This is a genomic window from Mesorhizobium sp. CC13 (genome assembly GCF_039907765.1).
GTDB lineage: Bacteria > Pseudomonadota > Alphaproteobacteria > Rhizobiales > Rhizobiaceae > Aminobacter.
Genome location: NZ_JARDJI010000001.1, coordinates 1 through 56955, shown reverse-complemented (window position 1 = coordinate 56955; position 56955 = coordinate 1). Strand labels below are relative to the sequence as shown.

Genomic DNA, 56955 nt, shown 5'->3' with positions numbered 1-56955 from the left:
CTGTCCTTACGGCAGCTTGGTCTCGTAGACGTAGAGCTTGGTCTCGTTGTCCTCGGGCGCCGCGGTCAGGCGAATGCCGGTTTCGGTCTTCTCGACCAGCACCGGATTGCCGGTGATCGACTTGCCCTTCTCCGTCCAGATCTGCACGGGCACCTGGAACAAGGGGCGGCCTTCCTTGAGGTCGATCACGTCGATGCCGCCAAGGCGGAACAGCTGTCCATCCGGGCCCGGACGGTATTCGGTCAGGCCGGTGCAGACCGCCTGGCCCGGCTTCGCCAGTCCGCAGTCCTGATAGTCGATGTAGTGCGAGGGATTGAGCGTGCGGGTCTTCTCGGGGTCGAGCGCCGCGTCCGGCACGGTGAGGTCCTCGGTCACCTTCCAGGTGTAGAACCGGCGCGAACCCCAGCTGACGGCATGCAGCGTGCCCTGCTCGGCATCGTAGACGACGCCGCCGATGTGGTCGGGAAAGCGGAAGACCTCGGTGGCTTCCAGCGTCTCCGGATCGACGCGGTACATGATCGACTTGCTGTTCGGGCGGTACTCGGCAACCGGCACCCACAGCCAGCGGCCGTCGTAGTCGATGCCGCCGGGATGGTAGATGGCCCCTTCGCCGAGCTTCACCTGGCCGATGAGCTTACCGTCGGCGTCGAGCTTGAACAGATGCCCGGCGCCTTTGCCCTCGTCGCGGTCCATGCCGTTCTGCGGCGTCTCGTATTTCTTGGTGCGCTCGATGATCTCGACAGACGACATGAACAGGGAGTCGCCGACACGCGCGAAGCCCTGCGGATGGAAGGTGTCGAAACCGAGCATCGATGACTTGACGAGCGTCCACTCCGCGCCACGGGTCAGCTTGCCGATGCTGTCCGCCAGGTCGTCGGCGCGGGCAGCCGTGCCGGCCAGGCAGACGGATGCGAGCAGGAGTGTGAAGAGACGTTTCATTGCAGTGATTCCTTGTCGTTGGACGACGCGGAAACTCACGCCCGCGCATGACGCGCGGGTGACACATGGGTGTCGGTTGTGCGAAATCCCCGCCATGTGCCGATCACATTCGGCGTGAACAAGGCGATCAGTTGTTGACCGCCCGCGGCAAGGGGCGGACCCTAGCGTGAAGGTCATGGAGCGCAGCATGTATCGCGCGGTCACCCGCAACATCGCCGTCGAGGTCGAGCCGTTCTACCTCGAGGAACGGTCCGAACCTTCCGAGAACCACTACGTCTGGGGCTATCGCGTCACCATCGAGAACAACTCGGACGAGTTCGTGCAGCTGTTGTCGCGCTACTGGCACATCACCGACGCGGCCGGCAAGATCGAGGAGGTGCGCGGCCCGGGCGTCGTCGGCGACCAGCCCGAGCTCAACCCCGGCGACAGCTATCAGTACACGTCCGGCTGCCCGCTCTCGACGCCGTCGGGCATCATGGTCGGGCGCTACACCATGCGCAACGAGGCGGGCGAGCTGTTCGACGTCGCGATACCGGCGTTCTCGCTCGACCTGCCCAATGCGCGGCACAGGCTGAACTGAGCTATTCGGCTGCGGCGAACTCGCCCGGATCGAACTCGTAGGCCTTCGAGCAGAACTCGCAGTTGACGCGAATGCGGCCGCCTTCGACGCTGTCCTTGATCTCCTCCGCCGAGAAACCCTGCAGGATGCCGCGGATCTTGTGGTCCGAGCACGAGCAGTCGTCGGCGACATGCACGCCTTCGTAGACGCGCACGCCGTGCTCATGGAACAGACGGTAGAGCAGCCGCTCGGCGCCCACGGTCGGATCGATCAGTTCGGTCGGCTCGATGGTCGCGACCAGCGCCAGGAGCTCCTGCCAGGCATTGTCCTCGGGCTCGGCCGCGACATCGCGCTGGTCGCCGTCGCCGCCATGAATGTCCTGCACCCTCCGGCGCTCGGGCGAGTCCGGCAGGAACTGGGCCAGCAGCCCGCCGGCGCGCCAGTGCTCGCCGCCGCCCTCGCCCGGAAGCACCAGCTTGGCGACAGACAGGCGCAGGTCGGTCGGGATCTGCTCCGACTGGCGGAAATAGGTGCGCGCCGCCTCTTCGAGCGAAATGCCGTTGAGCTCGACGATGCCCTGGTAGCGCTGGGTATGCGCACCCTGGTCGATGGTCAGCGCCAGGACGCCGGTGCCGAGCAGGTCCTCGGGCGCGGTCATGCCGGCCTTGATGGCCTCCTCGACGCGGTCGGCGTCGAAGCGGGCATAGGCACGCAGCGAATGCGGCGTGGTGAAGTCCGCCACCAGCATGTCCACCGGCCCGTCGGTGCGGGTCTGCAGGATGAACTTGCCCTCGAACTTGAGCGAGGTGCCGAGCAGCACCGTGACCACGCAGGCCTCGGCGAGCAGCCTCGCCACAGGCTCCGGATAGTCATGGCGGTCGAGGATCTGGTCGAGCAGGGGCCCGAGCTGCACGGTGCGGCCGCGCACGTCGAGCGGCTCGACCGCGAATGGAACGACGTGGTCGTCGCCGGCGAACCCGAACTCGCCGAGCTTGCGTTCGGTCTCAGTCACTGGATCTGTTTCCCATATAATGAATTCTGCGACCAGTCGGCCAGCCGGCGGTCGCAGAACAAGGCATCGATAGATTGTGTTGATCCCGCCCCAGATAGGGTCGCGGGATCAGTCATTCAAGCGCCGAGGCACCAGGCCAGCACGGCCTTCTGCGCATGCAGCCGGTTCTCGGCCTCGTCGAACACCACCGAGTTGGGCCCGTCGATCACCTCGTCGGTGACCTCCTCGCCGCGATGCGCCGGCAGGCAGTGCATGAACAGCGCGTCCGGCTTGGCGTGCTTCATCAGCTCGGCATTGACCTGGTAGGGCAGGAAGACGTTGTGGCCGCGGGCGCGGTGCTCCTGGCCCATCGACACCCAGCAGTCGGTCACCACGGCATCGACGCCGCTGACGGCTGCCTCCGCATCGCGGGTCAGCATCACCTTGCCGCCATTGGCGCGGGCCCAGTCGACGTACTTCTGCTCGGGCTCGCTGCCTTCCGGCACGGCCATGTTGACGTTGAAGCGGAAGCGCGCCGAGGCTTCGAGCAGCGAGTGCAGCACGTTGTTGCCGTCGCCGGTCCAGGCAAAGGTCTTGCCGGCAACCGGGCCGCGATGCTCCTCGAAGGTGAGGATGTCGGCCATCAGCTGGCACGGATGGGTGTCGTCGGTGAGGCCGTTGATGACCGGGATCGTGGCGTTCTCGGTCAGCTCGAGCAGGCGGTCATGCGCCGTCGTGCGGATCATGATCGCGTCGACATAACGCGACAGCACCTTGGCGGTGTCGGCGATCGACTCCGAGCGGCCGAGTTGCATCTCGGTGCCCGTCAGCATGATCGTCTCGCCGCCGAGCTGGCGCATGCCGACATCGAAGGAGATGCGCGTGCGCGTCGACGGCTTGTCGAAGATCATCGCCAGCACCTTGCCCTCGAGCGGCTTGGATCGCTCGCCAGCTTTCAGGCGCGCCTTGCGCGCCGCCGCATCGTCCAGAATCCCGCGAAGGTCGCTCCCGGACAGGCCCGAGAGGTCGGTGAAATGACGAATTGCGCTGGTCATAAGTCGTCCTTGGTTTATCCGCCGTTGGCGGCGGCCTTGGAGAGGCTGGCGGCGCCGGCGCGGATGCGCTTCAGCGCTTCCTGGATGTCCGCGTCTGTGGTGGTGAGCGGCGGCAGCAGGCGGATCACATTGTCGCCCGCAGGCACCGCGAGCAGCTTCTGGTCGCGCAGCGCCATGTTCACCTTGGTGTTGGGCATGGCGCATTTGACGCCCAGCATCAGGCCGGCGCCTCGGATGTCGGAAATCACTTCCGGGAACTCGTCGGCGATGGCCGCGAGCCCCTGCTTCAGGAGCAGCGCCTTGCGGCTGACCTCCTCGAGGAAGCCTTCGTCGAGCACGACGTCGAGCACGGCGTTGCCGACCGCCATGGCAAGCGGATTGCCGCCGAAGGTGGTGCCATGCACGCCGGGCGTCATGGCGCTCGCCGCCGCTTCGGTGGCAAGGCAGGCGCCCACGGGGAAACCGCCGCCGATGCCCTTGGCGATCGCCATCAGGTCCGGCGAAACGCCCGACCACTCATAGGCGTAGAGCTTGCCGGTCCGGCCGATGCCGCATTGCACTTCGTCGAAAATCAAAAGCAGGTCGTGCTTGTCGCACAGCTGGCGCAGGCGCTTGAGCGAGGCTGTCGGGAACGGGCGGATGCCGCCCTCGCCCTGCACCGGCTCGAGCAGGATCGCCGCCGTTTCGGGTCCGATCAGCTTCTCGGCCGCGTCGATGTCGTCGAAGGCCACCTGGTCGAAGCCGTCGACCTTCGGGCCGAAGCCTTCGAGATATTTCGCCTGGCCGCCGGCGGCGATGGTGGCCAGCGTGCGCCCGTGGAAGGCGCCCTCGAAGGTGATGACGCGGTAGCGCTCCGGATGGCCGTTCTTGTAGTGGTAGCGACGCGCCGTCTTGATCGCGCATTCCAGCGCTTCCGCACCCGAATTGGTGAAGAAGACGCGGTCGGCGAAGGAGTGCTCGGCCAGGCGTTCGCCCAGCCGGCTCTGGCCGGGGATCTCGTAGAGGTTCGAGACGTGCCACAGCTTGGCGGCCTGCTCGGTCAGCGCCTGGACGAGATGCGGATGGCCGTGGCCCAGCGAATTGACGGCGATGCCGCCGGCGAAATCGAGATATCGCTCGCCGTTCTCGGCCACCAGCCAAGACCCCTCGCCTCGCTCGAAAGCCAGGGGTGCACGAGCAAATGTCTCGTAAAGCGCCGATCCGCTCATTATATGCATCTCCGGAACCGGAAAATCAAAAAGCCGCCTCAAGCGGCGGCCCCGCGGGTATATCAGGTTTTTCGGTCATGAAGTCAACGAAAACGTCGTGCAGGACCAAGCGACGTGCCCTTGCTGGCCGCGCCCCGCGGCAAGGTTGAGGCAAGTTGGGGAAAACCGAAAAAACAGAATCACTGTTGCCGGTCGGACTCTTGTCACCGAGTCAGCGCATCGGTAATTGTAGTTGAGAAATAACTAGATTTCGTGCGGCGGACATAATCACCGAATAGATGTGGTGCCCACCCGGCCCCCGGGGTGGTGACGGATTCCGAATTCTGCGCGCTAAATCAGGAGCACGGTCTCATGAACTGGACTGACGAGCGGGTCGAACTTCTCAGGAAATTGTGGTCGGAGGGTCTGAGCGCAAGCCAGATCGCGGCGCAGCTCGGCGGTGTCAGCCGCAATGCCGTCATCGGCAAGGTCCATCGCCTGAAGCTGTCCAGCCGTGGCCGCGCCACGGCCGCGCCGACGCGCCAGAAGAAGGCGACCGCGACGGCCCCGAGCGCGACCAAGTCGGTCCAGCGCACGGTGACGACCACGCGCACCGTGACCGCCACCATCGGCGCCACCGCGCTGCAGGCCCAGTTCGACGTGGAGCCGGTCGCCCGCCACTACATCCGCCCGGTCGAGAACGTCGTCGTGCCGATCTCGCGGCGCCTGCAGTTGATCCAGCTCAGCGAGCGCACCTGCAAGTGGCCCAATGGCGACCCGCTGAGCGAAGACTTCAACTTCTGCGGCAACGACGTCGGCGACAGCGGCCCCTATTGCGGCTACCATTCGAAGGTCGCCTTCCAGCCGGCCTCCGAGCGCCGCAAGGCGCGCTGAGCGAATAGCGAATAGCGAATAGCGAATAGCGAATAGCGAATAGCGAATAGCGAATAGCGAATAGCGAATAGAAATCTAAGAAAAGGCCCCGGATCGTCAATCGAACGGGGCCTTTTTCTTTCTAGTCGCCACTCACTACTTATTTCTCAATATTCCCCAATTCCCTTCGCTACTCACTACTCACTACTCCCTACTCGCTCCCTTCACAGCCACCCGTTCTTCCTGAACCGCCAGTAGAGTACCGAGCACACTACCGTGATGATGGCGAGCACCGTCGGATAGCCGTAGGCAAACCTGAGTTCGGGCATGTCCTGGAAGTTCATGCCGTAGATGCCGGCGAGCGCGGTCGGCACGGCCAGGATCGCCGCCCATGAGGCCAGCTTCTTGGCGATCGCCGTCTCCTGGCTCTGGCCGACGAGCACGCTCGCCTCGAAGGCGAAGGCCAGCACCTCGCGCAGCGTGTCGACCTTTTCGAGTACCGTGCGGATATGGTCGCTCACGTCCCGGAACATCGGATGCATGGCGGGCCGAAGTTGCGGCAGGTCGGCCGTCGTCAGCCTCCGGCAGACCTCGACCAGCGGCCCGGCCGCGTTGCGCAGGCGTAGCAGGTCGCGCCGCAGCATGTAGAGCCGCTCGATGTCCTTCGAGGTCATCGGCCGCGCCAGCACGCCGTCCTCGATGGCGTCGACCTCCTCCTCGATCTGCTCGAGCACGGGCATGTAGTTGTCGACGATGAAGTCGAGGATGGCGTAGAGGATGAAGTCCTCGCCCTTGGCCAGCGCGCTCGGGCAGGATTCCCAATGCTGGCGGACCGCCGCGTAGGACGTCGAGACGCCGTGCCGGACGCTGACGATGTAGCCCTTGCCGACGAACATGTGGGTCTCGCCGAAGTCCACCCTGCCCTGCACCAGCTGCGCGGTGCGCGCGACGATGAAGAGCGCATCGCCATATTGCTCGATCTTGGGGCGCTGGTGCGGATGCTCGGCATCCTCGATCGCCAGGTCGTGGAGGTTGAACTGCTTCTGCACCCGCAGGAGCAGTTCGCGGCTCGGCTCCAGGAGCCCGATCCACACCACATGGCCGTCCTTGGCGGCCCAGTCTCCGGCTTCCTCGATGGCGATGTCGGCCAGCCTGCGCCCGCCGAGATAGACGCTCGACGCGACGACGCCCGCTTCCGGGTTCTGGTCGAACTTCCTGGCTAACTCGGTCATGGCTGCACCTGGACGATGATGTGCCTGCGCGGTCAGGCGTTCAGTCTAGTCCCTCGCCGCAATCCGTAGAAGTGCCTTGCGTCGGGGCTCAGGGCTTGGCCTCGGCGGCCAGCGTGACGCGATGGCTCGCGTCCTCCTTCGGCCGCTCGGGCGGCATCTGCTCGCCGGTGACGATGTAATAGATGGTCTCGGCGATGTTGGTGGCGTGGTCGCCGATGCGCTCGATGTTCTTGGCCACGAACAGGAGATGCGTGCAGGGCGTGATGTTGCGCGGGTCCTCCATCATGTAGGTCAGCAGCTCGCGGAACAGGGATGTGTACATGGCGTCGATCTGCTCGTCGCGGTCGCGCACGAAGCCGATCTTCTCGACCGAGCGCGAAGCATAGACGTCGAGCACTTCCTTGAGCTGTGTCAGCGCCAGTTCGGCCAGCGCCTCGAGGCCGCGGAAAAGGCTGGTGGGCTGCCGCCCCTCGGCCACCACCGAGACGCGCTTGGCGATGTTCTTGCCGAGGTCGCCGACACGCTCGAGGTCGGCCGAGATGCGGATCGCCCCGATGATCTCGCGCAGGTCGGTCGCCATCGGCTGGCGGCGGGCGATGATCAGGATCGCCTTGTCGTCGATCTCGCGCTCGGCCTCGTCCAGCAGCGCGTCGTCCTGGATCACCCGTTGCCCGAGCTCCGGATCGCCATTGACGAGCGCTGCGACCGCGCGGTCGACCATGCGCTCGGCCTGGCCGCCCATGGCCGCGATCTTGCGGGCGAGGAACTTCAGCTCCTCGTCATAGGCGCTGACGATGTGAACGGACTGCATTTGCGACACGGGCCTTCCTGCTTGGCGGATGATTCACGCTTCTAAATCCGCAAGCCTAAGCTAGCCTGATGACAGAAAAAAGAAATGCTTGGCGTCGGCAAACCTTTTGCCGGCTCAGCGCGCCGGCAACGACACGGTGAAGGCCGATCCCTTGCCGAGTTCCGACCTGATGGTCAGCCGGCCGTTGTGCCGGCTCAATATGTGCTTGACGATAGAAAGGCCCAGCCCGGTGCCCTTCTGGGCGCGGCTGGTCTCGACGTCCACCCGATAGAAGCGCTCGGTGACGCGCGGAATATGCTCGGCCGGTATGCCCGGGCCGAAGTCGCGCACCGTCACTTCCAGCTCCGGTTCGCCGGCCTCGCTGACGCGCCGCATCGACACCTCCACGCGTCCGCCCGACTGGCCGTATTTGCAGGCGTTCTCGAGCAGGTTCTGGAACACCTGGAACAGCTCGTCGCGGTCGCCGTGGACCTCCAGCGGGCCCTCGGCGAAATCGCGCTCCACCACCACGCCGGTCTCGGCGGCGAGCGGCGCCAGCGAGGCGATCACCGCCTCCACCGTCTGGCGCAGGTCAACCTTCACGCCGGGCTTGAGATAGGGCTTCATCTCCAGCCGCGACAGGGACAGCAGGTCGTCGATCAGCCGCGCCATGCGGCCGGTCTGGTTCTGCATGATCTGCAGGAACTGGTCGCGCGCATTGGCATCGTTGCGGGCCGGTCCGCGCAGCGTCTCGACGAAGCCGGCGATCGAGGCCAGCGGCGTGCGCAACTCGTGGCTGGCATTGGCGATGAAGTCGGCACGCATGCGGTCGATGCGGCGCGACTCGCTCTGGTCCTTGAAGGCAAGCACGAACAGGCCGGTGCCGCGCCCGACCGCCGATGCGGTGACGCGGAAGACCCGTTCGAAAGGCACCCTTTCGACATATTCAGCCGTCAGCGAGCCGTTGCGGCCGTCGAGCACGCCCTCGATCAGGGCCTGCATTTCCGGCGCGCGGAATTTCAGCAGCAGCGGCAGCTCGGGCTTGATGGCGCCGAAGGCCGTCTCGGCGGCCTCGTTGGCGTGCACCGCGGCGCCGCCGCGATCGAAGATGATCAGCGGGTCGGCAACGGCCGCGGCCAGCTTTTCGCCCGACAGCCGGTCGAGCGGCGAGCGCTCCGCACGCGCCGCCACCTCGGCCAGGCGCCGCCCGGCATTGGTGCGGGGCGCGACCATCGCAAACAGGAAGAGCAGGACGATGGCGAATACGGTCACCCAGGCGGAGTCGGCGCCGTAAAAATGCACTGCAAGCACGGCGACGGCGGCCGCGGCGAGCATCCACCGGTTCTGGTAGAGGCGCCCGGCTGTGAGGCGCACCGTCCGCTTCGCTCGTGTCTGGGTGCCGGTATCCGCCATCTCTGCCCATCGCGATGCACGGCCCGAGGCATCCAACATGCCTCTGGACCGCGATTGTGCCACCCAATAGCATGGTTCGCAGAGCTGGAAAGGTGCCGTGGCCATGAAAAAAGACAAGGAAAGCAAGAAGGATGCTCCCGCCGAGGCCGTCGGCGTGCCCCCTGCCGCCGAGGCCGGCCCGGTCAGGCTCAAGGTTGGCAAGGAGGAGCGCAGCTTCGACATCAACGACCCGAAACTGCCCGACTGGGTCGACAAGAAGGCGCTGAAGTCGGGCAACTATCCCTACGACGACAAGCTGCCCGAGAAGGAATACGAAGAGACGCTGGAACAGATCCAGATCGAGCTGGTCAAGTGCCAGGCCTGGATGCAGGCGACTGGCAGGCGGGTGCTGGCATTGTTCGAGGGCCGCGACGCCGCCGGCAAGGGCGGTACCATCTTTGCGATCAGGCAGTACATGAACCCGCGCACCGCGCGCAACGTGGCGCTCCCCAAGCCGACCGAAACCGAGCGCGGCCAGTGGTACTTCCAGCGCTACGTCGCCCAGTTCCCGACCGCCGGCGAGTTCGTCACCTTCGACCGCTCCTGGTACAACCGCGCCGGCGTCGAGCCGGTCATGGGCTTCTGCACGCCCGAGCAGCACCGGCAGTTCCTCGACGAGGCGCCGCATTTCGAGGAGATGATCGTCAACGAGGGCATCTACCTGTTCAAGTTCTGGCTCGACATCAGCCAGGAGATGCAGCTCAAGCGCTTCCACGACCGCCGCCACAGCCCGCTGAAGAACTGGAAGTTCTCGCCGATGGACGTTGCAGGCATGACCAAGTGGGACGACTACACCAAGGCCATCGAGCTGATGGTGGAGAAGACGCACACGGCGCGCGCGCCCTGGATCGTCGTGCAGGCCAACGACAAGCGGCGGGCGCGGATCGCCGTCATCCGCCACGTGCTGCGCGCCCTCAACTATCCGGGCCGCGACCTCGATGCCATCGGCCGTCCCGACGGCAAGGTCATCCACGAAGGCATGAAGTTCCTGAACGACTGATCCGCGCTCAGAATAAACGTGCCCTGCGGTGCGGCGTCTTGGCCCAATGGTGCGGACGCCGCCACAGTTCGAACAGCGCGCACCATGCGGCGAGCGACAGCATTGTCCAGTAGACCGGCGTGAACAGGCACAGCTTCCAGAAGTCGTGCCGGTCCTGCGGCTTCAGCACGATCCAGCCCAGGAACAGGAAGGAGCCGTAGCCCAGGAGCATGCTGAAGATGTCGAAGGCCACCAGGTAGGACTGCCAGAGCTCCGTCTGCAGGTCGAAGGCCAGCTGCACGCCGAGGCCGACCAGCAGCAGGATCAGCAACAGGTGCAGCAGCGACGACAGCACCATGCCGGCGAACAGGATCTGCGTCACCACGAACGACAGCACGGGCAATTGCCGCGCCAGCAGAGCCGGCTCGCGCATGTGCACCAGCCAGGTCATGATCCAGCCCTTGAGCCAGCGCACGCGCTGGCGATGCCAGGAGCGGAAGTCCTCGGGTCCGTCCTCCCGGGTCGGCCGCGACAGCGTCTCGCAGCGATAGCCGCGGCGCGCCAGCCTGAGGCCGAGATCGGCGTCCTCGGTCACATTGTAGGGGTCCCAGCCGCCGACCTCTTCGAGCACCTCGCGGCGAAAGTGGTTCGACGTCCCGCCCAGCGGCAGCATCAGCTCGTTGTGCGCGAGGAAGGGCAGGAGCCCGCGGAACAGCGCCGCGTATTCGAAACCGAACATGTTGGCGATCAGCCCGGCGCGGCGGTTGGCGATCTCGAGCGGCGCCTGCAGGCAGGCGAGATCGCGGCCCGAAGCGTGAAAGCGCTGCCAGGCCTCCACCAGTTGCATGGAATCGGGCCGGTCCTCGGCGTCGTAGAGGACCACCAGTTCGCCGCGCGTCAGCGGCAGCGCGTAGGCCAATGCCTTGGGCTTGGTGCGCGGCAGCGACGGCGGCACCAGCACAAGCTCCACATTTCGGCTGAGCGGATGCGTCTGGATGGCGGCGATGGTCTCGAGGTCATCCCCCTCGCACACCAGCTTGATCTCCAGCTTGGTTCGCGGCCAATGCAGCCGGCTCAGCCCGATGAGCAGGTCGGGCACCACCTCCGCCTCCTGGTAGAGCGCAACGATCACCGAATAGACGGGCAGGTCCGGCGACAGGAGCATCGAAATCCGCGGCTGTCTCGCCGGCGGCCGCGAGATCGCCGCCGCCGTGCGCAAGGCGGCGCAGGCGATGAAGAACGTCACCAGCAACAGGTGCAGGCCAAACAGCATCAATGTCGGCACGGTCGCCATGGCGACGGGCAGAAATCCCGTCAGCATGCCGAGCGCATAACCCTGCCACGGCCACATCACGTGCCGCGCCGAATGCTCCGGCTGCTGTTCGTACAGGGCGTCGCGTGCCCTCCGGGTCAGGCTGCGATGGAAGCGCGCCAGCAGCGCCTTGCGCAGCGCCGAGGGCGTGACGATGCTCACGCGATGCCTGATATCCTGCCCGCAGCGCCGGCGCAGGCTGTCCCAGCCGGCCTGGGAGGGGGCGATGAGCTTGCACAGCCGGCCTTCCCCGTCGAGATAGCCCGCGGCCATGATGCGGTCGCTGCGGCCGAGCATCTCCATGCATGCTCCCTCGTCGAGGAACAGCCGTTCGGGATCGATGGATCCGGCATATTGCAGGCCGATCGCACGCGCCATTGCGGCAAAATAGGCCGGCTCGGACACCTGGCCAGACGCCAGCACCTCTGCCTGGAACGTGGTGCCGTGAAAACGCGCCTGCGCCGCCAGCCGCGCGCACTCGCTTGGCGATACGCCGAGGCCGCCGAGCACCGCATGCATATCATCCATGCTGGCTGGAATGGGAAAGGACGGATCGACGGGGATTCGGGCGCTTTCGCCCGGCAGGATGCCATCAGCGGCAGGCTTGCGCGCAAAAAAAGAGGGGCGGATGGTTGCTCGACTTGCGTCCGCGGCAACCATCACGCACCCGCGGCCTGCGAGCCGCAAATTTGGATACTACAACGATAGTCGGACCAAACCGCACCGATCGCAGCACACGATCTGTACGCCCCCGCACATCCTCCCCACGGCGACTGGTCCAGTGCCACTGCAACATCCCCCAATGCTGCAAGCCCTGCCGCCATCTATGCATATCGCCGGGCGCTGTTCCATGCCCCGAACGGGTGAGTTAACAGGCGGAATATATATCATGCTATATGTTCAGCGGCATCGCTGCATCAACTCACATAAAGTTGCATCGTGGCGTCGCAGGGGGCTTTGCCTGGCCACGGCAGCGGCGCTAATGCTTGCTCACAGGATGGGGAATTGGCCGGAGCATTCATGAAATTCGCACCGCTGATGCTTGCGACGGCCATGTCGTTGACGGCTCTCGCCGCGCCGGCTGCCGCGGAACCGCAGGTGCCGGTCCTGTGGGACCAGAAGGAGAGGCTGCCGAAGCCGGATCTTTCGGCGATGCCGCGGCTGCGTTTCCTGACGACGACGGACTTCCCGCCCTTCAACTTCATCGACAAGAATGGCCGCCTGTCGGGCTTCCATGTCGATCTCGCCCGCGCCATCTGCGCCGAACTGGGCATTCCCGAAAAATGCCAGATCCAGGCGCTGCCCTGGGCGGAGCTCGACGGGGCCCTCAAGGCCGGCGAAGGCGAGGCGCTCATCGCCGGCGTGCCGGCCACCGCCGACAACCGCGAGCAATACGCCTTCTCGCGGCCCTATCTCCAGTTTCCGGCGCGCTTCATCATGAAGAAGCCCCAGGCCGTCACCGAGCCGCTCGTCGACAAGCTCGCCGGCAAGCGCGTCGGCGTCATTGCCGGCTCGGCGCATGAGCGGGTGCTGCGTGACTATTTCCCCCAGGTCCAGGCCGTCACCTTCTCCAAGCCGGAATGGCTCTTCGGCGACCTCAAGGCCGACAAGCTCGACGCCGTCTTCGGCGACGGCATGCGCCTGTCGTTCTGGCTGGCGGGCACCGAGGCCGAAGGCTGCTGCCGCTTTGCCGGCGGGCCCTATCTCGCGCCCGAATATCTCGGCACCGGGCTCGCTATCGCGGCAAAACCCGATGACCAGCGCCTGGCCGAGGCCTTCGACTACGCACTGCACGAGATTTCGGCGAAGGGCACCTTCGCCGAACTCTATCTGCGCTACTTCCCCGTCAGCTTCTACTGACAGTCAGGTCAGCATGCGGTGGCGGGCCTTGGTCGCCCGCTCGATCGCCGCGACCGTCAGCGCATCGACGCTCAGATGCTGGCGCAGCAGCTGCAGCACGCGCAGTTCCTCCATGCGCATTTCGAGGTCGACCGAGGCGACCTCGAAGGCCGCCGCATAGGCGGTGTCGTGCAGGCGCTCGGGGATCGCCCGCCTTGCCAGGTCCAGCACGCCCTCCAGCCCGGGCTCCTCGTGCAGCAGCTCCTGGCAATCCTGCGCCACGCCGATCAGCCGCTTCTCGTCGAAGTCGACGAAGATCGGCCAGGTCCTGACCACCTCGCCGATCCGCGCCAGCTCGACGTCGGTCATGTCGCGGTCGGAAGCGGAGGTGATGACCATCAGATAGATCAGCGCCTCGTGGGCGGTCGGCAGGGGCATGGAATACTCCAGAGGTTGAATGCCCGCAGAACTTAGGAACGCGCCGGCCCCGCCGCAATGAAAAACGGCTGGAATCGTTGACGCCCGCGGGTTCGCCGCATAGAGCATGGCCGTCTTCGGCGGAAAATCCGTCCAACGAAAAGGGCTCTCGACATGACGAGATCAAACGCGATCGATCTCAACCCCGAACTCCTGGCGGCCGCGGCCGAAAGCAAGGCCTGGCCGTTCGAGGAAGCCAAAAAGATCGTCGAGCGCTACAAGAAGACGGGCCTGCCCGAAACGGTCCTGTTCGAGACCGGCTACGGCCCGTCCGGCCTGCCGCACATCGGCACGTTCGGCGAGGTGGCGCGCACCACGATGGTGCGCCACGCCTTCCACGTGCTGACCGAGGGCAAGGTCAAGACCAGGCTGCTCTGCTTCTCCGACGACATGGACGGCATGCGCAAGATCCCGGACAACGTGCCGGATCGCACAGCACTCGAGCCCTATCTGCACATGCCGCTGACCGCCGTGCCGAACCCGTTCGGCGGCGACTACGAGAGCTTCGGCCACCACAACAACGCGATGCTGCGCCGCTTCCTCGACACCTTCGGCTTCGACTACGAGTTCGCCAGCGCCACCGACTACTACAAGTCTGGCAAGTTCGACGCGATGCTGCTGAAGGCCGCCGAGAAGTACGACGACATCATGAAAGTGATGCTGCCGACACTCGGCGAGGAGCGCCAGGCGACCTACAGCCCGTTCCTGCCGATCTCACCGAAGAGCGGCCGCGTGCTCTACGTGCCGATGAAGAACGTCGACGCCAAGGCCGGCACCATCACCTTCGACGACGATGGCACGGAGACGACGCTGTCGGTCACCGGCGGCAAGGTCAAGCTGCAGTGGAAGCCCGACTTCGGCATGCGCTGGGCAGCGCTCGACGTCGATTTCGAGATGTTCGGCAAGGACCACCAGACCAACGCGGCGATCTACGACCGCATCTGCGTCATCCTCGGCGGTCGCGCGCCGGAACATTTCGTCTACGAACTGTTCCTCGACGAGAACGGCCAGAAGATCTCGAAGTCCAAGGGCAACGGTCTCACCATCGACGAGTGGTTGACCTACGCGCCGACCGAGAGCCTCGGGCTCTACATGTTCCAGCGCCCGCGCCAGGCCAAGAAGCTCTATTTCGACGTCATCCCGAAGGCGGTCGACGAATATTACAGCTTCCTCGCCGCCTATCCGCGCCAGGCCTGGAAGGAGCGCCTCGGCAACCCGGTCTGGCACATGCACGACGGCAACCCGCCGGCCATCGACCTGCCGGTGCCGTTCTCGCTGCTGCTCAACCTCGTCAGCGCCTCGAACGCGCATGACAAGAGCGTGCTGTGGGGCTTCATCTCGCGCCATGCTCCCGGCGTGACGCCCGAGACGCATCCCGAGCTCGACAAGCTGACCGGCTACGCCATCCGCTACTTCGACGATTTCGTGAAGCCGACGAAGGTGTTCCGCGCGCCCGACGAGGTCGAGCGCGAGGCACTTGCGGCCCTCGAAAAGGCGCTGGGCGAACTGCCTGCCGGCGCCGACGGCGAAGCGATCCAGAACGCCTCGCTCAACGTCGCCCGCAAGATCGAGCGCTACCAGGATCATTCGAAGCAGAGCCCGGAAGGCGGCCCTGGCGTGTCGGGCGCCTTCTTCCAGATGATCTACCAGGTGCTGATCGGCCAGGAGCGCGGCCCGCGCTTCGGCTCCTTCGCCGCCCTCTACGGCATCGCCGAGACCCGCGAACTGATCACCAAGGCGCTGGAAGGCAAGCTCGCGGCTTAAGCCGCGCGATACGTTCTCCGAAGCTCTCCCTTCTCCCTGCCCTGTGTGCGGGGAGAAGGCCACGCCTTGTCGAGCCGGCGAAGAAGGGCGCGTCTCAGTAGCCTTCATGGTGAGCCTGTCGAACCACGAGGGCTACTGGGGCGCGCTTCGCCCCTCATCCTGAGGTGCGAGCGAAGCGAGCTCGAAGGCGGCACCGCCATGGATGCGTGGGGTCAATCGGTAGAGCCGGCGGTGTCGGGCGGCGGACCGAAGATACCCTTTTTGTCCGCCTCGGCCTTCCTGCCGGCATCCTCATAGGGGCCGCCAGCCTCGGCCCTGGCCCAGCCATTGGCGACCAGCCATTCGCCGACATCCACCGTGCCGATCCGGCATTTCGCCACGGCCTCGCCGCCGGTCTTCTCCGGCGGCACGTCGCAAACCACGGCGCGGCCGCGCAGGAAACCGCGGAAGGCGGTTCGGGCCCGGACGCCGCAATTCCATTCCTGGCCGTCGGCGGTGCAGTTCTCCCCCTCCTCCGGCGGTACCACTCCGGCGATCGTCACGCCGAGGCCCATGGCCTCGATCCGCCCGGCAGCACTCGCCACCGGCCGGAACAGGGTTGCCCCGTCCCATTCGTCGTTCATCTTCGGCTTCGGCGGCAATGCCAGGCTGAGTTCGCTCAGCGGCGCGCGCGGCGCCTCGCGGGTGAGCCCGCCGGCCTCGATGGCCGGCGGCGCGAGTTCGCCCTCCGCCACCGGCCGCGCGGGATCGAGCGCCGCCTGCCCCGTCTCCTCCGCCACTGGCCCGCCGTCCATCGCATCGGCGGTCCCGGTCGGCCCGACCGCGGCAGTGCTGTCGACGTCGAAGTCTTCGGGCAGATCGGCCGGCAGGTCGCTCTCGTCGATCGTGTCGACGGACGGCGCTTCGAGCGCCGCCAGGCGCTGGCCGCCCGCGGAGACGATGGCCACTGCGAGACCGAAGCCCAGTGCGGCGAAGGCGAGTGCTGCTGGTTTCATGCGATGCTACTGGCTTGCCCAGACGATGCGGGCCACCCACTCCACTTCGCCCGTCACGAAGCGCCGGTTGGGATGCTCCGGATTGAGCGATATCAGTTCGATGATGCCCTGCGCCTGCCGTTCGAGCACCTTGGCCATGACCTCGCCGGAGGTGGTCTTGACCACGACGCGGTCGCCCTTGCGCACGGCCGCACCCGGCTCGACGATCAAGACGTCGCCGTCACGATAGAGCGGCAGCATGGAATCGCCCTGCACCTGCAAGGCATAGGAACTGTCGGAGGTGCGCGCCGGAAGCTCGACCAGGTCCCACCCCTGCCCTGCCGGAAATCCGGCATCGTCGAAAAACCCGCCGGCGCCCGCCTGCGCAAAGCCGAGCAGCGGCACGCCGGCCGTCCTCTGCCGGGCCTTCGCCTTGACCGCCGCCTTCGACGGCTCGACGAACCCCAGGAACTCCTCCAGCGAGGAGTTGGTGGCCTCGATGATCTTGGCAAGCGACTCGGTCGATGGCCAGCGTGGCCGGCCATCCACGGACTGGCGCTTGGATTTGTTGAATGCGGTCGAGTCGAGCCCGGCCTTCTTGGCAAGGCCCGATGCCGAAAGCGAATAGCGCTCTGCGAGAGCGTCGATCGCGGCCCAGACACGTTCGTGCGAGAGCATGGCGCTCCCCTTGAGAACAGGAAAAAATACCTTTCGGCATTTAACCACGCGGGCCGGGAATGTCCAGATGCGTCTGGCCGGCGCCATCCATCGCGCCGGCCAGGCCGCGTTCGCTCGGCGCGTGAGCGCTACATCTTCTGCAGTGCGGCCCTGAGCCCGGCGCGCAGGTCATCGGCCGTCATCACCGGCGTCATTTCGATCGACGCGTCGAACGCCATGAAGAACGGCTCGCAGATGGCGGGCATGGCGCTGATGTCCTGCACGTCGATGAAGATCAGGCCGGTACGAAGGCCGTTCTGGACTGTGAAATAGGCTGCCTCCGGCTTGAGTTCAGCAAGCGCCTTTTCCATGACCGAGGGCAAGGTACCGTCCGTGATGGTACGGTTGCCCTGGCTGGCGGGGATCGAAACTTTCAGCATCATGCGCATGGCAATATCCTTCCGGCAAATGCCATTATTAGCACTTGCTGACATTACCATTCACGCCGTACGCGAGGAAGCAGCCCCTCGCCGAACTCGGGGTGCCCCGCGGGCTTCACTCACCCGATTTGGCGAGCGCCCTCAGTCCCTTGTGCGAGGCGATGAAGATGCGCTCTTCCTCGCTCACGTCGCGGGGTGCCGCCCCGTCATAGCCCAGCTCGGAAACCAGCTCGTCGATCGGCACGAAGCGGCGGTTGCCGCGATCGTAGACGCCGGCGCTGGTCATGATCAGGGCCGCCGTCTCGCCGTTGTCGAGCACGAAGCGGTGCTTGCCGATCACCTCGGTGCCGTTCCACGTCTCGATGGAGGAGACCACGTCGAAGCGCTTCCACAGCCTGATCTCGCGCACGAACACCGTCTGCAGGCCGCCCAGCATCGGCGCCCAGCGTTTCTTGCGGGCGAGCTCGATCAGGCCCGAGCGCATGAAGATGTCGATGCGGCCGACATCGGCCAGCATCATGTAGCGCGCATTGTTGAGATGCATGTTGAAGTCGATGTCGGTCGGCAGGCAGCGGAACGACAGCCGACCCTCATCGCCAAAACGGTAAGGGCCGCGACGGGATTTCGTCGCGGCCATACGAGCCAGTCTTGCCCAGACGTACATAGTTCGTCAGGCCGCCTGCTTTTCCTCGGCCTTCGCGTAGGGATCGAAGCGCTGGTAGAAGGTCTCGCCCTTCTCGGCCATGTCGATCAGAAGCTTGGGCGCCTTGAACTCGGAACCGTATTTCTTCTGCAGGTCCTTGGCGATCTTGACGAACTTCCTGGCGCCGATGCCGTCGATGTAAGACAGCGCGCCGCCCGTGTAGGGAGCAAAGCCGAAGGCGAGGATCGAGCCGACATCCGCCTCGCGCGGGTCGGTGACGATGCCCTCCTCCATCACCCGCGCCGCTTCCAGCGCGATGACCGAGAGCAGGCGCAGCTTCAGTTCCTCGACGTCGACCTTCTCGGGCGCCTTCTGCGGATAGAGGTCCTTCAGGCCCGGCCACAGCTTCTTCTTCGCCGGCTTTGCCGGGTAATCGTAGAAGCCCTTGCCGTTCTTGCGGCCGAAGCGGCCATGGGTGTCGACCATAGTGTTGATCAGCGCCATCTGGCGCGGATCGACGGCCTTCTCGCCGAGATCCCGGATGGTCTGCTTCATGATCTTCTGGGCCAGGTCGACAGCCGTCTCGTCGGTCAGCGCCAGCGGGCCGACCGGCATGCCGGCAGCCTTGGCGGCGTTCTCGATCATCGCCGCCGGCACGCCTTCGATCAGCATCTTGAAGGCTTCCGACATGTAGCGCAGCACGCAGCGGTTGACGTAGAAGCCGCGCGTGTCGTTGACGACGATCGGCGTCTTCTTGATGGCGCGGACGAAGTCCATCGCCACCGCCAGCGCCTTGTCGCCGGTCTTCTTGCCCATGATGATCTCGACCAGCATCATCTTGTCGACCGGCGAGAAGAAGTGGATGCCGATGAAGTTCTTCGGCCGGGCCGAGTTCCTGGCGAGCGAGGTGATCGGGATGGTCGAGGTGTTGGAGGCGAACACCGCCGACGACTTGAGCGCGGCTTCCGCCTTCTCGGTCGCGGCCTTCTTGACCTCCGAATCCTCGAACACCGCCTCGACCACGAGGTCGCAGCCGGCAAGGTCGGCATAGTCGGCGCTCGGCGTGATCAGCGAGAGCAGCTTCTCGCGCTCCTCGGGCTTGGCGCGGCCCTTCTTGACCTGGTCGGAGATCAGGCTGTCGGAATGCGCCTTGCCCTTTTCCGCCGATTCCTGGTCGCGGTCGATCAGCACCACCGGGATGCCGGCCTTGGCCGTGACATAGGCGATGCCCGCGCCCATGAAGCCGGCGCCGATGATGCCGATCTTCTTGAACTTGGTGTCGGCGATGCCCTCGGGGCGGCGGGCGCCCTTGTTCAGCTCCTGCAGCGACACGAACAGCGAGCGGATCATCGCCGCCGCTTCCTTCGACTGCATGATCTCGGTGAAGTAGCGCTGCTCGATGCGCAGGCCGGTGTCGAACGGCACCAGCAGGCCCTCGTAGACACATTTCAGGATGGCCTCGGCGGCCGGATAGTTGCCATGGGTCTCGCGGCGCAGGATGGCGATTGCCGGCGGCCAGAGATTGGCGCCCGCGGCCGAATAGACCGGGCCGCCCGGCAGCTTGAAGCCCTTCTCGTCCCACGGCTGCACCGGCTTCAGGCCGTTCCTGATCATCGCCTTGGCGGCCTCGATCAGCTTCTTCGGCTCGGCGATCTCGTGGATCAGGTTCATGCCCTTCGCCTTCTGCGGCGAAAGGTTCTGGCCCGAGGTCAGCATCTGCAGCGCCGACTGCGGGTCGGCGAGCCTCGGCACGCGCTGGGTGCCGCCGGCGCCCGGGAAGATGCCGACCTTCACTTCCGGCAGGGCCATCTTGACCTTGTCGCTATCAGCCGCGACGCGGCCGTGGCAAGCCAGCGACAGTTCGAACGCGCCGCCCATGCAGGTGCCGTTGATGGCCGAGACCCACGGCTTGCCGCAGGTCTCGAGCTTGCGCCACAGCGCGCCCATGCGGCCGGCATTGTCGAAGAGCAGCTTGGCTGCCTTCTCCGGGTCCTTGGCCTTCTCCTTGGCATAGATGCCGAGCATCTTCTGCAGCATGGTGAGGTCCGCGCCGCCCGAGAAGGTCTCCTTGCCCGAGGTGATGACGGCGCCCTTGATGGCAGTGTCGGCGACGACCTGGTCGATGATCTTGTCGAACTCGCCCATCACCTCCTCGGTGAAGACGTTCATCGAGCGGTCGGGCATGTTCCAGGTGACGAGTGCGATGCCATCGGCATCGACGTCGACCGAAAAGTTCGTGTAGGTCATGGAGATTGTCTCCCTATCTCAAATCCGTTGTTCGCGGCGGGCGCCGTCGGCGAAGCTGCTGTCTTCTCCCCGTTCACGGGGAGAAGATGCCGGCAGGCAGATGAGGGGCAGTGCTGACTTCCGAAAGCAGGCGCAGCCCCTCATCCGGCCCTTCGGGCCACCTTCTCCCCGTGAACGGGGAGAAGGAAAAGGCGCTAGACCCTCTCGATGATCGTCGCGGTGCCCATGCCGGCGCCGATGCACAGCGTCACCAGAGCGGTGTTCAGGTCGCGACGCTCGAGTTCGTCGAGCACGGTGCCGAGGATCATCGCGCCGGTCGCGCCCAGCGGGTGGCCCATGGCGATGGCGCCGCCATTGACGTTGATCCTGTCGTGCGGGATCTCGAAGGCCTGCATGTAGCGCAGCACCACCGAGGCAAAAGCCTCGTTGAGTTCGAACAGGTCGATGTCCGAAAGCTTCATCTTGGCGCGCTTCAAGAGCTTTTCGGTCACGTCGACCGGGCCGGTCAGCATCATCGCCGGCTCCGAGCCGATGTTGGCGAAGGCGCGGATGCGGGCGCGCGGCTTGAGGCCCATCGCCTTGCCGGCCTTCTTCGAGCCGAGCAGGACGGCTGCCGCGCCATCGACGATGCCCGACGAATTGCCGGCGTGGTGGACGTGGATGACCTCTTCGAGTTCCGGATAACGCTGCACGGCGACCGCATCGAAGCCGCCCATCTCGCCGGGAATGACGAAGGACGGGTTGAGCTGGCCGAGCGACTGCATGTCGGTCGTCGGGCGCATGTGCTCGTCATGGGCGAGGATGGTCAGGCCGTTCTGGTCCTTCACCGGCACGACCGACTTGTTGAAGTAGCCCTTCTCCCACGCCTTGGCGGCGCGCTTCTGGCTCTCCACCGCATAGGCGTCGACGTCGTCGCGCGAGAAACCGTATTTGGTGGCGATCAGGTCGGCCGACACGCCCTGCGGCATGAACCAGGCAGGCAAGCCGACCGAGGGGTCCATGAACCAGGCACCACCCGACATGCCCATGCCGACGCGCGACATCGATTCCACGCCGCCGGCGATGACGATCTCGTCGGCCCCTTGCGCGATCTTGGCGGCGCCGAAGTTGATGGCATCGAGGCCGGAAGCGCAGAAGCGCGAGATCTGCATGCCCGGCGCCCTGTTGTCGTATCCGGCCTCGAAGGCGGCCGAGCGCGGGATCACCGAGCCTGCTTCGCCGACCGGGTCGACGCAGCCGAAGATGATGTCGTCGACCTCAGCCGTGTCGAGCCCGTTGCGGTCGCGCAGGGCTTCCAGCACCTTGGCGCCAAGGCGCACCGCCGGGACCTCGTGCAGGGAACCGTCCTTCTTGCCCTTGCCGCGCGGCGTGCGCACGGCGTCATAGACAAAAGCGTCAGCCATTTTTCGTCTCCTTTAAGGCCAAGCCTTGCGATTTCTTCCGCGTGGCTTTGCGTCTGCAGTCGACCCCCGCTCCGTCTCGGCTGCGCCTCGACACCTCTCCCCCGCTCGACGGGGGAGAGGAAACGCAGCCCTTGTGACGGCGCTACTCCAGTCTGGGTTCCTCTCCCCCGGGCAGGGGGGTGGCCCGCAGGGCCGGAGTGGGGGTGGTTCAAATCTTCGTCTTACAAGCTCCTCGCAATGAGCAGCTTCATGATCTCGTTGGTGCCGCCGTAGATGCGCTGCACGCGGGCATCGCGATACATGCGGGCGATGGGATACTCATTCATGTAGCCATAGCCGCCGAACAGTTGCAGGCACTCGTCGACGATCTTGCATTGCAGGTCGGATAGCCAGTACTTGGCCATCGAAGCAGTTACCGGATCGAGCCCGCCGGAAATATGACGGGCGACGCAGTCGTTGTAGAAGACGCGCCCGATGGTCGCCTCGGTCTTGAGCTCGGCCAGCTTGAACTGGGTGTTCTGGAAGTCGAGGATCGCCTTGCCGAAGGCCTTGCGATCCTTGACATAGTCGATCGTCTCGGCGAGCGCGCGCTCGATCATGGCGATCGCGCCTGTGCCGATCTGCAGCCGTTCCTGCGGCAGCTGCTGCATCAGCTGGACGAAGCCCTGGCCTTCCTCCGAACCGAGCAGGTTCGAGGTCGGCACGCGCACGTCGTTGAAGAACAGCTCGGAGGTGTCGTTGGCCTTGAGCCCGATCTTGTCGAGGTTGCGGCCGCGCTCGAACCCTTCGACCTCGTCCGTCTCGACCACGATCAGCGAAGTGCCCTTGGCGCCCTTGGACGGGTCGGTCTTGGTGACGACGATGATCAGGTTGGCGTGCTGGCCATTGGTGATGAAGGTCTTGGAGCCGTTGATGCGGTACTGGTTGCCGTCCCTGTCGGCGCGCGTCTTCACGCCCTGCAGGTCGGAGCCGGCGCCCGGCTCGGTCATGGCGATGGCGCCGATCAGCTCGCCGGTCGCCATCTTCGGCAGCCACTTCTTTTTCTGCTCTTCCGAGCCGTAGTGAAGGATGTATGGCGCGACGATCGAATTGTGCAGCGCGATGCCGAAACCGTCGACGCCGACATGGCCGATCGCCTCGATGATGGCGCTCTCATGGGCGAAGGTGCCGCCCGAGCCGCCATATTCCTCGGGCATCGAGGCGCAGAGCAGGCCGGCCGCGCCCGCCTTCTGCCAGCTCGCGCGGTCGACCATCTCGTTCTTTTCGAACTCGTCATAGCGCGGCAGGATCTCTTCCGACAGGAAGCGGTGTGCCATGTCGTAGAGCATGCCGACTTCCTCGCCCGCCCAGGCGGGTTTCGGAAGACCCAGAACATCTGCAGGAATTGTCGCCACGATCTCCTCCGCGTTTCGACGCCGCAAGCATGAAGGGCGACCGCGAACGGCCGCCCGGGTATTCGATCAGAACGCCTCCGCCGGCAGCGCCATCATGGTCGCCGAGCCGGTCGAGATGCGGGCGAGATGCGCCGCGGTCTCGGGCATAACGCGCTCCATGAAGTAGCGGCCGGTCACCAGCTTGGTCTCCAGGAAAGCCGCCTGGTCTCCGGCGCCGCCCACGAGCTTGTCCTGCGCGGCCTTCACCATCCGGACCCACATGTAGCCGAGCGCGACGAGGCCGAAGAGATGCATGTAGTCGGTCGAGGCGGCACCCGCATCGTCCGGATTGGCCATGCCGTTCTGCACCAGCCACATGGTCGCGGCCTGCAGATCGTTGAGACCCTTCTTCAGGCCCTTGGTGTAGGGCGCCATCTTCTCATCGGTGCGGTTGGCCTCGCAGAACTCGCCGACGTCCTTGAAGAAGGCCTGCACGGCGCGACCGCCATTCATGCCGAGCTTGCGGCCGACCAGGTCGAGCGCCTGCACCCCGTTGGCGCCCTCGTAGATCATGGCGATGCGGGCATCGCGCACGAACTGGCTCATGCCGTGCTCTTCGATGTAGCCGTGGCCGCCGAACACCTGCTGCGCCATGACCGCATGCTCGAAGCCCTTGTCGGTCAGAACGCCCTTCACCACCGGCGTCATCAGGCCCATGTGGTCCTCGGCCGCCTGGCGCTCGGCCGCCTCTTCAGAGCGGTGGGCGACGTCGGAATTGATCGCGGTCCACAGCACCAGCGCGCGGCCGGCCTCGTTGAAGGCCTTCATGGTCATCAGCTTGCGGCGGATGTCGGGGTGGACGATGATCGGGTCGGCCTTCTTCTCCGGCGCCTTGGCGCCGGTCAGCGAACGACCCTGGATGCGGTCCTTGGCGTAGGCGACGGCGTTCTGGTAGGCGACCTCGGATACGGCGAGCCCTTGCAGGCCGACGCCGAGTCGCGCCTCGTTCATCATAGTGAACATCGCCTTCAGGCCGCCATTGGCCTCGCCGAGCAGGAAGCCCCTGGCCTCGTCATAGTTCATGACGCAGGTCGAGTTGCCGTGGATGCCCATCTTCTCTTCGATCGAGCCGCAGGATACGGCATTGCGCTCGCCGGCATTGCCCTGGCCGTCGAGGTTGAACTTGGGAACGATGAACAGCGAGATGCCCTTCACGCCCTCCGGCGCGCCCTCGATGCGGGCCAGCACCAGGTGCACGATGTTCTCGGACATGTCGTGCTCGCCTGCCGAGATGAAGATCTTCTGGCCGGAAATCTTGTATGAGCCGTCGCCGTTGGGCACGGCCTTGGAACGCAGCAGGCCGAGATCGGTACCGCAATGCGGCTCGGTCAGGTTCATGGTGCCGGTCCAGATGCCCTCGACCATCTTGGGCAGCCAGGTCGCCTTCTGCTCGTCCGAGCCGTGGACGAGGATCGCCGCCATCGCGCCCTGGGTCAGTCCGGGATACATCATCAGTGCCATGTTGGCCGACGACATGTATTCGCCAACCGCCGAATGCACTGTGTAAGGCAGGCCCTGGCCGCCATGCTCGGCGGGCACGGCCAGGCCCATCCAGCCGCCTTCGCGATACTGGTCGAAGGCTTGCTTGAAGCCCTTCGGCGTGGTCACGGTGCCGTCGTCGTTGCGGACGCAGCCTTCCATGTCGCCGACGCGGTTCAACGGATGCATGACGTTTTCGGCGAGCTTGGCGCCCTCGGCGAGGATCGCCTCCAGCACGTCGGCGCTGGCGTCGGCAAAGCCGGCGAGGTTGCTGTGACGCTCGTAGCCGAGCACGTCGTTCAGCACGAAAAGGGTGTCCTCGACCGGGGCCCGGAATATCGGCATGCTCTTCCTCCAAGCAAGTTGGTGCCGGCTCCGACGAGACGCTATGCGACACGGAACCGCTTGTCGAACCGCGAATAGCAAAAATTGACGTTTGCGTAAACGTCAATTTTTATGAGGCCGGCTTTGGCGGCGAAACCCTCGCCCCACGCACCCCGCAAACGCAGAACGGCCCGGCAGGGTCTCCCCGGCCGGGCCGTCCAAATCGTTGGTCTGGCCGTGCGGCTCAGCCTGCCGCGCTGACCTGCGGTGCCGCGCGGTCCGCCAGCAACTGCCGGACGACCGTCATGTGGTTGTTCAGCTCGTCGATTGCCTCGTCGAGCAGCTGGCGCTGCTTCTGCAGGCGGCCGAGCTGCTTTTCCGACTTGTCGATGGTGAGGCGAAGCTGCTTCGAATTGGTGCCGCTCGGATCGTAGAGGTCGATCATCTGCTTGACGTCGCGCAGCGAGAAACCGACCTTCCTGCCGAGCAGGATCAGCTTCAGGCGGGCACGGTCGCGCCGCGTGTAGAGGCGGGTCGAGCCTTCGCGCTTGGGGTTGAGCAGCCCCTTGTCCTCGTAGAAGCGCAACGTCCTCAGCGTCACGCTGTATTTCTTCGCCATCTCGCCGATGCGGACATAGTCCTCACCGGTGAGATTGTTTTCATTGGCCGCAGCTTCGGCGACCGATACGAGCTTCATCATCTACTTCCGATATCCCCGATTGTGAGCACGGCGGCGTGGCCTGCGGTGCTCTGATCAAAGCCGAAGGGGGCGGGCTTTCGATCGTGGTTGCTGTGTAAATGCACTTAAGCGGGTGTTCCCCACCCGACTTACGTTTACGTAAATGCTATAACGATGAGGCGCACCCTACGCAAGGGAAATCTGGTCGTACCTCACCGTGCGGCAGGGTGCTGCGATGTCGCACATTCTTAAGCTTGGTTAAGGGCTTGTTTACCACGTTAGGGGAAATGTGCGCATGTCGGTTCTCCCGTGGTCATCATGTATCGAATTGTTCACGGTTTCGGAGGGCGGCGAGAGCCCCGGAAGCCATATTCCGCGCGGCGCTTCGCAAACCCCGATCCCGGCAAGGATTTGAGACTCTGGTCTTATGCCAGCACTCTGACCAACGGGCGTTCGATGAACAGCAAGCGGTCCTATATCGACTCCCTCAACTCCGGCAGGCAGCGCCGCGAGCACGTGTCGCTGGAGGAACTCAACCGTTCGCTTGAAAAGCTCGAAGCGCGGCTCGACCGCTCGCACGAGGAAAATGCCGAGGCGCCTCGCTCCGACTATCGCCAGGCGCCGGCGCCCGGCTACGTCCCGCGCGGCGAGTATGGCCGCAGCAAGCCCTACGAGCGTCCCTACCAGGCGATTGCCCGCGACATCGACCGGGTGCGCGGACAGGAGGACGGCGTCGCTGCGATCGGCAAGATCGCCGGCGAGCTGCGCGCCCTGCGCGACGAGATGCGCCACCAGATGAGCGTCGGCCTGCAGCGCGAGTTCGACCAGTTGCGCAAGGACATCGACCTCGCCGGCCGCTCCGGCTCGCTTGGCGCGGACAGCACGGAATTCGGGCTCGAACTGGACCGCCTGTCCGGCGCCATCCAGTCGCTGGCCGAACGCAGCGACGACAAGAGCATCAGCATGCTCCGGCTCGAACTCGAACAGCTGCGCGGCTCCGTCGCCGGCCTCGCGCGCGAGGAGACCGTCCGCTCCGTCGACCGCCGCTGGGACGAGTTCAATCGCCGCTGGAACGACTTCACCGAACGCATGTCGGCCGGCCAGGCACACGACGGCGCGGACCCGGCCCTGGCAGCGCTCGCCCATCGCCTCGAACAGATCAACGACGCCGTCGGCAACCTGCCCGAATCGCTGTCGCTCAGGACCATGGAAGACAAGGTCCGCACACTCGCCAGCGCGGTCGAACAGTTCGTGCGCCAGCGCGACAGCCACGGCGACGAGATGTTCGGCCTGATCGACGAGCGGCTCGACGAGATCTCGCGCGCCATCGTCGCCTCGACCGTCGCCGCCCAGCCGCATTTCGACCCCGCCCCCTTCGAGCGCGTCGAGGCCCGCATCACGGCCCTTGCCGCACAGATCGAGGAAATCGTCGCCGACCAGCCGGCCGCCGAGATCATCGAGCGCCTCAACCTGCTTTCCGACCGCGTCGACCATATCGCGGCGCGAAGCGACGTGCCCGAACAGGCCGTCGAGCGCCTCGGCCGCCAGATTTCGCTGATCGCCGAAAGGATCGAGCGCCAGCCTGCCGCCGCCGACACCGGCCTGATCTTCCAGGGCATCGAGCGGCGCTTCGATGCGCTGGCGGATGTGTTCGAACGCCGGCAGGGCGATGCGATGGAGCACGGCAACGCCCTGTTCCGCGACCTCGAGCACCGCCTCGAAGACCTCGCCCAGCGGCTCGACCGGCAGTCGGCGCAGCCCGCCGCCGACCAGCGCGGCATCATGGAGGCGATCGACGCACGCTTCACCGCCTTCGCCCAGCGGCTCGAGACCAATCGCCCCGACGCGGCGACCGAGCAGGCCATGCGTGGCCTCGAAAAGCGGCTCGAGGACATCTCGCAGCGTCTCGAAGTCTCCTCGGCCCAGGTCGCAAGCATGGATCCGGGCCTGATCCGCAGCCTCGAGGCGCAGGTGAGCGAGTTGTCGGCGCATCTCGCCCGTCCAGGCGCGTCGCTGCCGGAGTTCGAGGACATCCATCCGCGGCTCGAAGAGATCGAGCGCTCGATCGCGGGCAGCCACCGTGCCCTCGTCGAGGCTGCCCGCCAGGCGGCCGAGGACGCCGTGCGCGGCTTCGCCGGCTCGGCCGCGGAGTCGGTCGCCGTCGAGGGCCTGGCGCAGGACCTCAAGGCGCTCGAGGCGCTGGCGCGCCGCTCGGACGAGCGCAACGGCAAGACCTTCGAAGCCATCCACGACACGCTGCTCAAGATCGTCGACCGCCTCGGCTCGCTGGAAAGCAGCGGCAAGGTGCCGGCCGAGATGCCGCCGGCCTCGGTGGCCGAGCTGCTCACCGCGCCGATCGCGGAGTCCGAGCCGGTGCGCACCGTGCTCGAAAGCCCGTCGCTCGCGCCCGACGAACCGGCGCCGCTGCCGGAAGAGCCGGCCACCTTCGGCCGCCGCGGCACCGACCGCCTGTTGCCGGACGAACGCAGCACCCGCAGCCCGGCCCAGGCCGCGGCCGAGGCGGCGGCAGCCGTCGCGGCGCTCGAAGGCGTGCGCGCCGACAAGGGTGAGCAGAAGCCCGGCAAGAGCTCGATGTTCGGCGGCATCGCCCGCGCCTTCGCCCGCAAGGCCAAGGAACAGCCCGCCGCGGCCGAACCCAGCGAGCCGGTGGTTGTGCCGCCCTCGCCCGAGGTGTCGCTCGACGCGCCGCTCGACCCCAAGGTGGTCAACCGTCCGCTGGAGCCCGGCTCGGGCGCACCCGACCTCAACGCCATCATGCGCCGCGTGCGCGACGAGCGCGGCCAGACCGGACGCGCCGGCGAGACCGACGCCGCCAAGGCCGATTTCATCGCCGCCGCCCGCCGGGCCGCCCAGGCCGCCGCCGCCGAGGCCGAGGCGCTGAAGCGGAGTTCCGATCTCAAGGGCCCGGTGCGGGCGCTGCGCATCGGCGACCTCATCAAGGCGCGGCGCAAGTCGGTGCTGATGGCCGTCGGCGCCGTCATGCTCGCCCTTGCCGGCATGCAGCTCGGCAAGGCGTTCCTCGACGATCCGGTGGCGACCGCCAGCATAGTCACCCAGCCGCCGGCCGAGGCGGCCAAGGCCGAAACGCCGGTTCAGCCGGCAAACGAAGCCATCGCCCCCAAGGCCGAAGCGCCCACCGCTCCGGCCGTCGAAGCCACCAGTTCGGAACCGCCGATGGACGATATCGGCGGGACCGGGCCGGTCGACGTGGCGCTCGACCATCGCAGCACCCAGTCGATCCCGGCGGCACCGGCCGTCTCCGAGCAACTGGCCCCGGCGGCAGCCGCGCCCGCGGCAACGCTGACGGTACCCGAGAGCATCGGCCCCAAGGCGCTGCGGCAGGCGGCAAACGCCGGCGACCCGAGGGCGCTGTTCGAGATCGGCGTCCGCGTCGCCGAAGCCCGCGACACGGACATGAAGTCCGCCGGGCAATGGTACGAGAAATCGGCCGAGCTCGGCTTCGCTCCGGCCCAGTACCGCATCGGCAACATGTACGAGAAGGGCCTCGGCGTTGACCGCGACGTGTCGAAGGCCAAGACCTGGTACCAGCTCGCCGCCGCCCAGGGCAATGCGAGCGCCATGCACAACCTGGCGGTGCTGCTGGCCATGGGCGCCGACGGAACCGTCGACAACGACACGGCCGCCCGCTGGTTCATCGATGCCGCCGAACTCGGCGTCAAGGACAGCCAGTTCAATCTCGGCATCCTCGCCGCCAAGGGCGTCGGCATGAAGCAGAATCTCGAGGAGTCCTACAAGTGGTTCGCCCTCGTCGCCAAGCAGGGCGATGCCGACGCCGCCTCCAAGCGTGACGAGGTCGCCAAGGCGCTGTCGCCCGAACAGCTCAAGCGCGCCAAGGCGGCGGCCGAGCTCTGGCAGGCCAAGGCTCTCGACCCCGCCTCCAATTCCGCCGACGCTCCCGCCGCCTGGCAGGAGGCTCCGGCGGCCGGCGTGGACGTGAAGAAGGCCATCGGCAACGTCCAGGCCATCCTCAACAAGAACGGCTATGACGCCGGCAAGCCCGACGGCATGATGGGCCAGAAGACCAAGGACGCCATCGCCGCCTTCCAGAAGGACAACGGCATGGCCCCGACCGGGGAGGTCGACCGCAAGCTGGTTCAGGCACTGCTCGACCGCAAATGAGCGCCGAACGGCGGCGTTTGTCGCCGCCGTCTTTACCGGGCGGTTAACTGATTGAGATATTTTCCGTTTCGAGCGCGGTTCGTTTGACTTCGCCGCAATGTCGGCGCAAGTAGCCGCTACGGCATGTCCCCGGAGATCGACGGCGATTTTCGGATAGGAACATGCACAGGTTCCTGGTGCACCGGCGCCCGAAAACGGGCGGCGGCATGTTGTTTATTTTGTAGAGACTGACGGGTGGGCATCTATCTCCCGATCGCGGAAATGTCGGTCAACGTGTTCGTGCTCCTGGCGATGGGGGCTGCGGTCGGCTTCCTGTCCGGCATGTTCGGGGTCGGCGGCGGCTTCCTCATCACCCCCCTCCTGATCTTCTACAACATCCCGCCGGCGATCGCCGTCGCCACCGGCGCCAACCAGGTCATCGCCTCCTCCTTCTCGGGCGCGCTCGCCCACCTCAAGCGCGGCACGCTCGACTTCAAGCTCGGCACGGTGCTGCTGGTCGGCGGCATCGCCGGCTCGGCGGCGGGCGGCGTGGTCTTTGCGCTGTTGCGCTCCATCGGCCAGCTCGACCTGTTCATCTCGCTGCTCTACGTCGTCTTCCTGGGCACCGTCGGCGGCCTGATGCTGGTCGAGAGCGTCAATGCGCTGCGCCTGACCAAGGGCGGCGTGCCGCCGGCGCTGAAGAAGTCGGGCCAGCACAACTGGATCCACCGCCTGCCCTTCAAGATGCGCTTCCGCACCTCGAAGCTGTTCGTGTCGGTCGTCCCGGTGCTCGGCATCGGCGCCGGCATCGGCTTCCTCTCCGCCATCATGGGCGTCGGCGGCGGCTTCATCATGGTGCCGGCGCTGATCTATTTGCTCAAGGTGCCCACCAACGTCGTCGTCGGCACCTCGCTGTTCCAGATCGTCGTCGTCTCTGCCTTCACCACGCTGGTGCACTCGACCACCAACCAGACCGTCGACATCATCCTCGCACTGGTGCTGATGGTCGGCGGCGTCGCCGGTGCGCAATATGGCGCCAAGGCCGGCCAGAAGCTGCGCGGCGAGCAGCTGCGCGCCCTGCTCGCGCTGCTCGTGCTGGCGGTCGCGCTGCGCCTCGGCTTCGACCTCTTCGTCAAGCCGCAGAACCTCTATTCGCTGACCGCCCCGAGCGGGGGCACGCTGTGAAGGCGGCCGCGGCCGCCGCCGCCCTCGCCACAACGCTCGCCGCCATACTGACCACCGCCCTTCCGGTCCGCTCCCAGGAAATCCCCGCCGAAGGCATCCAGATCGGGCTGTCCACCGACCGCGTCGCCATCACCGCCGACTTTGCCGGCGCCGACCTCACCATCTTCGGGGCGCTCGAGAACGCCGACCCCCAGGTCACCCGCCAGGGCCGCTACGACGTCATCGTCGTGCTCGAGGGTCCGGCCCGCCCGGTCGTTGTGCGCCGCAAGGACCGCATCCTCGGCATGTGGATCAACACCCGCTCGGAAACCTTCGTCAACGTGCCGGTGTCCTACTCCATGGCCACCACCCGGCCGCCGCAGGACGTCACCACCCCCAACAGCTACAAGCAGCTGTCGCTCGGCATCCCCAACATCTATCTCGAACCCGAGGACAAGCGCGGCAACCCCGTCACCATCCAGGAGTTCACCGACGCGCTGCGCGAGCGCAAGGAAGGGCTCGGCCTGTACAGCGACAATATCGGCGGCGTCCAGTTCCTGTCACAGAACCTGTTCCGCGCCACCCTCCACCTCGCCCCCAACGTGCCCGTCGGCACCCACAAGGCGCGCGCCTTCCTGTTCCGCAACGGCCTGTTCGTCAAGGAAACCTCGACCCAGCTCGCCATCGTCAAGTCGGGCTTCGAGCAGACCATCTACCGCTTCGCCAACGACCACGGCTTCGGCTACGGCCTCTTCGCCATCGCGCTTGCCATGTTCACCGGCTGGCTCGGACGCATCGTGTTCCGGAAAGACTGAGGCGCGCCAGCGGGGTGCGGCGAGCGCGGCGCCTCGTATCGCCCCCCCCTCTGGCCTGCCGGCAATCCCCCTCAAGGGCGAGATTGGCCGCGTCCACGGCGGCGCTCGTCCTGAGAGATTGCACAGGTTTGCGCATGCGGTGATCGAGACGTGATCTCCCCCCTTGAGGGGGAGATGGCCGGCAGGCCAGAGGGGGGCATTCAAGCGGCCCTCATCCGGGAGCTACCCCGGCCGGAGCAACGACCCGGCAATCGGATAGACGCGGCTCGTCCCGATCATGTAGGCCGTCGGCGCGCCCTCGCGGAACATGCCCTTGTAGGCGCGGTCGAGCACGTTGAGCGAGCCGGTGAAGGCGCCGAAGGCCGGCATCACCAGCCGCTCGCCGTCGCTGGCAAAGCAGCGGCGCCGGACCGAGCGGCCGCGCTGGACGATGCGGGCGCAAGGGTGCAAATGGCCGGCGACCTCGCCCTCGGCGTGCCCCTTCGACGGCTCGTGGCGGAAGACGAGGCCTGCGACCGCCAGCTCCACGACCGTCTCGCCCGGCAGGTCGGCCGGAGCCTCGGGATCGTGGTTGCCGGCGATCCAGAACCAGTTCCGCCCCGCCATCATCGCCGTCAGGCTGTTGCGAAACGGGTCGGGCAGGCGCTCGGCACCCTCGCCGTCATGGAAGCTGTCGCCGAGGCTGACGACGATGCGCGGCTGGTAGTCCTCCACCACCTCGGCCAGACGCGTAAGCGTGGCAGCGGTATCGTACGGCGGGATCAGCCGGCCGCGGCGGGCATGGGAAGAACCCTTCTCCAGATGCAGGTCGGAGACGACGAGCAGGTCGAGTTCGGGGAAATGCACGACGCCGCGCCAGTCGCAGGCGGCACGCATGCCGGCGACCGCGATGGTCTCGCAGCCTGCCCTGGTCAGCTCGCGCGCGGCTATGTTCATGCGCTTCCCATCGCCTCTTCGATCAGGTCCGCCGCCTCCAGAAGCAGGGAGTCGTGCGCCTCGCCATTGACCGGCTCGCGGCCGATCTCGAGCATCACGGGCACCGCCAGCGGCGAAATCTGGTCGAGCATCTTATGAACGATTCGGCCGCGGATGCGCGAGAGCATCTCGGCCAGCCTCCTGACATCGAGCAACCCGCTCGCGGCATCCGCCCGCGTCGCCTTGAGCAGGATGTGGTCGGGCTCGTGGCTGCGCAAGACGTCGTAAATGAGGTCGGCCGAAACCGTCACCTGCCGGCCGCTCTTTTCCTGCCCGGGGAAGCGCTTCTCGATCAGGCCCGAAATGACGGCGCAGTTGCGGAACGTCCGCTTCAAGAGCCAGCTGTCTGCCAGCCACGCCTCGAGATCGTCGCCCAGCATGTCCTCGTCGAACAGTTCCGCCAGCGACGGCCTTTTCGCCTTGAACATGCGGCCGAGATCGCCCAGCGCCCAGACGGCAAGCGAATAGTCGGTGGCGACGAAGCCCAAGGGACGCGCGCCCATGCGCTCCAGCCGGCGGGTCAGGAGCATGCCGAGCGTCTGGTGCGCCAGCCGGCCCTCGAACGGATAGGCCACCATGTAGAAGCGCTCGCCGCGTGGGAAGGTCTCGACCAGCAGGTCTTGCTTGCGCGGCAGCACGGACTTCTCCTGCTGGATGCGCAGCCAGTCGGCCACCTGCTCGGGCAGCGCCTTCCAGCGCGCGGGGTCGGCCAGCATGCCGCGCACCTGGTCGGCGAGATAGGTCGACAGCGGAAACTTGCCGCCGGCATAGGACGGCACCAGCACGTTGCCTGCGCCGCCGGTCGAGACGTAACACTCGTTCTCGCGGATGCCCTCGAAACGCAGCACCTTGCCTGCGAACATGAACATGTCGCCGACCGAAAGTGTCTCGACGAAATACTCCTCGATCTTGCCGAGCACCGGCCCGCCGCGAAGTGCCACCGATGCGGCGTTGCCTGCGCCCGCCCTGCCCTTGGCGCGGGTGTAGCGGACGTTCAGCATCGGCGCCTCGATGATGGTGCCGACATTCAGCCGGTATTGCTGGGCGATGCGCGGATTGGATACGCGCCACTTGCCGTCCTTGGTCTTGCGGATACGGGCGTAGCGCTCATATGTGCGCAGCGCGTAGCCGCCGGTGGCGACGAAGTCGACGACGCGGTCGAAGCTGTCGCGGTCGAGCCCGGCATAGGGCGCCGCGCCCGTCACCTCCCGATAGAGCTCGTCGGCATCGAAGGGCGCGCCGCAGGCACAGCCCAGCACGTGCTGGGCCAGCACGTCGAGCGCGCCGTCGATCAGCGGCGGCGTGTCCTGCGCGCCGAGATAGTTGGCCTCGAGTGCCGCCCGGCACTCCAGCACCTCGAAGCGGTTGGCAGGCACCAGGATCGCCCGGCTCGGCTCGTCCATCCTGTGGTTGGCGCGACCGATGCGCTGGGCCAGCCGGCTCGCGCCCTTGGGCGCACCGACGTGGACGACGAGGTCGACGTCGCCCCAGTCGATGCCGAGGTCGAGCGTCGAGGTGGCGACGACGGCGCGCAAGCTGTTGTCGGCCATCGCCTTCTCGACCTTGCGGCGCTGGCCGACGTCGAGCGAGCCATGATGAAGTGCTATCGGCAGATTGTCGTCGTTGACGCGCCACAGCTCCTGGAACAGCAGTTCCGCCTGGCTGCGGGTGTTGACGAACAGCAGCGTCGTCCTGTGCCGGCGGATCGCGTCATAGACCTCGGGGATGGCATAACGCGCCGAATGGCCCGACCACGGCACGCGCTCCTCTGAATCGAGGATCGTGATCTCGGGCTTGGCCCCGCCTGACACGGTGATGAGATCGGCCATGGCGTTACCCTCCCCCTTGCGGGGAGGGTCGCCCGAAGGGCGGGGTGGGGGTCCGTCCGCGCCACCAGATATCACCCCGACGCCGCGCGTCGATGCACCGGGGCGAGCCGTGGGTCTCACCCGTCCTTCGGACCCCCAAATGGCGGAGGATGAATTGCCCTGCCTCACCAGCCAGCGCCTCAGTTCGTCCGGTTCGGCCACTGTCGCCGACAAGCCGATCGCCTGCAGGTTCGGCACGAAGGCCCTGAGCCGCGCCAGCCCGAGCGACAAGAGATGCCCGCGCTTGGAGGTCACCAGCGAATGCAACTCGTCCAGCACGACGTAGCGCAGGCCGTTGAAGAAGCGGTCGGCGTCGGGCGAGGCGACCAGCAGCGCCAGCTGCTCGGGCGTCGTCAGCAGGATGTCGGGCGGCGACAGCTTCTGGCGGGTGCGCTTGTGCTGCGGCGTGTCGCCGGTGCGCGTCTCCATCGTGATCGGCAGGTTCATCTCGTCGACCGGCTTGCCGAGATTGCGCTCGATGTCGACGGCCAGCGCCTTGAGCGGCGATATGTAGAGCGTGTGCACGCCGCGCTGCGGCTCGCCCGGCCGCTTCTTCGGCCGGACCGCCAGGTCCGTCAGCGCCGGCAGGAACCCGGCCAGCGTCTTGCCCGCCCCGGTGGGCGCGATCAGCAGCACCGAATTGCCCTGCTGGGCGCTGGCGAGCAGATCGAGCTGGTGCGCACGCGGCGACCAGCCGCGCTCGGCGAACCATCGCACGAATGGTTCCGGCAGCATGGCAGGGCTCGAATTCGGCTCCAGTCGCGCTTGGCTCGTCACGCCCCATGCCTAGCGCGGCGATCGTGCCGCGCCAAGTGAAATCTGGAACAAAAAGGGATCAAGAGATGCAGACCTTCGTAGGCCGCGTTCCGTCCCACCCCCCTCTGCCCTGCCGGGTGCCCGGCAGGGCAGAGGGGGGTGGGACGGAGCGCGAGTTACCCGACTTGCATCCCGAGGGCTGCCGTATCAAATGGCGACCCCACAAATCCGAGCCCGCATCATGACCGACGCAACCTCCCACGAAGCCCGCATCACCGAGCTGGAAAAACTCGTCCGCGAGCTTCAGGCGCAGATCGAAACGCTGAACAAGCAGGCAGGCATCGCGCCCAAGCCGGCTGAAAAGCCGCTGCGCTCGCGCGGCATGCTGGGCAGTCCGAAGGGCCGCTAGCCTGGCCGTTCCGTCACCACGATCAGCCCCTCGACCGGCTCGCGGCGGTCCTGGCGGATGACGGCGCGCTCCAGCGACACCAGCTTCAGGCCGGCGGCGGCGATCAGCCCGTGCACATAGGCCTCGGAATGCGCGTAGCGGCGCGACTCCTGGAGCGCGAAGGCTCCCTCCCCGGCAAAGCGCTCGACCGAGAACGCAAAGACGCCGCCCGGCGCCAGCATCTTCATGACGCTCGCAAACACGGGATCGAGCGCGCCGAGATACATGAAAACGTCGGCAGCGGTGACGAGGTCGGCCGCCTCGCCTTCCGGCTGCAGCTCCTGCAGGTCGGCCTTGACCAGATTGTCATACACGCCCTTGTCGCGCGCCTTGCGCAGCATCTCGGCCGAGATGTCGTAGCCGTCGAGCCGCTTCGCCACGGGCCTCAGCTTCACGCCCATCAGCCCGGTGCCGCAGCCGAGGTCGACGGCATGTCCGAACGCGTTGCGCCCCGTTGCCCCGATCGCCGCCGCCAGAAGCTCCGGCACGCGGTAGTGCAGCGTCTCCACCAGCGCGTGGTCGAACTTCTCCGCATACTGGTCGAACAGCATCTCGACGAAGGCGCTGGGCGGACTGTCGGCTGCAGGTGCGGCACCTATCAGCTGCAGCTTGAGCGCAGCCCCCGGCCGGTCTGCCGGCTCGAGCTTCAGCGACATGCGCCAGGCCTCGGCAGCCGCCTCGGCCTGCCCTGCCGCTTCCTGCATCTCGCCCAGCCGGAACCAGCCCATCGCCCAGCCAGGCGCCAGTTCCAGCGCGCCGAGCATCAGTTCGGCCGCGGCGGCATGGTCGCCCGAGGCGAACAGCATTTCGGCATAGTCCGCCCGCCGGTCGGCAAGCAGGTCGTTGGAAGAGAGCTGCAACGGCGTCAAGCGCGGCAATCCATGTGAAGGAGGGTGGCGCGCATTACTGCCAAACCGGCCTTCCACGCAAGCGGCAAATGCCTATCTTGGTGTGATGCGGCCCAGCGACCTGCTCCACTCCCGCCCCGAAGGGCTCTACTGCCCGCCAGGCGATTTCTACATCGACCCGGTGCGTGCCGTGGAACGCGCACTCATCACCCACGGTCATTCCGACCACGCCCGCCCCGGCCACGCCAAGGTGCTGGCGACGCGCGAGACGCTCGACATCATGGCGATCCGCTGCGGGCCGGATTTCGCCGGGACCACCCAGGCGATGGCGCTGGGCGAGAGGATTCGGCTCGGCGACGTCACGGTGTCGTTCCACCCGGCCGGCCACGTTCTCGGCTCGGCGCAGATATCGGTCGAGCGCAACGGCATGCGCATCGTCGCCTCGGGCGACTACAAGCGCGCCAGGGACCCGACCTGCGCCGCCTTCGAGGCGGTGCCCTGCGACGTCTTCATCACCGAGGCCACCTTCGCGCTGCCGGTCTTCCGCCATCCAGACGCATCCGGCGAGATCGGCAAGCTGTTGAAATCGATCCGGCAGTTCCCCGAGCGTGCCCACCTCGTCGGCGCCTATGCGCTCGGCAAGGCGCAGCGCGTGATGCGGCTGTTGCGCGACCAGGGCTACGACAGGCCGATCTATATCCACGGCGCGCTGACGCGGCTCAGCGAATATTACCAGGGCCAGGGCGTCGACTTGGGCGACCTCCAGCCGGCGACCGTCGAGGACGGCGACAAGGCCGATTTCGCCGGCGCCATCATCGTCGCGCCCTCCTCCACCTTCGCCGACCGCTGGGCCCGCCGCTTCCCCGATCCGCTCGCCGCCTTCGCGTCGGGCTGGATGCGCATCCGCCAGCGCGCCAAGCAGGGCGGGGTCGAGCTGCCGCTGATCATCTCCGACCATGCCGACTGGGACGAGCTGACCGCCACCATCACCGAAACCGGCGCCGGCGAGGTCTGGGTCACCCACGGCCGCGAGGAGGCACTGGTGCGCTGGTGCGAGCTCAACGGCATCGCCGCCCGCCCGCTGCACCTGGTGGGGTACGAGGACGAGGGGGATTGAGGATGTTCGTCGCGTTCCTTCCCACCCCCCTCTGGCCTGCCGGCCATCTCCCCCGCAAGGGGGGAGATCACGCCTTCGCCATCGCTTCGGCCAATCTGGAAGGTCGCTACTCCCGCAAGTCTTCGATTCTGACTGTGCCCACACTGGAACGCCTCAGGACGCGGGCCGCCGTCGCCGCGGCTGATCTCCCCCCTTGCGGGGGAGATGGCCGGCAGGCCAGAGGGGGGTGCGAAGGAACACGACGTGCACCGGGAGCGCCCCTCCCATGAACCGCTTCGCCGAACTCCTCGACCGCCTGGTGCTGACGCCGTCCCGAAACGGCAAGCTGAAGCTCATCACCGACCACTTCCGCGCGGTCGAAGACCCCGACCGCGGGCTGGCGCTTGCCGCGCTCACCGGCGAACTGGACATCGCCTCGGTCAAGCCGGCAATGCTGCGCCAGCTCGTTTCCGAGCGCATGGACCCCATCCTGTTCGGCTATTCCTACGACTATGTCGGCGACCTCGCCGAGACTGTGTCGCTGGTCTGGCCGGAGGCACGGTCTGCGGCTGACGCATCGCCTGTGACACCCCCACCCCTTACCCCTCCCCACGAGGGGGAGGAGGACGTCAGCGTCTCAGAATCCCCCTCCCCCTTGTGGGAAGGGGTAAGGGGTGGGAGTCTTCCAGAACACAAGCCCAACCACGACATCACACTGGCCGAAGTGGTCGAGAGGCTGCAATCGGCCAGCCGCTCCGACGGCCCGGCCGTGCTCGCCCGCCTGCTCGACCAGGCCGGCACCTCGGCCCGCTTCGCCATCATCAAGCTCGTCACCGGCGGCCTGCGCATCGGCGTTTCCGCCCGTCTCGCCAAGCAGGCGCTGGCCGATCTCGGGTCCGTCGACGTCGCCGAGATCGAGGAGCTGTGGCACGGGCTTGCCCCGCCCTATGCCAACCTGTTCGCCTGGCTGGAAGGCAAGGCGCCGAAGCCCGAAAAGGCAGCCCGCGCCCTGTTCCGGCCGGTCATGCTGTCCAACCCGGTCGGCGCCGGCGACCTCGAAAAGCTCGATCCCACAGACTACGCCGCCGAATGGAAATGGGACGGCATCCGCGTCCAGGCCGTTTCCGAAGGCGGCATCCGCCGGCTCTATTCGCGCACCGGCGACGACGTCTCCGGCGCTTTCCCCGACGTGGTAGCGGCGATGGATTTCGACGCGGCCCTCGACGGCGAGCTGCTCGTCGGCGTGCCCCGCGAGGCGACCGGCACGTTCTCCGACCTGCAGCAGCGGCTCAACCGCAAGACCGTCTCGGCCAGGATGCAGGACCGCTACCCCGCCTTCGTGCGCTGCTACGACCTGCTGCAACTCGATAGCGAAGACCTGCGTGAATCGCCCTTCACGAGGCGCCGCGCCCGCCTCGAAGCCTTCGTCGCCACGCTCGACCCCAACCGCTTCGACCTGTCGCCGTTGGTCGCCTTCGACGGCTGGGCACAGCTCGAGGAGATGCGCCGCAGCCCACCGCACCCGATCATCGAAGGCGTCATGCTGAAGCGGCTGGACTCATCCTATCTCGCCGGCCGGCCGAAGGGTCCGTGGTTCAAGTGGAAGCGCGATCCGCACACAGTCGATGCCGTCCTGATGTACGCCCAGCGCGGCCACGGCAAGCGCTCGAGCTTCTACTCCGACTACACCTTCGGCGTCTGGTCGGGCCTCGAGGGCGAGGAAGAACTGGTGCCGGTCGGAAAAGCCTATTTCGGCTTCACCGACGAGGAACTCAAACAGATCGACAAGTTCGTGCGCGACAACACCATCGAGCGCTTCGGCCCGGTGCGTTCGGTGCGCGCCGACAGGTCGAACGGGCTGGTGCTGGAGGTCGCCTTCGAGGGGCTGAACCGCTCGACCCGCCACAAGTCGGGCGTCGCCATGCGCTTCCCCAGGATCTCGCGCCTGCGCTGGGACAAGCCGCCGGCCGAAGCCGACCGCATCGAGACGCTGCAGGCGCTGCTCGACTAGGCATGGTCCCGAAAAGTGGACGCCGGTCTTCGGACAAGATCATGCCCGATGAAAGACCGACAGCTACTCGGTCACCGACACCCTGATCTCGTAGATGTCGACCGCCTTGCCCTGCTCCTCGAAGTCGGGGCTGATGGCGATGGTGCCGCCGCCGGCGGGCTGCTTGTCGGGCACGTCCATCTCGAACAGGTATTCGCCGCGCTCGTAGCCGACGAGATAGCGCTTGCGGCCGCAGTCGCCGAGTTCGCCGAAGTCGCAGTCGATCGCCATCTGCGTCTCCTTGCCGTCCTCGGAACGGGCGACCACGTCGAACACCGCGTGCTTGCCGGCGATCTGCTGCAACACGCCCTGGCCGACGTCGAAGCTGATCGCGGCCGCACCCTTGCCGGAGCGGATCCTGAGGAAGCGGCCGGTGTCGTCCTGGGTCATCTCGGCGCTGGCCCCGCTCGGGGCGCTGACGTCGGTCGGATCGGCTGGCGAAAAGACCGAGATCCAGTTGCGGGCTTGGTCGTGCTCGCCCTGCCGCGCCGGACCCGAATTGGCTCCGCCGGGGACGAAATCCTCGCTCTCGAGCTGCCGCGGCGGGTTCGGCACCGACGTGTCGATTTCTTCCGGCGACTTGAACAGCCCGGTCTGCACCGCCCACCAGGCGCCGATGCCGCCCATGGCAAGCAGCGTCACGACAAAGAACATCGCCGCGAACGGGCGCCGCCGTTCGGTACGGCGCGACGCGCGGTCGGCCCGCCTGCGCTCCGCCCTGGTCAGCTTCTCGTCGATCCCGGCGGCCGGCGGCATCTGCCTGTCGGGAATGATGTCGGGCACGACCGGCGTCACCCCGGAGGCCCTTGCGCCGTTCGGGCTCGCGCCGACCGACACGCTCGGCGCCTTCTTGCCGTTGCCGCCGATCGACACCTCCGGCGCAGTGCGCCCGCCGTTGCCGCCGAGCTTCACATCCGGAGCGGCTCCCGGCCTTGCTGCGCCCAGGTCGGCGGCAAACGAAGGGCCGGCCGGCTGGAACTCCGATTCGATCTCGGTGATCTTCGCCTGCAGCGCCTTGCGCCGGTTGATCGCCGCCTCGACGGTCATTGCGGGGTTCGATTTCAAGGCGCGGTCGAGCGCCGCGAAGGCCGCGCGGTAGACCTTCTCGCGAAACTCGCGGTTTTCGGGATCGCCCTTTTCGAAGGCGTTCCGGATCGCCTTTTCGATCGAATCCAACCGATTTTCCTCGCAACCACGCCTGTGTTGCCAGATGGTTAGCGACACAGGCGGCATCAATCAACGGCATCGCCCGCGTTTTGTCGTCAAACCGGATACAATGCCGTTGATGAGCCGTGAAAACCGGTCCGCCTTGCGGCATTGCCGCCATGGCCCGATCCGGGGTAGATGTGACGTTTACGGAAACGTCAAAAGCCGGGAGAGACGCGTGGCATTGCCTGAAATCCTCAAGAACAACCTGCGTGTCCCCGTCGTCGGGTCGCCGCTGTTCATCATCTCGCACCCGCCGCTGGTGCTCGCCCAGTGCAAGGCCGGCATCGTCGGCTCCTTCCCCGCGCTCAATGCCCGCCCCGAGGCGCAGCTCGACGATTGGCTGGCCCAGGTCACCGAGGAGCTCTCCGCCCACGACGCCGCCAATCCGGACCGCCCGGCCGCGCCCTTCGCCGTCAACCAGATCGTGCACCGCTCCAACACCCGCCTCGAGCACGATCTGCGCCTGTGCGTGAAGTACAAGGTGCCGATCGTGATCTCGTCGCTGGGCGCGGTCGAGGAGGTCAACCAGGCCGTCCATTCCTATGGCGGCATCGTGCTGCACGACATCATCCACGACCGCCACGCCCGCAAGGCGATCAAGATGGGCGCCGACGGCCTGATCGCGGTCGCGGCGGGTGCGGGCGGCCATGCCGGCACACTGTCGCCCTTCGCCCTGGTCCAGGAGATCCGGCAGTGGTTCGACGGTCCGCTTTTGCTCTCGGGCGCCATCGCCAACGGCGGTGCCGTGCTGGCGGCCCAGGCAATGGGCGCCGACCTCGCCTATATCGGCTCGCCCTTCATCGCCACCGCGGAAGCCCGCGCCTCCGACGCCTACAAGCAGATGATCGTCGAGTCCAAGGCGGCCGACATCGTCTATTCCAATCTGTTCACCGGCATCCACGGCAACTACCTCAAGGGCTCGGTGCGGGCCGCCGGCATGGACCCCGACAACCTTGCCGTCTCCGACCCCTCGAAGATGGATTTCGAGGAAGCCGGCAAATACAAGGCCTGGAAGGACATCTGGGGCTGCGGCCAGGGCATCGGCGCCATAGACAAGGTCGTGCCGGTGGCCGAACTGGTCGACCGCCTCGCCCGCGAATACGCCGAGGCCAGGGCCAGGCTCGCGGCGTGAACACGGCACTCAGGGTCCTTGACCGACAGGCGCGAACTCCCTCCACGCCCAGGCCTTGACCGTCAGGCCTGCCGGCGCGCGAACCGCGCCCTCTCCCAGGTGCAACACGCCTGCTCGTTGTCCCGTGCCGGTCGACAAACCTGGCAGGTGGATTGTCGCAACGCCTGTCAAAACCCTGCAAAGGCCGCTTGAAATCGGCGCGCAATGAAGTTATCAGGCAAACACCATCGCGCAGCCTTCGCGGCTGCGCTACCTGGAAGCCGCTTTAGCTCAGTTGGTAGAGCACATCATTCGTAATGATGGGGTCGCGTGTTCGAGTCACGCAAGCGGCACCAGCCAGCAATCACTTACGCAGAATTGGGGCAAAGCCCGAAAAGGCCGGCTCACCGAATACCCGTATCGGCCGATGAGCAAATTAGCTCCCAGTCTGCTGCGAGCCGATACTGCCGAGTCCGGGGCTTCTGCCGCTTCGGGCCAGGCCTGTATCAGGCCAAACTCCAGCCTGCCTGAAGACGCTCTATTTCTTCAGGATCTGGCGGCCGCTGGCCTCCCAGGCGATCATCCCGCCGCTCAGATCGCTCACCTGCGTGTAGCCGAGTTCGGCCAGGCGTTTCGCCGCCACCGCGCTCATGCGGCCGCTCCGGCAATAGAGGACGACCTTGGCGTTCCTGTCCTTCGGCAGCTTGTCGAGATTCTCGTCCATCTTGTCGAAAGCTATGAACGCGTCCGTGCCCTCGATCTCGCCTTCATAGGGGATGTGGACGTTGACGAAGGCGAAGTCCTTCCGCTTCAGCATGCCGGCAAGCTCGTCGCTCGAGATCATCACGACCTCTCCCGTGGAATCCCCGGCTGCCAGGCTCGGCCCCCGGCCGCTGAACGCGACGAGCACGGGCGCCATCAGCGTCGTCAGCAGCAGCTTGCGTCTTGTCGTCGGCATTGGTGATCCCTTTCCTTCAGTCCGGCCACGGCGTGCAACCGCGCGGCGTCGCGATCTTCGACCCGCCCGGGTGTCGCGCCGCCTTTCCCAAGCTCGATCCTCGGCGTTTGTCGGCAATGTGGCCGATCTGGCGGCGCCGGACAAACCGATCGTGTTCACGATTGATTGAAAGGCGATCCGGACGAGCGCAAAAAACCCCGCCGCCTTTCGGCAGCGGGGCATGTTCGGGCCAGTGCGCGCCGCCGGGTGCGTTGCCGCATCCCGGCGAAGGTCGTCTTAGGGCACCACAAAAAGCGACGGCGTGACGAGGTTCGGACGATAGGTATCCATCGTCGCGCCGTTGCGATCCTCGTCGAGGAGGGTGCCGCTTCCGAAGCTGGCGCGCAGTCCCACGGTCACTTTGTGCGACTGGAAGCTCTCGTCGGAGCCGTTGATCGACAAATCCTCGAACTGATAGCGGCCGAAGACCGACCAGGGGGTTTCGGTGAAGCGGTAGGTCGCCTGCAGAGCCAGGGCGATCGTATCGAAGTCGACGTCGACCTCGTCGATGGTCATGCGGTGGAAGCCGAGTTCGGCATCGAAGCGCAGGTTGTCCTGCGCGAAATAGCGCACCACGCCGCGGATGCCCATCAGGTTGAAGTCGACCGGGGCGCCCTCCAGTTCCAGGCTGCCATAATAAGCTTGGCCGTAGAGCGTCACCCGGTCGAAATAGACCTGGGCTTCAGGGCCTACCCTCCAGTCCCAAACGTCGGGGAAGAAGTCGGAGCCGGGCCCCGAGGCTCCATAGGTCTTGACCTCGGCGAAACCGCCGACCGCATAGGATGCCGGGTCGCGCCAATTGAGGTGAACGACGCCACCGATGCTGCGGAGCGAGTTGTCTTCCGCGCCGATCGCATCCACCGTCAGGTCGCCCTGGACGTTCCAGCGCTCGGCGAACGGCACGTTGACGCGCGCGGCGCCGCCGGCAGCCCAGATATCTTCGTCGCCGCCCGGGTCGGTCCACAGCCCGCCGCCGTAGATTTCGCCGTAGCCAGAAATCTGCCGGGCCGCCTGGCCCTCGATCGGCGCGGTCGGATCGGCAGCAAAGGCCGAAGTGGCAAGCGCCGCCAAGGCGACGGTAGAAAGCAGAAATTTCATGCAAGCCCCCAAGAATCCCCTAATGGAAAGCTTCCATAGCGCTAATCTTCGAATGCGCTAACCCTCCCAAGGCAGCGCGGAACGTTGCCCCGCGTCTTCGTGCCTTACTGTTGCCGTAACGTCACACTCGGACGGCCCGCAGGTCCGACGCCGCCGATGAGCCCCCACCCATCGGCTTTGCCTGTCTCCCCGCCCGGCTGTATGAACGTCCCGGACGGAGCGAGTCGAACGGATGAACGCGCGGGATCTTGGCATCGTGGTGGGCACCCTGCCCGTCGGCGTAAACAACGCCATCACCGATGTGCCGGGCGTGATGGTCGGGCACCACACGCTGCGCGACGTCGACATCAACACCGGCGTCACCGCCGTGCTCCCGCATGCCGGCAATCTCTATCGCCGGAAGGTGCTCGCCGCCTCGGACGTCATCAACGGCTTCGGCAAGAGCGTCGGCCTGATGCAGGTCGAGGAGCTCGGCAGCATCGAGACGCCGATCCTGCTCACCAACACCTTCGGCATAGGCACCTGCGCCACTGCCCTGATCAGGCAGGCGGTCGCGGCCAATCCCGACATCGGCCGGAAGACGGCGACCGTCAATCCGGTCGTACTCGAGTGCAACGACGGGCCGCTCTCGGACATCCAGGCGCTCGCCGTCACCGAGGAGCATGCGAGGCTCGCCCTTGCCGACGCCAAGGGCGGCGAAGTCCGGCAGGGCAATGTCGGCGCCGGCACCGGCATGAGCTGCTTCGGCTTCAAGGGCGGCATCGGCACCGCCTCGCGCCGGCTACGGCTCGGCGGCCGCGAGCATCACCTGGGGGTGCTGGTGCTGTCCAATTTCGGCCGCGCCGGCGATCTCGTCCTGCCCGACGGGCGGCGCCCCTCGCCGCGCGCCAAGGCCGAGGCCGAGAAGGGATCGGTCATCGTCGTCCTCGCCACCGACGTGCCGATGGATGGCCGCCAGTTGAGGCGCGTGACGCGCCGGTGCGGCGCGGGGCTGGCACGGCTGGGCGCCTTCTGGGGGCACGGCAGCGGCGACATCGCACTGGGCTTCAGCACCGCCGTCAGCCTCGACCACGACGAGACGGCGGATTTCGTCTCCCTCAAGGCACTCAACGAGAACCGCATCGACGAATTGTTCCGTGCAGCCGCCGAAACCACGCAGGAAGCGGTGCTGAATTCCATGTGCGCGGCCGACGCCATGCGCAGCCGCGGCACTTTCCGCCCCTCGCTGGCCGACTGGCTGCGCGGATCCGGCGCCAAGCCGGATTGAGAGCCGGCCCAGGCCGATTTGCTGTCGACAACGAGCGCTGAGCCAACCAGCCGCTTGACCATGCATTAGAAACTGCGCACCTTCGCTCGAAAATGGAGGAAACGGCCCGGTCGTGGGGATGCGATCCGGGCTGCCGAGGGGGAACAATCATGTCCGACCAGGTCGCGGCGCCGCCCGCCACGCGTGCCTTTGCCCGCCAGCCGCTGCCGGCGCGCATCGACTGGCTCAATGTCAGCGGCCTCGCCTTCTATCATCTGGTAGCACTTTACGCCCTGCTGCCCTGGTTCTTCTCCTGGACCGGCGTCATCCTCTGCATTGTCGGCATCTATGTCTTCGGCACGCTCGGCATCAATCTCTGCTACCACCGGCTGCTCACCCATCGTGGCTTCACCTGCCCGAAATGGCTGGAGCACGGGCTGGCGATCATCGCCGTCTGCGCCTTCCAGGACACGCCGGCGCGCTGGGTCGCGGTGCATCGCCGCCATCACGAGCACGCCGACGAGGAGCCCGACCCGCACAGCCCGGTCATCAATTTCCTCTGGGCGCATGTCGGCTGGCTCCTGGTGAAGTCGCCCGACATGGAGCGCATGCAGATCTACGGGCGCTACGCCAAGGACATCGTCCGCGACCCGTTCTACCGCAAGCTCGACAAGCCGCACGTCTATCTAGCCATCATCCTGGCGTCGTGGGCGGTGTTCTTCGGCGGCGGAGCAGCCGCTGGTCTGCTCGCCGGCCAGGGCTCCGGCGGGGCCGTGCAGTTCGGGCTCAGCCTTCTGATCTGGGGCGTGTTCCTGCGCACCGTCATCACCTGGCACATCACCTGGTCGGTCAATTCGGTCACCCATGTCTGGGGCTACCGCAACTACGAGACCGCCGACGACAGCACCAACAACGTGCTCGTCGGATTGCTCAGCAATGGCGAGGGCTGGCACAACAACCACCATGCCGACCCGCGCTCGGCGCGCCACGGCCATCACTGGTGGGAGTTCGACGTGACCTATCTCACGATCCGGCTGCTCGGGCTGCTTGGCCTTGCCGACAAGATCGCCGAGCCACGGCGGCGTGCCGACTGACTGGCACTCGGCTGGAGACCGGCTTCGCCGAAAAAGAAAGCGCCGGCGAAGCTCGCGCTCGCCGGCGATCGCCGAAAAGGTTCGGCCGCTTTGCTAGGCCTGCTTCACGAGCCTCAGCAGCACCAGCAGTATCACAGCGCCAATGGTGGCGTGGATGATTGAGGCGATGATGCCCGAGCCGAGGCTGATGCCGAGCACCGGGAACAGCCAGCCGGCGATCAGGGCGCCGACGATGCCGACCACGATGTTGCCGATCAGGCCGAAACCGTAGCCCTTGACCAGCTGGCCGGCAAGCCAGCCGGCGACGGCGCCGACGATGAGGAAGATGATAAGGCTTTCGATTCCCATGGATCTCTCCTGCTGTTGCCCCTGCCCCGCGCCGGTGGCGCGTCACGCTTGAAGATCAGGCTGTCGCGGTGGTCTGGTCGTCGACGGTCGCGCCCGGCGCGTTCTTCTTGATCGACTCGATCGCCTTCAGCGCCGAGGCCTTGGCCGAATAGCCTTCCGAGCTGAACATGGTCTCGCCGTTGGATGCCTTGAAGCGGAACCGGAATTCGCCGGCCTTGTCCTTGTAGACTTCGAACTTGTACATCGCATTTCCTCGTTGTTGCCGGAGCGCGACTCACACCGGTGAGCAAAGCGTCGCATGATCGGGCCGCGAAAGTCCATGCGGGTTGTGCGGCCACTCGTCCGGCACGCAATGGGCGATCCCGCACCGTCGGGGCGCGCGAATTCGGCACGCCGCCGCGACTGCCCGGCTCCGCCGGACGTCCGCAATCCCATGCGCCGCGCTTCCCCCAAAAGGAAAGGGGCATGGCCGCGTTTGCTGCCATGCCCCTTGGTCGTCCTTTCGCGCTGCGGAGCGCCGGCTCAGGCCGCCCGCTTCCTGGCGATGCGGGCGCGGATGCTCTCGACGTCGGCGCGCGGCGTCGCCGCAAACAGCGTCTTGGTGTAGCTGTGCTGCGGGTTGGAGAAGACCGCGTCGCGGCTGCCATATTCGACCGCCTCGCCGAAATACATCACCATCACCTGGTCGGAGATATAGCGCACCACCGACAGATCGTGGCTGATGAAGACGTAGGTCAGCTTGAACTCGTCCTGCAGGTCGGCAAGCAGGTTCAGCACCTGGGCCTGCACCGAAAGGTCGAGCGCAGAGACCGGCTCGTCCAGCACCAGGAGCTTCGGGTTCAGCATCAGCGCGCGCGCAATCGCGATGCGCTGGCGCTGGCCGCCCGAGAACATGTGCGGATAGCGGTTGTAGTGCTTCTCCTCGAGGCCGACCTTCTTCAGCAGCGTCATCGCCCGGTCGCGACGTTCGTCGGCCGGCGTGTTGGTGTTGATGACCAGCGGCTCGGTCAGGATGTCGCCGATCTTCTGGCGCGGGTTGAGCGAGCCGTAGGGGTTCTGGAACACGATCTGCACCTTGCGGCGCATCTCGGGCGTCATGTCGCCCTTGGCGATGTCGATCTTCTTGCCCTCGATCAGCAGCTCGCCCGAGGTCGCCGGATCGATCAGCGTCAGGATGCGGCCGAGGGTCGACTTGCCGCAGCCGCTCTCACCGACGATGGCCAGCGTCTTGCCCTGCTCGACGGTGAAGCTCACGCCCTTGACGGCGTGAACGGTCCGCGCCTTCTTCAGCAGGCTGCCCGGCACGTGGTAGTCGCGCACGATGTTGCGCGCTTCGAGAATGACGCTCATCGTGCAACCCCTTCCATCTGGTCGTCGACGAACAGTTCCGAGATCGTCGGCAGGCGGTCGCCGGTCGCGTTGTCGGGCAGGGCCGCAAGCAGCGCGCGCGTATAGTTGCTCTTCGGGTTCTCGAACAGCGTCAGCACGTCGGCCTCTTCCATCTTGCGGCCCTTGTACTGCACGACCACGCGGTCGGCGGTCTCGGCCACGACACCCATGTTGTGGGTAATCATGATGAGACCCATCCCGTGCTCGGCCTGCAGTTTCATCAAAAGGTCGAGAATCTGCTTCTGGATCGTCACGTCGAGCGCGGTGGTCGGCTCGTCGGCGATCAGGAGCTTGGGGTTGCAGGCGATCGCGATGGCGATCATGACGCGCTGGCACTGGCCGCCCGACATCTGGTGCGGGTAGGAGCCGAGGCGATCCTCGGGGTCCGGAATGCCGACCGCCTGGAACAGCTCGATCGCGCGCTTGCGGCGCGCGGCCTTGTCGAGACCCATGTGCACGCGCAGCACTTCCTCGATCTGGAAGCCGACGGTGAAGCACGGGTTGAGGCTCGCCACCGGCTCCTGGAAGATCATGGCAATGTCCTTGCCGATGATCTTGCGCCGTTCGGCGGCGGGCATGGAAAGCAGGTCGCGGCCGTTGAAGGTCAGCTTGTCGGCGGTGACGGTGGCGGTCCAGGGCAACAGGCCCATCGCCGCCAGCATCGACACCGACTTGCCCGAGCCGGACTCGCCGACGATGGCGAGAACCTCGCCCTCGTGGACCTTCATCGACACGCCGTTGACGGCGCGGAAGGGACCGGAGGCCGTCTGGAATTCGACGACCAGGTTTTCGATTTCGAGAAGCGCCATCTCAGGACCTCTTCAGCTTCGGGTCGAGCGCGTCGCGCAGGCCGTCGCCCATCAGGTTGATCGCCAGCACGGTGACGAGGATCGCGACGCCCGGAAGCGTCACCACCCACCACTTGCTCTGAATGAACTCGCGGGCCTCGGCCAGCATCGTGCCCCATTCCGGCGTCGGCGGCTGGGCACCCATGCCGAGGAAGCCGAGTGCGGCGGCGTCGAGGATCGCGCTCGAGAACGACAGCGTCGCCTGGACGATCAGCGGCGCCATGCAGTTCGGCAGGATGGTCTTGAACATCAGGCGCATGTTGCCGGCACCGGCGACCTTGGCCGCCACCACGTAGTCGCGGGTCTTTTCGCTCATCACCGCTGCGCGCGCCAGGCGCACGAAATGCGGCTGGTAGACGAGCGAGATGGCGATCATCGCGTTGACCAGGCCCGGCCCGAGGATGGCCACCAGCACGAGCGCCAGGAGCAGCGACGGGAAGGCGAGGATGATGTCCATCACGCGCATGATGGCGGTGTCGACCCAGCCGCGGAAGTAGCCGGCGATGACGCCGAAGATCACGCCGACGACCAGCGACAGCGTCGTCACGATGACGCCGACGAACAGCGAGAACTGGGTGCCGTAGATCAGGCGCGAGAGCATGTCGCGGCCGACGGCGTCGGTGCCGAGCAGGAAGTCGGTGCGGCCGCCCTCCTGCCAGAACGGCGGCACCAGCACCGCGTCGCGGTACTGCTGGGCCGGGTCGTGCGGCGCGATCATCGGCGCGAAGATCGCCAAGAGCACCAGGAAGATGAAGAACACCAGGCCGATGACGGCGCCGCGGTTTTCGGAGAAGTAGTACCAGAACTCGGCCAGTCGCGCCCGGCGGGACGGATCGGTCGATACGGCACTGGTTGCAGCAGCTTGAGACATCGTGCCCTCCTAGTGCCGGATACGCGGATTGATGAGGCCGTAGAGCAGATCGACCGCAAGGTTGACCAGCATGATCACGGCAGCGATCATCAACAGCCCGCCCTGGATGACGGCGTAGTCGCGCCGCGACACGGAATCGACCATCCACTTGCCGATGCCCGGCCAGGAGAAGATCGTCTCGGTCAGGATGGCGCCGGCGAGCATCACGCCGACCTGCAGGCCGACGGTGGTGACGACCGGGATCATGGCGTTGCGCAGGGCATGGATGCCGACGACGCGGAAAGCCGAAAGGCCCTTGGCGCGCGCGGTCCGGACGTAGTCCTCCGACAGCACCTCCAGCATGGCCGAGCGCGTCTGGCGCGCGATGACGGCAAGCGGGATGGTGCCGAGCACGATCGTCGGCAGGATCAGGTGGCTGACGGCCGACTTGAAGGCGCCGGCCTGGCCGGACAGCACAGAGTCGATCAGCATGAAGCCGGTGACGGTCGGGAAGTAGTACATCAGCGAGATGCGGCCGGAGACGGGCGTCCAGCCCAGCATGCCGGAGACCAGCATGATCAGGAGCAGGCCCCACCAGAAGATCGGCATCGAGAAGCCGACGAGGGCCGTGCCCATCATCGCCTGGTCGGCGAAGGAGCCGCGCTTGATCGCGGCGATCACGCCGGCCGGGATGCCCAGCACCACGGCGAAGACGATGGCGCAGAGCGAAAGCTCCACGGTCGCCGGGAAGAGTTCGAAGAACTGGTCGACGACGGGCCGCTTGGTGACGATCGAGGTGCCGAAGTCGCCGCGCACCACGCCCCAGAGATAGTCGAGATACTGGATGACGGTGGGCCGGTCGAAGCCGAGCTGGGCCGAGATTTCCGCGTGCCGCTCCGGCGACATGACGCGTTCGCCGGACAGGAGGGCGACGGGGTCGCCGGGAAGAAGGCGGATGAGGGAGAATGCAATGATGGATACCCCGATGAATGTCGGGATGAGGACGGCGAGCCGTCCCAACAGGTACCGGAGCATGTCAGACCTTTAAGTGAATGTTCCGAGGACTTCGGGCAGGATAGCACAGAAGTGAAGCGGGGCGCTTGCATGGCAAGCGCCCCTCCAAGATCGGGCCTGTTTAGGCGACCTTACTCGACGATGTCAACGCCGTCGAAGGCGAAGTCGCCGAGCGGGCTCTGGACGAAGCCTTCGACGCCCTTGCGCATCGGCACGACCGACAGCGAGTGGTCGAGGGTCGCCCACGGAGCGTCCTTCTTGAACACGACCTGCGCCTGCTCGTAGAGCTTGGTGCGCTCGGCCACGTCGTTGGTCTCCTTGGCCTTGGTCACCAGGTCGTCGAACTCCTTGTTGCACCACTGGGCGCGGTTGTTGCCGCCGACGGCGTCGCAACCGAGCAGGGTGTCGAGGAAGTTGTCCGGATCGCCGTTGTCGCCGGTCCAGCCGAGGATGACGGCGCCGTCACGATCCTTGGCCTTCGACTTGTCGAGATACTCGGCCCACTCGTAGGAGACGATCTCGACCGTGACGCCGACCTTGGCGAAGTCGGACTGGATCAGCTCGGCGGCGCGGCGGGCGTTGAGCATGTAGGGACGCGAAACCGGCATCGCCCACACCTTCATCTTGAGGTCCTTGACGCCGGCTTCCTCGAGCATCTTCTTGGAAGCTTCCGGATCGTACTTATCGTCCTCGACGGCGGTGTTGTACGACCACATCGTCGGCGGGATCGGGTTCTTGGCAGGCGTTGCCGCACCCTGGAACACGGCGTCGACGATGGCCTGCTTGTTGATGGCCATGTTGAGCGCCTTGCGGACCTCGGGCTTGTCGAACGGAGCCTGGGTGGTGTTGTAGGCCAGGTAGGAGACGTTGAGGCCTTCCTGCTCCATCACCTTCAGGTTCGGATCGGCCTTCATCGCGGCCACGTCGGCGGCGTTCGGGAACGGCATCAGCTGGCATTCGCCGGCCTTCAGCTTCTGGAAGCGGACCGATGCGTCAGGCGTGATGGCGAAGACGAGGTCGTCGATCTTCTGCTTGCCGCCCCAGTAGTCCGGGTTGGCCTTGTAGCGGATGATGGCGTCCTGCTGGTAGGCGACGAAGGCGAACGGACCGGTGCCGAGCGGCATCTGGTTCATCTGGTTCATCTTGCCGTCGGCCTGCAGCTTGTCGGCATATTCCTTCGACACGATCGAAGCGAACGGCATCGCGATATTGGCGAGGAACGGCGCTTCCTTGCGGGTCAGGGTGATCTTGACCGTCAGGTCGTCGACCTTCTCGACCGACTTGATGACTTCCGGGAAGCCCATGCCGGCAGCGTATTCCCACGAAGCGCCGGTCACATACTTGTTCCAGGGATTGTCGGCCTTGAGCTGGCGCTCGAAGGAGAACACGACGTCGTCGGCGTTGAAGTCACGGCCCGGCGTGAAGAACTCGGTGGTCTGGAACTTGACGCCCGGACGCAGCTTGAAGGTGTACTCCAGGCCGTCGTCGGAAATCGACCAGCTCTCGGCCAGGCCCGGTTCGGTCTCGGTGGTGCCCTTCTTGAATTCGAGCAGGCGGTTGTAGACGGTGTGTGCAGCAGCGTCGAAGGTCGTGCCGGCAGTGTACAGGCCTGGATCGAAGCCCTCCGGCGAACCTTCCGAGCAGTAGACGAACGTCTTGGCGCTCGCCGCCCCGCTCAGGACGGTTGCAGCCAGCAACGCGGCCGCAAAGGTCGTTTTTTTGAACATTGAACACTCCCTATGATTTTCCCAAGCCCCTACCTGTCAGGCTCGCAGGCGCGCATATAAGCACCGTTTCTCGGCCTTTGGAACTCCCTGCCTACATGCCGCTCGGTAAGCAGAATAATCTACCCACATGTGACTATTTATTAGTAGTTTGTTGCGCGGCGTCACTGGCCGCTCACCAATTTCGACTTGGAAATGTTCTTATTAGAGAAGGCTTCAGCAGCTTGCAGGACGCAGATCTACGTGGCGGGATGCGCGCCTGAGCCAACGTTGCGGCGATCCGAAATTCGCCGGCCCAGCTGACGTTGGGTGATACTTGCCGTTAACGTCAACTGGCAATACAAACACCTACAACATGCCCCGATACGGCACTGTTCTTGCGGCGCCGCGACAGACGAGGGCCAGACCGGCACACCGCCGGAACGATAAGAACAGCAAGGGAGGCTGATTTGGCGAAAACTACCGGCAACACTGGCGCGGCAAAGGGCAAGGCCAAGGCGGCCGAAACCAGGATAGAAACCGCCCCGAAAGCGACGGCGCCGAAGCCGGTGAAGTCGGCCCCGAAGGCCGCATCCAAGCCGGCGGCGACCAAGGCCTCCGCAGCAGCCAGACCGTCCGCCGGGAAATCGGCCAAGGCCGAGCCGGCAAGGGCGGCGCCGGCGGCAAGTGCCGCCGCACCTGCCAAAGCCATGGCCAAGCCTGCCGCGAAGGCCGCCGCTGCCGCAAAGCCGGCAGCCGCGAAGCCGTCGCCCAAGGCGGCGGCCAAGCCCGCAACGAAGGCTCCGGCAAAACCCGCAGCCAAGGCCCCGGCAAAGAAGCCGGCCAAGGTCGAAGCGGCCGCCGCGCCTGCGCCGCTTGCGGCGATTGCCGCAAAGCCGGCGGCCGGCGAAAAGGTCTGGCTGAAGAGCTATCCCGCCAACATGCCGGCCGAGATCGCGCCGCTGGCGCACCAGTCGATCGGCGACCTGCTCGCCGCCGCCTGCCACCAATATGCCGGCCGGCCGGCCTTCTCCTGCATGGGCAAGTCGCTGACCTATGGCGAACTCGACCGCATGTCGACCGCCTTTGCCGCCTGGCTCCAGTCGAAGGGCCTCGCCAAGGGCGCCCGCGTCGCCATCATGATGCCCAACGTGCTGCAATACCCCGTCGTCATGATGGCGGTGCTGCGCGCCGGCTATACGGTGGTCAACGTCAATCCGCTCTACACGCCGCGCGAACTCGAGCACCAGCTCAAGGATTCGGGCGCCGAGGCGATCGTCATCCTCGAGAATTTCGCCACCACGTTGCAGGCGATCGTCGCCAACACCAGGGTCAAGCATGTCGTCGTCGCCTCGATGGGCGAGATGCTCGGCGTCAAGGGCCTCCTGGTCAACTTCGTCGTCCGCAAGGTGAAGAAGCTGGTGCCGGCCTGGTCCCTGCCCGGCCACGTCAGGTTCCTGGCGGCGCTGCACGAGGGCCAGGCCAGGAAGCTGAAGCCCGTCGAGGTGTCGGCAAGCGACACAGCCTTCCTGCAATATACCGGCGGCACGACCGGCATCTCGAAGGGCGCGATGCTGCTGCACTCCAACGTGCTCGCCAACGTCGCCCAGCTCGCGCTCTGGGTCGAGGACGCCTATACCGTCAAGCCGAAGCCGCCGCACCTCACCTTCGTCTGCGCGCTGCCGCTCTACCACATCTTCGCGCTCACGGTGAACGCGCTGATGGGCATGCAGCAGGGCGCGCTCAACGTGCTCATCCCCAACCCGCGCGACATCCCCGGCTTCGTCAAGGAACTGGCGAAATTCCGCTTCAACATCTTCCCGGGCCTCAACACGCTGTTCAACGCGCTGTGCAACAACGAGGACTTCCGCAAGCTCGATTTCGGCGGCCTGATCCTGTCGCTCGGCGGCGGCATGGCGGTGCAGCGGGCGGTGGCCGAGCGCTGGAAGAAGGTCACCGGCAACCACATCACCGAAGGCTACGGCCTGTCGGAGACCTCGCCGGTTGCGACAGCCAACAAGTGCTCGTCGGCCGATTTCACCGGCACCATCGGCCTGCCGCTGCCCTCGACCGACATCGCCATCCGCGACGAGGACGGCCGCGACCTCGCGCTCGGCGAGGTCGGCGAGATCTGCATCCGCGGGCCGCAGGTCATGGCCGGCTACTGGAACCGGCCCGACGAGACCGCCAAGGTCATGACGCCGGACGGCTACTTCAAGTCGGGCGACATGGGCTTCATGGACGAGGCCGGCTACACCAAGATCGTCGACCGCAAGAAGGACATGATCCTGGTCTCGGGCTTCAACGTCTATCCGAACGAGCTCGAGGACGTCGTCGCCCAGCACCCGGGCGTGCTCGAGGTCGCGGCCGTCGGCGTGCCCGACGAGCATTCGGGCGAAGTGCCGAAGCTGTTCGTGGTGCGCAAGGACCCCGACCTCTCGGTCGAGATCCTGCTCGCCTATTGCCGCGAGAACCTCACCGGCTACAAGCGGCCGAAATACATCGAGTTCCGCACCGAGCTGCCGAAGACCAATGTCGGCAAGATCCTGAGGCGCGAGTTGAGGGGCTGAGGCGACTTCGGCTTCCCCGCCGGGCTTTCAGCAGCCTTGGCGGTGAAGCGGTTGTCACAAGCCAGGAGTAGCACGACCCACCAACAACGCCCGTGTAGCGAGGCAAAGAGTGGCTTCCTTTCCTCCATGTTTGCTTGGTCAACGGCTGCCTTGGTCGCGTTGTCTCATCATGCGCAAGCCCAAGAGCTCGGCGGCCCGATCGACTTGGAGCAACTGCGAGGACTGCCCGGCCTCGTGATCGAAGATGGCGCCCAAGGATCGAACACCACGATCATCCGGAAGGGTGGGGTGGAGATACGCCAGACGTTTTCCAACGGCCAAACGCAAACCTTCGGCGTAGACAATAGCGGCCAAGGCGCAATCCTGTGCACTTGGCAAATCTTGATCACAATGAGAGCAGTGATCGATGCCTGCTATGCGAAGGACTATGTCGAGTTGCTTCGCGACCTCGATGAGGACATCGGCAAGATCAACACGTTTATCAGCCAAAACAACCTGACGCCGATTACCAAGCCTGAAGTCGACCGCCAGGAGGCGACGCGAAGCAAGACGCTTGGCGATGAATGGTCCAGAGCACCCTCGGAATCCTGCTCGAACAAGCCAATGCTATCCATGATCAAAGGGCTGGCCGATCTGGGTCGGACCGAAAGAATGAAGCGCCTCGACGAATTTTTGGGAACTCCTCGACCTCCGGTGACCAACCCGTGCCTCTAGGCTACCTGCCTGCGAAGGCAGGCATCGCCTCTCTCACGACGGCAGTTCCGACGTCCGCTTGATGGTCTGGCTCGGCACGTCGGTCTTGACGTTCTGCACGCCCTTGATGCGGCCGAGGTGGCCGGACTAGAAGCGGCGGTACTCGTCGATGTCGGCGGCGGAGATGCGCTCCATTGCATCGCAGTCGCCCGGCATCGGCTAGCATCCCAGCACCCGAGGGAACAGCGAGGCGACTGGCATCAGCAATCTCGCCGTCGAACGGAGCGACATGTGCGTCACGATTCCGATGTTCGGCATGATCGAAAGCCTGAACCTCGGAACCAGCAGCGGAATCGTCCTGGACGAAGTCGCCAAGCAGAGGCGCGAGTATCAAAGCCAGTACAAGTGGCGCGACCATCGCGGCGAGCGCGCGACCCCGACGGTTATCATGCCAAAAATCTAGTTCGTTCATATTCAAAAATGAATGGACGTTACGCCGCTCGGCGCCTTTGCGCGGCTGGCGTGAACTGCTTTTCCACAGGTGGGCGACTTTTTTTGGGGGGCTCAAACCGCCATTCGGTACCGCCGGCAACAATTCCTCCCTGTTGATGCGGCCAAAGCGTTTGTGAACCTACCCCCACCCCTAACCCCTCCCCACAAGGGGGAGGGGGATTCTGCGACACCGCCGTCGCGCCAACTGTTGGCGATCTCGGCCGCAGGGCGGCAAGCAAGTCCCCCTCCCCCTTGTGGGGAGGGGTTAGGGGTGGGGGTATGAGGCCCGTCAAACCCTCGAATCCCTTGCGGCATGAAAGCCTCGGGTGAGACGCCGACGCTGCCAATCTCCCCCCTTGCGGGGGAGATGTCCGGCAGGACAGAGGGGGGTGGGACGGAATGAGA

48 protein-coding genes, 1 tRNA gene and 1 pseudogene are annotated in these 56955 nt (G+C 66.0%); 18 read left to right on the top strand and 32 right to left on the bottom strand.

The window, feature by feature from the left end; translation table 11 throughout:
- Positions 1-6: 6 nt before the first annotated feature.
- On the bottom strand, positions 7-939 hold the full coding sequence (locus PV773_RS00250) for a DUF6454 family protein (protein ID WP_347964406.1): 933 nt from the start codon (positions 937-939) through the stop codon (positions 7-9).
- A gap of 187 nt (positions 940-1126) precedes the next feature.
- On the opposite strand from PV773_RS00250, the gene apaG reads away from it, so the two are divergent.
- Positions 1127-1519, top strand: coding sequence for a Co2+/Mg2+ efflux protein ApaG (gene apaG, locus PV773_RS00245; RefSeq protein ID WP_347964405.1), 393 nt, complete (start codon positions 1127-1129; stop codon positions 1517-1519).
- Position 1520: 1 nt separating this feature from the next.
- Here apaG and PV773_RS00240 read toward each other — a convergent pair whose 3' ends face one another.
- The 3 genes from PV773_RS00240 to PV773_RS00230 form a co-directional block, all read right to left on the bottom strand.
- On the bottom strand, positions 1521-2528 hold the full coding sequence (locus tag PV773_RS00240; protein WP_347964904.1) for an Hsp33 family molecular chaperone: 1008 nt from the start codon (positions 2526-2528) through the stop codon (positions 1521-1523).
- A gap of 98 nt (positions 2529-2626) precedes the next feature.
- On the bottom strand, positions 2627-3544 hold the full coding sequence (gene argF, locus PV773_RS00235; RefSeq protein ID WP_347964404.1) for an ornithine carbamoyltransferase: 918 nt from the start codon (positions 3542-3544) through the stop codon (positions 2627-2629).
- 14 nt (positions 3545-3558) lie between these two features.
- A complete protein-coding gene (locus PV773_RS00230) occupies positions 3559-4752 on the bottom strand; it encodes an aspartate aminotransferase family protein (RefSeq protein ID WP_347964403.1) in 1194 nt (397 codons plus the stop codon).
- A 351-nt stretch (positions 4753-5103) separates the two neighbouring features.
- Between PV773_RS00230 and PV773_RS00225 the strand changes: the two genes are divergently transcribed.
- Positions 5104-5625 carry a GcrA family cell cycle regulator gene (locus PV773_RS00225; RefSeq protein WP_347964402.1) on the top strand — a complete coding sequence of 174 codons (522 nt, stop codon included), beginning with the start codon at positions 5104-5106 and terminating at the stop codon, positions 5623-5625.
- A 203-nt stretch (positions 5626-5828) separates the two neighbouring features.
- Here the strand turns inward: PV773_RS00225 and PV773_RS00220 are convergent, their stop codons facing one another.
- The 3 genes from PV773_RS00220 to PV773_RS00210 all read right to left on the bottom strand — a co-directional run bounded on the left by PV773_RS00220 (position 5829) and on the right by PV773_RS00210 (position 9039).
- Positions 5829-6836, bottom strand: coding sequence for a magnesium and cobalt transport protein CorA (locus PV773_RS00220; protein ID WP_347964401.1), 1008 nt, complete (start codon positions 6834-6836; stop codon positions 5829-5831).
- An 88-nt stretch (positions 6837-6924) separates the two neighbouring features.
- Positions 6925-7647 carry a phosphate signaling complex protein PhoU gene (gene phoU, locus PV773_RS00215; RefSeq protein ID WP_340036295.1) on the bottom strand — a complete coding sequence of 241 codons (723 nt, stop codon included), beginning with the start codon at positions 7645-7647 and terminating at the stop codon, positions 6925-6927.
- 114 nt (positions 7648-7761) lie between these two features.
- Entirely contained in the window at positions 7762-9039 is a 1278-nt protein-coding gene (locus PV773_RS00210) for an ATP-binding protein (RefSeq protein WP_347964400.1), read from the bottom strand.
- 103 nt (positions 9040-9142) lie between these two features.
- Here PV773_RS00210 and ppk2 point away from each other — a divergent pair, with 103 nt between their 5' ends.
- Positions 9143-10078: a polyphosphate kinase 2 gene (gene ppk2, locus PV773_RS00205; RefSeq protein WP_347964903.1), complete on the top strand. Its 936-nt coding sequence runs from the start codon at positions 9143-9145 to the stop codon at positions 10076-10078.
- 7 nt (positions 10079-10085) lie between these two features.
- Here ppk2 and PV773_RS00200 read toward each other — a convergent pair whose 3' ends face one another.
- Positions 10086-11897 carry a glycosyltransferase family 2 protein gene (locus PV773_RS00200; RefSeq protein ID WP_347964399.1) on the bottom strand — a complete coding sequence of 604 codons (1812 nt, stop codon included), beginning with the start codon at positions 11895-11897 and terminating at the stop codon, positions 10086-10088.
- Between the two features lie 510 nt (positions 11898-12407).
- Between PV773_RS00200 and PV773_RS00195 the strand changes: the two genes are divergently transcribed.
- Entirely contained in the window at positions 12408-13229 is an 822-nt protein-coding gene (locus tag PV773_RS00195; RefSeq protein ID WP_347964902.1) for a transporter substrate-binding domain-containing protein, read from the top strand.
- Between the two features lie 3 nt (positions 13230-13232).
- Here the strand turns inward: PV773_RS00195 and PV773_RS00190 are convergent, their stop codons facing one another.
- Positions 13233-13646, bottom strand: coding sequence for a tellurite resistance TerB family protein (locus PV773_RS00190; RefSeq protein WP_347964398.1), 414 nt, complete (start codon positions 13644-13646; stop codon positions 13233-13235).
- Positions 13647-13799: 153 nt separating this feature from the next.
- Between PV773_RS00190 and PV773_RS00185 the strand changes: the two genes are divergently transcribed.
- Positions 13800-15449, top strand: coding sequence for a lysine--tRNA ligase (locus PV773_RS00185; RefSeq protein WP_347964397.1), 1650 nt, complete (start codon positions 13800-13802; stop codon positions 15447-15449).
- Between the two features lie 212 nt (positions 15450-15661).
- Here the strand turns inward: PV773_RS00185 and PV773_RS00180 are convergent, their stop codons facing one another.
- From PV773_RS00180 to PV773_RS00140, 9 genes are all read right to left on the bottom strand, one after another.
- On the bottom strand, positions 15662-16444 hold the full coding sequence (locus PV773_RS00180) for a thermonuclease family protein (RefSeq protein WP_347964396.1): 783 nt from the start codon (positions 16442-16444) through the stop codon (positions 15662-15664).
- A 6-nt stretch (positions 16445-16450) separates the two neighbouring features.
- Positions 16451-17101: a helix-turn-helix transcriptional regulator gene (locus tag PV773_RS00175; RefSeq protein WP_347964395.1), complete on the bottom strand. Its 651-nt coding sequence runs from the start codon at positions 17099-17101 to the stop codon at positions 16451-16453.
- 128 nt (positions 17102-17229) lie between these two features.
- Positions 17230-17529, bottom strand: a complete 300-nt coding sequence (locus tag PV773_RS00170; RefSeq protein ID WP_347964394.1) for a hypothetical protein — start codon at positions 17527-17529, stop codon at positions 17230-17232.
- A 106-nt stretch (positions 17530-17635) separates the two neighbouring features.
- On the bottom strand, positions 17636-18184 hold the full coding sequence (locus PV773_RS00165; protein WP_347964393.1) for a thioesterase family protein: 549 nt from the start codon (positions 18182-18184) through the stop codon (positions 17636-17638).
- Positions 18185-18190: 6 nt separating this feature from the next.
- On the bottom strand, positions 18191-20410 hold the full coding sequence (locus PV773_RS00160; RefSeq protein ID WP_347964392.1) for a 3-hydroxyacyl-CoA dehydrogenase NAD-binding domain-containing protein: 2220 nt from the start codon (positions 20408-20410) through the stop codon (positions 18191-18193).
- 194 nt (positions 20411-20604) lie between these two features.
- Positions 20605-21813 (bottom strand): acetyl-CoA C-acetyltransferase, encoded by a 1209-nt coding sequence (locus PV773_RS00155; protein WP_347964391.1) that lies wholly within the window; start codon positions 21811-21813, stop codon positions 20605-20607.
- Between the two features lie 221 nt (positions 21814-22034).
- Positions 22035-23207, bottom strand: coding sequence for an acyl-CoA dehydrogenase family protein (locus PV773_RS00150; protein ID WP_347964390.1), 1173 nt, complete (start codon positions 23205-23207; stop codon positions 22035-22037).
- Between the two features lie 66 nt (positions 23208-23273).
- Positions 23274-25070, bottom strand: a complete 1797-nt coding sequence (locus PV773_RS00145; RefSeq protein WP_347964389.1) for an acyl-CoA dehydrogenase — start codon at positions 25068-25070, stop codon at positions 23274-23276.
- 223 nt (positions 25071-25293) lie between these two features.
- Positions 25294-25746 carry a MerR family DNA-binding transcriptional regulator gene (locus PV773_RS00140; protein WP_347964901.1) on the bottom strand — a complete coding sequence of 151 codons (453 nt, stop codon included), beginning with the start codon at positions 25744-25746 and terminating at the stop codon, positions 25294-25296.
- A 438-nt stretch (positions 25747-26184) separates the two neighbouring features.
- Here PV773_RS00140 and PV773_RS00135 point away from each other — a divergent pair, with 438 nt between their 5' ends.
- From PV773_RS00135 to PV773_RS00125, 3 genes are all read left to right on the top strand, one after another.
- Positions 26185-29889: a peptidoglycan-binding protein gene (locus tag PV773_RS00135; protein WP_347964388.1), complete on the top strand. Its 3705-nt coding sequence runs from the start codon at positions 26185-26187 to the stop codon at positions 29887-29889.
- 234 nt (positions 29890-30123) lie between these two features.
- Complete coding sequence (locus PV773_RS00130; protein ID WP_347964387.1) at positions 30124-31053, top strand: sulfite exporter TauE/SafE family protein; 930 nt, start codon at positions 30124-30126, stop codon at positions 31051-31053.
- A complete protein-coding gene (locus PV773_RS00125) occupies positions 31050-31847 on the top strand; it encodes a TIGR02186 family protein (protein WP_347964386.1) in 798 nt (265 codons plus the stop codon). The genes PV773_RS00130 and PV773_RS00125 overlap by 4 nt, the downstream gene beginning before the upstream one ends.
- A 222-nt stretch (positions 31848-32069) precedes the next feature.
- On the opposite strand, the gene pdeM is transcribed toward PV773_RS00125, so the two are convergent.
- Together pdeM and PV773_RS00115 are read right to left on the bottom strand one after the other, a co-directional pair.
- On the bottom strand, positions 32070-32723 hold the full coding sequence (gene pdeM, locus PV773_RS00120; protein WP_347964900.1) for a ligase-associated DNA damage response endonuclease PdeM: 654 nt from the start codon (positions 32721-32723) through the stop codon (positions 32070-32072).
- Between the two features lie 56 nt (positions 32724-32779).
- Positions 32780-35425, bottom strand: a complete 2646-nt coding sequence (locus tag PV773_RS00115) for a ligase-associated DNA damage response DEXH box helicase (RefSeq protein WP_347964385.1) — start codon at positions 35423-35425, stop codon at positions 32780-32782.
- A 262-nt stretch (positions 35426-35687) separates the two neighbouring features.
- Between PV773_RS00115 and PV773_RS00110 the strand changes: the two genes are divergently transcribed.
- Positions 35688-35855: a hypothetical protein gene (locus tag PV773_RS00110; RefSeq protein WP_347964384.1), complete on the top strand. Its 168-nt coding sequence runs from the start codon at positions 35688-35690 to the stop codon at positions 35853-35855.
- Here the strand turns inward: PV773_RS00110 and PV773_RS00105 are convergent.
- Positions 35852-36763, bottom strand: a complete 912-nt coding sequence (locus PV773_RS00105; protein ID WP_347964383.1) for a methyltransferase domain-containing protein — start codon at positions 36761-36763, stop codon at positions 35852-35854. The genes PV773_RS00110 and PV773_RS00105 overlap by 4 nt on opposite strands.
- 85 nt (positions 36764-36848) lie before the next feature.
- On the opposite strand from PV773_RS00105, the gene PV773_RS00100 reads away from it, so the two are divergent.
- Together PV773_RS00100 and PV773_RS00095 are read left to right on the top strand one after the other, a co-directional pair.
- Positions 36849-37859: a ligase-associated DNA damage response exonuclease gene (locus PV773_RS00100; RefSeq protein ID WP_347964382.1), complete on the top strand. Its 1011-nt coding sequence runs from the start codon at positions 36849-36851 to the stop codon at positions 37857-37859.
- Positions 37860-38124: 265 nt separating this feature from the next.
- Positions 38125-39849, top strand: coding sequence for a cisplatin damage response ATP-dependent DNA ligase (locus PV773_RS00095; RefSeq protein ID WP_347964381.1), 1725 nt, complete (start codon positions 38125-38127; stop codon positions 39847-39849).
- A gap of 63 nt (positions 39850-39912) precedes the next feature.
- Here the strand turns inward: PV773_RS00095 and PV773_RS00090 are convergent, their stop codons facing one another.
- A complete protein-coding gene (locus tag PV773_RS00090) occupies positions 39913-41064 on the bottom strand; it encodes a hypothetical protein (protein ID WP_347964380.1) in 1152 nt (383 codons plus the stop codon).
- Positions 41065-41272: 208 nt separating this feature from the next.
- Between PV773_RS00090 and PV773_RS00085 the strand changes: the two genes are divergently transcribed.
- Positions 41273-42229, top strand: a complete 957-nt coding sequence (locus PV773_RS00085) for a nitronate monooxygenase family protein (RefSeq protein WP_347964379.1) — start codon at positions 41273-41275, stop codon at positions 42227-42229.
- 259 nt (positions 42230-42488) lie between these two features.
- Positions 42489-42564: transfer RNA gene (locus PV773_RS00080), tRNA-Thr, on the top strand.
- 182 nt (positions 42565-42746) lie between these two features.
- Here the strand turns inward: PV773_RS00080 and PV773_RS00075 are convergent.
- Together PV773_RS00075 and PV773_RS00070 are read right to left on the bottom strand one after the other, a co-directional pair.
- Positions 42747-43166, bottom strand: a complete 420-nt coding sequence (locus PV773_RS00075) for a rhodanese-like domain-containing protein (protein WP_347964378.1) — start codon at positions 43164-43166, stop codon at positions 42747-42749.
- Between the two features lie 276 nt (positions 43167-43442).
- Positions 43443-44303 carry a hypothetical protein gene (locus tag PV773_RS00070; protein ID WP_347964377.1) on the bottom strand — a complete coding sequence of 287 codons (861 nt, stop codon included), beginning with the start codon at positions 44301-44303 and terminating at the stop codon, positions 43443-43445.
- Between the two features lie 232 nt (positions 44304-44535).
- On the opposite strand from PV773_RS00070, the gene PV773_RS00065 reads away from it, so the two are divergent.
- Together PV773_RS00065 and PV773_RS00060 are read left to right on the top strand one after the other, a co-directional pair.
- Positions 44536-45570, top strand: a complete 1035-nt coding sequence (locus PV773_RS00065) for a P1 family peptidase (RefSeq protein ID WP_347964376.1) — start codon at positions 44536-44538, stop codon at positions 45568-45570.
- Between the two features lie 149 nt (positions 45571-45719).
- Positions 45720-46643 carry a fatty acid desaturase gene (locus tag PV773_RS00060; RefSeq protein WP_347964375.1) on the top strand — a complete coding sequence of 308 codons (924 nt, stop codon included), beginning with the start codon at positions 45720-45722 and terminating at the stop codon, positions 46641-46643.
- A gap of 93 nt (positions 46644-46736) precedes the next feature.
- On the opposite strand, the gene PV773_RS00055 is transcribed toward PV773_RS00060, so the two are convergent.
- From PV773_RS00055 to PV773_RS00025, 7 genes are all read right to left on the bottom strand, one after another.
- The gene (locus PV773_RS00055) at positions 46737-46991 is read right to left on the bottom strand and encodes a GlsB/YeaQ/YmgE family stress response membrane protein (protein WP_340036266.1); all 255 of its coding nucleotides are present in this window, start codon (positions 46989-46991) and stop codon (positions 46737-46739) included.
- A 55-nt stretch (positions 46992-47046) separates the two neighbouring features.
- Positions 47047-47235, bottom strand: a complete 189-nt coding sequence (locus tag PV773_RS00050) for a YegP family protein (protein ID WP_347964374.1) — start codon at positions 47233-47235, stop codon at positions 47047-47049.
- A gap of 278 nt (positions 47236-47513) precedes the next feature.
- Positions 47514-48341 carry a dipeptide ABC transporter ATP-binding protein gene (locus PV773_RS00045; RefSeq protein WP_347964373.1) on the bottom strand — a complete coding sequence of 276 codons (828 nt, stop codon included), beginning with the start codon at positions 48339-48341 and terminating at the stop codon, positions 47514-47516.
- A complete protein-coding gene (locus tag PV773_RS00040) occupies positions 48338-49189 on the bottom strand; it encodes an ABC transporter ATP-binding protein (protein WP_347964372.1) in 852 nt (283 codons plus the stop codon). The genes PV773_RS00045 and PV773_RS00040 overlap by 4 nt, the downstream gene beginning before the upstream one ends.
- A 1-nt stretch (position 49190) precedes the next feature.
- Complete coding sequence (locus PV773_RS00035) at positions 49191-50099, bottom strand: ABC transporter permease subunit (protein WP_347964371.1); 909 nt, start codon at positions 50097-50099, stop codon at positions 49191-49193.
- 9 nt (positions 50100-50108) lie between these two features.
- Positions 50109-51113, bottom strand: coding sequence for an ABC transporter permease subunit (locus PV773_RS00030; protein WP_347964370.1), 1005 nt, complete (start codon positions 51111-51113; stop codon positions 50109-50111).
- A 110-nt stretch (positions 51114-51223) separates the two neighbouring features.
- Positions 51224-52819: an ABC transporter substrate-binding protein gene (locus tag PV773_RS00025; protein WP_347964369.1), complete on the bottom strand. Its 1596-nt coding sequence runs from the start codon at positions 52817-52819 to the stop codon at positions 51224-51226.
- 509 nt (positions 52820-53328) lie between these two features.
- Here PV773_RS00025 and PV773_RS00020 point away from each other — a divergent pair.
- Positions 53329-55365, top strand: a complete 2037-nt coding sequence (locus PV773_RS00020) for a long-chain-fatty-acid--CoA ligase (protein ID WP_347964899.1) — start codon at positions 53329-53331, stop codon at positions 55363-55365.
- A gap of 126 nt (positions 55366-55491) precedes the next feature.
- On the top strand, positions 55492-56079 hold the full coding sequence (locus PV773_RS00015; protein WP_347964368.1) for a hypothetical protein: 588 nt from the start codon (positions 55492-55494) through the stop codon (positions 56077-56079).
- Between the two features lie 33 nt (positions 56080-56112).
- Here the strand turns inward: PV773_RS00015 and PV773_RS00010 are convergent.
- Positions 56113-56298, bottom strand: a pseudogene (locus tag PV773_RS00010) (Lrp/AsnC ligand binding domain-containing protein); the annotation flags it as partial.
- Between the two features lie 49 nt (positions 56299-56347).
- Between PV773_RS00010 and PV773_RS00005 the strand changes: the two are divergent.
- The gene (locus PV773_RS00005; RefSeq protein WP_347964367.1) at positions 56348-56521 is read left to right on the top strand and encodes a hypothetical protein; all 174 of its coding nucleotides are present in this window, start codon (positions 56348-56350) and stop codon (positions 56519-56521) included.
- Positions 56522-56955: the final 434 nt, after the last annotated feature.

Excerpts from the sequence above, each read along its gene's own strand:
- PV773_RS00220 (WP_347964401.1), bottom strand. The coding sequence starts at position 6,836 with ATGACCGAGTTAGCCAGGAAGTTCGACCAGAACCCGGAAGCGGGCGTC.
- PV773_RS00140 (WP_347964901.1), bottom strand. The coding sequence starts at position 25,746 with ATGAAGCTCGTATCGGTCGCCGAAGCTGCGGCCAATGAAAACAATCTC.
- PV773_RS00055 (WP_340036266.1), bottom strand. The coding sequence starts at position 46,991 with ATGGGAATCGAAAGCCTTATCATCTTCCTCATCGTCGGCGCCGTCGCC.
- PV773_RS00025 (WP_347964369.1), bottom strand. The coding sequence starts at position 52,819 with ATGTTCAAAAAAACGACCTTTGCGGCCGCGTTGCTGGCTGCAACCGTC.
- PV773_RS00040 (WP_347964372.1), bottom strand. The coding sequence starts at position 49,189 with ATGGCGCTTCTCGAAATCGAAAACCTGGTCGTCGAATTCCAGACGGCC.
- PV773_RS00045 (WP_347964373.1), bottom strand. The coding sequence starts at position 48,341 with ATGAGCGTCATTCTCGAAGCGCGCAACATCGTGCGCGACTACCACGTG.
- PV773_RS00160 (WP_347964392.1), bottom strand. The coding sequence starts at position 20,410 with ATGACCTACACGAACTTTTCGGTCGACGTCGATGCCGATGGCATCGCA.
- ppk2 (WP_347964903.1), top strand. The coding sequence starts at position 9,143 with ATGAAAAAAGACAAGGAAAGCAAGAAGGATGCTCCCGCCGAGGCCGTC.
- pdeM (WP_347964900.1), bottom strand. The coding sequence starts at position 32,723 with ATGCGTGCCGCCTGCGACTGGCGCGGCGTCGTGCATTTCCCCGAACTC.
- PV773_RS00190 (WP_347964398.1), bottom strand. The coding sequence starts at position 13,646 with ATGCCCCTGCCGACCGCCCACGAGGCGCTGATCTATCTGATGGTCATC.
- PV773_RS00015 (WP_347964368.1), top strand. The coding sequence starts at position 55,492 with ATGTTTGCTTGGTCAACGGCTGCCTTGGTCGCGTTGTCTCATCATGCG.
- PV773_RS00170 (WP_347964394.1), bottom strand. The coding sequence starts at position 17,529 with ATGCGCATGATGCTGAAAGTTTCGATCCCCGCCAGCCAGGGCAACCGT.
- PV773_RS00100 (WP_347964382.1), top strand. The coding sequence starts at position 36,849 with ATGCGGCCCAGCGACCTGCTCCACTCCCGCCCCGAAGGGCTCTACTGC.
- PV773_RS00155 (WP_347964391.1), bottom strand. The coding sequence starts at position 21,813 with ATGGCTGACGCTTTTGTCTATGACGCCGTGCGCACGCCGCGCGGCAAG.
- PV773_RS00075 (WP_347964378.1), bottom strand. The coding sequence starts at position 43,166 with ATGCCGACGACAAGACGCAAGCTGCTGCTGACGACGCTGATGGCGCCC.
- PV773_RS00115 (WP_347964385.1), bottom strand. The coding sequence starts at position 35,425 with ATGCTGCCGGAACCATTCGTGCGATGGTTCGCCGAGCGCGGCTGGTCG.
- PV773_RS00165 (WP_347964393.1), bottom strand. The coding sequence starts at position 18,184 with ATGTACGTCTGGGCAAGACTGGCTCGTATGGCCGCGACGAAATCCCGT.
- PV773_RS00145 (WP_347964389.1), bottom strand. The coding sequence starts at position 25,070 with ATGCCGATATTCCGGGCCCCGGTCGAGGACACCCTTTTCGTGCTGAAC.
- PV773_RS00135 (WP_347964388.1), top strand. The coding sequence starts at position 26,185 with ATGAACAGCAAGCGGTCCTATATCGACTCCCTCAACTCCGGCAGGCAG.
- PV773_RS00180 (WP_347964396.1), bottom strand. The coding sequence starts at position 16,444 with ATGAAACCAGCAGCACTCGCCTTCGCCGCACTGGGCTTCGGTCTCGCA.
- apaG (WP_347964405.1), top strand. The coding sequence starts at position 1,127 with ATGTATCGCGCGGTCACCCGCAACATCGCCGTCGAGGTCGAGCCGTTC.
- PV773_RS00050 (WP_347964374.1), bottom strand. The coding sequence starts at position 47,235 with ATGTACAAGTTCGAAGTCTACAAGGACAAGGCCGGCGAATTCCGGTTC.
- PV773_RS00210 (WP_347964400.1), bottom strand. The coding sequence starts at position 9,039 with ATGGCGGATACCGGCACCCAGACACGAGCGAAGCGGACGGTGCGCCTC.
- PV773_RS00230 (WP_347964403.1), bottom strand. The coding sequence starts at position 4,752 with ATGAGCGGATCGGCGCTTTACGAGACATTTGCTCGTGCACCCCTGGCT.
- PV773_RS00060 (WP_347964375.1), top strand. The coding sequence starts at position 45,720 with ATGTCCGACCAGGTCGCGGCGCCGCCCGCCACGCGTGCCTTTGCCCGC.
- PV773_RS00110 (WP_347964384.1), top strand. The coding sequence starts at position 35,688 with ATGACCGACGCAACCTCCCACGAAGCCCGCATCACCGAGCTGGAAAAA.
- PV773_RS00065 (WP_347964376.1), top strand. The coding sequence starts at position 44,536 with ATGAACGCGCGGGATCTTGGCATCGTGGTGGGCACCCTGCCCGTCGGC.
- PV773_RS00030 (WP_347964370.1), bottom strand. The coding sequence starts at position 51,113 with ATGCTCCGGTACCTGTTGGGACGGCTCGCCGTCCTCATCCCGACATTC.
- PV773_RS00005 (WP_347964367.1), top strand. The coding sequence starts at position 56,348 with ATGTGCGTCACGATTCCGATGTTCGGCATGATCGAAAGCCTGAACCTC.
- argF (WP_347964404.1), bottom strand. The coding sequence starts at position 3,544 with ATGACCAGCGCAATTCGTCATTTCACCGACCTCTCGGGCCTGTCCGGG.
- PV773_RS00175 (WP_347964395.1), bottom strand. The coding sequence starts at position 17,101 with ATGCTCTCGCACGAACGTGTCTGGGCCGCGATCGACGCTCTCGCAGAG.
- phoU (WP_340036295.1), bottom strand. The coding sequence starts at position 7,647 with ATGCAGTCCGTTCACATCGTCAGCGCCTATGACGAGGAGCTGAAGTTC.
- PV773_RS00195 (WP_347964902.1), top strand. The coding sequence starts at position 12,408 with ATGCTTGCGACGGCCATGTCGTTGACGGCTCTCGCCGCGCCGGCTGCC.
- PV773_RS00185 (WP_347964397.1), top strand. The coding sequence starts at position 13,800 with ATGACGAGATCAAACGCGATCGATCTCAACCCCGAACTCCTGGCGGCC.
- PV773_RS00250 (WP_347964406.1), bottom strand. The coding sequence starts at position 939 with ATGAAACGTCTCTTCACACTCCTGCTCGCATCCGTCTGCCTGGCCGGC.
- PV773_RS00095 (WP_347964381.1), top strand. The coding sequence starts at position 38,125 with ATGAACCGCTTCGCCGAACTCCTCGACCGCCTGGTGCTGACGCCGTCC.
- PV773_RS00200 (WP_347964399.1), bottom strand. The coding sequence starts at position 11,897 with ATGGATGATATGCATGCGGTGCTCGGCGGCCTCGGCGTATCGCCAAGC.
- PV773_RS00225 (WP_347964402.1), top strand. The coding sequence starts at position 5,104 with ATGAACTGGACTGACGAGCGGGTCGAACTTCTCAGGAAATTGTGGTCG.
- PV773_RS00070 (WP_347964377.1), bottom strand. The coding sequence starts at position 44,303 with ATGAAATTTCTGCTTTCTACCGTCGCCTTGGCGGCGCTTGCCACTTCG.
- PV773_RS00035 (WP_347964371.1), bottom strand. The coding sequence starts at position 50,099 with ATGTCTCAAGCTGCTGCAACCAGTGCCGTATCGACCGATCCGTCCCGC.